General features: G+C 67.8%; 59 protein-coding genes and 4 tRNA genes (1 of these 63 running past the window's edge). 29 read left to right on the plus strand and 34 right to left on the minus strand.

All coding sequences use genetic code 11. The features are described from left to right. The 6 genes from miaA to ACJH5R_RS04355 all read left to right on the plus strand — a co-directional run. Positions 1 to 234 carry the 3' end of a tRNA (adenosine(37)-N6)-dimethylallyltransferase MiaA gene (gene miaA, locus ACJH5R_RS04330; protein WP_406759115.1) on the plus strand. Its footprint begins 672 nt before the window's first position, so only the last 234 of its 906 coding nucleotides appear in the window; its start codon lies beyond the left edge, outside the window; its stop codon occupies positions 232 to 234. Positions 235 to 238: 4 nt separating this feature from the next. Further along, on the plus strand, positions 239 to 1117 hold the full coding sequence (gene dapF, locus ACJH5R_RS04335; protein WP_406781381.1) for a diaminopimelate epimerase: 879 nt from the start codon (positions 239 to 241) through the stop codon (positions 1115 to 1117). Continuing rightward, positions 1114 to 2535 carry a GTPase HflX gene (hflX, locus tag ACJH5R_RS04340; protein WP_406759113.1) on the plus strand — a complete coding sequence of 474 codons (1422 nt, stop codon included), beginning with the start codon at positions 1114 to 1116 and terminating at the stop codon, positions 2533 to 2535. Before dapF ends, hflX begins: the two co-directional genes overlap by 4 nt. Before the next feature lie 213 nt (positions 2536 to 2748). Then, positions 2749 to 4122, plus strand: a complete 1374-nt coding sequence (locus ACJH5R_RS04345) for a DEAD/DEAH box helicase (protein WP_406759112.1) — start codon at positions 2749 to 2751, stop codon at positions 4120 to 4122. Positions 4123 to 4203: 81 nt separating this feature from the next. Then, positions 4204 to 5364: an acyl-CoA dehydrogenase family protein gene (locus tag ACJH5R_RS04350; protein ID WP_406759111.1), complete on the plus strand. Its 1161-nt coding sequence runs from the start codon at positions 4204 to 4206 to the stop codon at positions 5362 to 5364. Between the two features lie 280 nt (positions 5365 to 5644). Further along, a complete protein-coding gene (locus ACJH5R_RS04355; protein ID WP_406759223.1) occupies positions 5645 to 7594 on the plus strand; it encodes an LGFP repeat-containing protein in 1950 nt (649 codons plus the stop codon). On the opposite strand, the gene ACJH5R_RS04360 is transcribed toward ACJH5R_RS04355, so the two are convergent. Next, entirely contained in the window at positions 7595 to 8044 is a 450-nt protein-coding gene (locus tag ACJH5R_RS04360; RefSeq protein ID WP_406759110.1) for a nuclear transport factor 2 family protein, read from the minus strand. A 2-nt stretch (positions 8045 to 8046) separates the two neighbouring features. Further along, positions 8047 to 8733, minus strand: coding sequence for a transcriptional repressor LexA (lexA, locus tag ACJH5R_RS04365; RefSeq protein ID WP_406781382.1), 687 nt, complete (start codon positions 8731 to 8733; stop codon positions 8047 to 8049). A gap of 213 nt (positions 8734 to 8946) precedes the next feature. Between lexA and ACJH5R_RS04370 the strand changes: the two genes are divergently transcribed. From ACJH5R_RS04370 to ACJH5R_RS04380, 3 genes are all read left to right on the plus strand, one after another. Continuing rightward, a complete protein-coding gene (locus ACJH5R_RS04370) occupies positions 8947 to 9447 on the plus strand; it encodes a LysM peptidoglycan-binding domain-containing protein (protein ID WP_406759108.1) in 501 nt (166 codons plus the stop codon). A gap of 145 nt (positions 9448 to 9592) precedes the next feature. Further along, positions 9593 to 10057 (plus strand): transcriptional regulator NrdR, encoded by a 465-nt coding sequence (gene nrdR / locus ACJH5R_RS04375; RefSeq protein ID WP_406759107.1) that lies wholly within the window; start codon positions 9593 to 9595, stop codon positions 10055 to 10057. Positions 10058 to 10093: 36 nt separating this feature from the next. Continuing rightward, entirely contained in the window at positions 10094 to 10579 is a 486-nt protein-coding gene (locus ACJH5R_RS04380) for a peroxynitrite isomerase (RefSeq protein WP_406781383.1), read from the plus strand. A gap of 15 nt (positions 10580 to 10594) precedes the next feature. Here the strand turns inward: ACJH5R_RS04380 and ACJH5R_RS04385 are convergent, their stop codons facing one another. Continuing rightward, on the minus strand, positions 10595 to 11572 hold the full coding sequence (locus tag ACJH5R_RS04385) for a proteasome assembly chaperone family protein (protein WP_406759105.1): 978 nt from the start codon (positions 11570 to 11572) through the stop codon (positions 10595 to 10597). 174 nt (positions 11573 to 11746) lie between these two features. Then, positions 11747 to 13162 carry a Si-specific NAD(P)(+) transhydrogenase gene (sthA, locus tag ACJH5R_RS04390; protein WP_406781384.1) on the minus strand — a complete coding sequence of 472 codons (1416 nt, stop codon included), beginning with the start codon at positions 13160 to 13162 and terminating at the stop codon, positions 11747 to 11749. Positions 13163 to 13303: 141 nt separating this feature from the next. On the opposite strand from sthA, the gene ACJH5R_RS04395 reads away from it, so the two are divergent. Continuing rightward, positions 13304 to 14359, plus strand: a complete 1056-nt coding sequence (locus ACJH5R_RS04395; RefSeq protein ID WP_406781385.1) for a DUF4192 domain-containing protein — start codon at positions 13304 to 13306, stop codon at positions 14357 to 14359. Between the two features lie 68 nt (positions 14360 to 14427). Here the strand turns inward: ACJH5R_RS04395 and ACJH5R_RS04400 are convergent, their stop codons facing one another. From ACJH5R_RS04400 to ACJH5R_RS04410, 3 genes are all read right to left on the minus strand, one after another. Continuing rightward, entirely contained in the window at positions 14428 to 15120 is a 693-nt protein-coding gene (locus ACJH5R_RS04400) for a metal-dependent transcriptional regulator (RefSeq protein WP_406759102.1), read from the minus strand. A 149-nt stretch (positions 15121 to 15269) separates the two neighbouring features. Beyond that, positions 15270 to 16235 (minus strand): sigma-70 family RNA polymerase sigma factor, encoded by a 966-nt coding sequence (locus ACJH5R_RS04405; RefSeq protein WP_085263651.1) that lies wholly within the window; start codon positions 16233 to 16235, stop codon positions 15270 to 15272. 128 nt (positions 16236 to 16363) lie between these two features. Beyond that, entirely contained in the window at positions 16364 to 16789 is a 426-nt protein-coding gene (locus ACJH5R_RS04410) for a DUF3099 domain-containing protein (RefSeq protein ID WP_406781386.1), read from the minus strand. A gap of 65 nt (positions 16790 to 16854) precedes the next feature. On the opposite strand from ACJH5R_RS04410, the gene ACJH5R_RS04415 reads away from it, so the two are divergent. Continuing rightward, the gene (locus ACJH5R_RS04415) at positions 16855 to 17094 is read left to right on the plus strand and encodes a DUF3039 domain-containing protein (protein WP_406781603.1); all 240 of its coding nucleotides are present in this window, start codon (positions 16855 to 16857) and stop codon (positions 17092 to 17094) included. Here ACJH5R_RS04415 and ACJH5R_RS04420 read toward each other — a convergent pair. Together ACJH5R_RS04420 and ACJH5R_RS04425 are read right to left on the minus strand one after the other, a co-directional pair. After that, a complete protein-coding gene (locus ACJH5R_RS04420) occupies positions 17081 to 18037 on the minus strand; it encodes a YihY/virulence factor BrkB family protein (protein WP_406781387.1) in 957 nt (318 codons plus the stop codon). The two genes, ACJH5R_RS04415 and ACJH5R_RS04420, sit on opposite strands and share 14 nt — an antisense overlap. A 75-nt stretch (positions 18038 to 18112) precedes the next feature. Further along, positions 18113 to 18307, minus strand: coding sequence for a hypothetical protein (locus tag ACJH5R_RS04425; protein ID WP_046285837.1), 195 nt, complete (start codon positions 18305 to 18307; stop codon positions 18113 to 18115). Between the two features lie 119 nt (positions 18308 to 18426). Between ACJH5R_RS04425 and ACJH5R_RS04430 the strand changes: the two genes are divergently transcribed. Beyond that, positions 18427 to 18792 (plus strand): DUF952 domain-containing protein, encoded by a 366-nt coding sequence (locus ACJH5R_RS04430; RefSeq protein WP_406781388.1) that lies wholly within the window; start codon positions 18427 to 18429, stop codon positions 18790 to 18792. Here ACJH5R_RS04430 and ACJH5R_RS04435 read toward each other — a convergent pair. From ACJH5R_RS04435 to cei, 5 genes are all read right to left on the minus strand, one after another. Further along, the gene (locus ACJH5R_RS04435) at positions 18743 to 19030 is read right to left on the minus strand and encodes a hypothetical protein (protein ID WP_406781389.1); all 288 of its coding nucleotides are present in this window, start codon (positions 19028 to 19030) and stop codon (positions 18743 to 18745) included. The two genes, ACJH5R_RS04430 and ACJH5R_RS04435, sit on opposite strands and share 50 nt — an antisense overlap. A gap of 37 nt (positions 19031 to 19067) precedes the next feature. Further along, on the minus strand, positions 19068 to 20144 hold the full coding sequence (locus ACJH5R_RS04440; RefSeq protein ID WP_406781390.1) for a methyltransferase: 1077 nt from the start codon (positions 20142 to 20144) through the stop codon (positions 19068 to 19070). Positions 20145 to 20153: 9 nt separating this feature from the next. Beyond that, on the minus strand, positions 20154 to 21644 hold the full coding sequence (locus ACJH5R_RS04445) for an RNA polymerase sigma factor (protein ID WP_406759096.1): 1491 nt from the start codon (positions 21642 to 21644) through the stop codon (positions 20154 to 20156). Between the two features lie 186 nt (positions 21645 to 21830). After that, complete coding sequence (gene ppgK / locus ACJH5R_RS04450; RefSeq protein WP_406759095.1) at positions 21831 to 22640, minus strand: polyphosphate--glucose phosphotransferase; 810 nt, start codon at positions 22638 to 22640, stop codon at positions 21831 to 21833. Between the two features lie 27 nt (positions 22641 to 22667). Continuing rightward, positions 22668 to 23318 carry an envelope integrity protein Cei gene (cei, locus tag ACJH5R_RS04455; RefSeq protein WP_406759094.1) on the minus strand — a complete coding sequence of 217 codons (651 nt, stop codon included), beginning with the start codon at positions 23316 to 23318 and terminating at the stop codon, positions 22668 to 22670. Between the two features lie 170 nt (positions 23319 to 23488). Here cei and ACJH5R_RS04460 point away from each other — a divergent pair, with 170 nt between their 5' ends. Continuing rightward, positions 23489 to 23791 carry a DUF4193 domain-containing protein gene (locus tag ACJH5R_RS04460; RefSeq protein ID WP_013829371.1) on the plus strand — a complete coding sequence of 101 codons (303 nt, stop codon included), beginning with the start codon at positions 23489 to 23491 and terminating at the stop codon, positions 23789 to 23791. A gap of 80 nt (positions 23792 to 23871) precedes the next feature. On the opposite strand, the gene ACJH5R_RS04465 is transcribed toward ACJH5R_RS04460, so the two are convergent. Continuing rightward, a complete protein-coding gene (locus tag ACJH5R_RS04465; RefSeq protein ID WP_406759093.1) occupies positions 23872 to 24357 on the minus strand; it encodes a DUF3093 domain-containing protein in 486 nt (161 codons plus the stop codon). Positions 24358 to 24382: 25 nt separating this feature from the next. Here ACJH5R_RS04465 and dut point away from each other — a divergent pair, with 25 nt between their 5' ends. Both dut and ACJH5R_RS04475 read left to right on the plus strand, forming a co-directional pair. After that, positions 24383 to 24847: a dUTP diphosphatase gene (gene dut, locus ACJH5R_RS04470; RefSeq protein ID WP_406759092.1), complete on the plus strand. Its 465-nt coding sequence runs from the start codon at positions 24383 to 24385 to the stop codon at positions 24845 to 24847. Positions 24848 to 24886: 39 nt separating this feature from the next. Continuing rightward, positions 24887 to 25702, plus strand: coding sequence for a DUF3710 domain-containing protein (locus ACJH5R_RS04475; protein WP_406759091.1), 816 nt, complete (start codon positions 24887 to 24889; stop codon positions 25700 to 25702). Positions 25703 to 25838: 136 nt separating this feature from the next. Here the strand turns inward: ACJH5R_RS04475 and ACJH5R_RS04480 are convergent, their stop codons facing one another. Next, positions 25839 to 26540, minus strand: a complete 702-nt coding sequence (locus tag ACJH5R_RS04480; protein ID WP_406759090.1) for an alpha/beta hydrolase — start codon at positions 26538 to 26540, stop codon at positions 25839 to 25841. A gap of 111 nt (positions 26541 to 26651) precedes the next feature. On the opposite strand from ACJH5R_RS04480, the gene ACJH5R_RS04485 reads away from it, so the two are divergent. Beyond that, a complete protein-coding gene (locus tag ACJH5R_RS04485; RefSeq protein ID WP_024441567.1) occupies positions 26652 to 27023 on the plus strand; it encodes an OB-fold nucleic acid binding domain-containing protein in 372 nt (123 codons plus the stop codon). Between the two features lie 28 nt (positions 27024 to 27051). Next, positions 27052 to 27726: a DUF3159 domain-containing protein gene (locus tag ACJH5R_RS04490; protein WP_406759089.1), complete on the plus strand. Its 675-nt coding sequence runs from the start codon at positions 27052 to 27054 to the stop codon at positions 27724 to 27726. Here the strand turns inward: ACJH5R_RS04490 and ACJH5R_RS04495 are convergent. Both ACJH5R_RS04495 and ACJH5R_RS04500 read right to left on the minus strand, forming a co-directional pair. Continuing rightward, on the minus strand, positions 27712 to 28374 hold the full coding sequence (locus ACJH5R_RS04495; protein ID WP_406759088.1) for a potassium channel family protein: 663 nt from the start codon (positions 28372 to 28374) through the stop codon (positions 27712 to 27714). The genes ACJH5R_RS04490 and ACJH5R_RS04495 overlap by 15 nt on opposite strands. Continuing rightward, entirely contained in the window at positions 28371 to 29042 is a 672-nt protein-coding gene (locus ACJH5R_RS04500) for a TrkA family potassium uptake protein (RefSeq protein ID WP_024441570.1), read from the minus strand. The genes ACJH5R_RS04495 and ACJH5R_RS04500 overlap by 4 nt, the downstream gene beginning before the upstream one ends. A 114-nt stretch (positions 29043 to 29156) precedes the next feature. Between ACJH5R_RS04500 and ACJH5R_RS04505 the strand changes: the two genes are divergently transcribed. Together ACJH5R_RS04505 and ACJH5R_RS04510 are read left to right on the plus strand one after the other, a co-directional pair. After that, positions 29157 to 31148 (plus strand): APC family permease, encoded by a 1992-nt coding sequence (locus ACJH5R_RS04505; protein WP_406759087.1) that lies wholly within the window; start codon positions 29157 to 29159, stop codon positions 31146 to 31148. A gap of 2 nt (positions 31149 to 31150) precedes the next feature. Further along, a complete protein-coding gene (locus ACJH5R_RS04510; protein ID WP_406759086.1) occupies positions 31151 to 32326 on the plus strand; it encodes a class I SAM-dependent RNA methyltransferase in 1176 nt (391 codons plus the stop codon). Here ACJH5R_RS04510 and ACJH5R_RS04515 read toward each other — a convergent pair. Next, positions 32315 to 32773, minus strand: a complete 459-nt coding sequence (locus ACJH5R_RS04515; protein WP_406759085.1) for a GbsR/MarR family transcriptional regulator — start codon at positions 32771 to 32773, stop codon at positions 32315 to 32317. The genes ACJH5R_RS04510 and ACJH5R_RS04515 overlap by 12 nt on opposite strands. Positions 32774 to 32825: 52 nt before the next feature. Here ACJH5R_RS04515 and ACJH5R_RS04520 point away from each other — a divergent pair, with 52 nt between their 5' ends. From ACJH5R_RS04520 to ACJH5R_RS04530, 3 genes are read left to right on the plus strand one after another with little or no spacing between them, the layout of a single operon-like run. Continuing rightward, the gene (locus ACJH5R_RS04520; protein ID WP_406759084.1) at positions 32826 to 33710 is read left to right on the plus strand and encodes an ABC transporter ATP-binding protein; all 885 of its coding nucleotides are present in this window, start codon (positions 32826 to 32828) and stop codon (positions 33708 to 33710) included. Then, entirely contained in the window at positions 33707 to 34405 is a 699-nt protein-coding gene (locus ACJH5R_RS04525) for a fluoroquinolone transporter permease (protein WP_406759083.1), read from the plus strand. The genes ACJH5R_RS04520 and ACJH5R_RS04525 overlap by 4 nt, the downstream gene beginning before the upstream one ends. Then, entirely contained in the window at positions 34405 to 35178 is a 774-nt protein-coding gene (locus tag ACJH5R_RS04530; protein ID WP_406759082.1) for an ABC transporter permease, read from the plus strand. Before ACJH5R_RS04525 ends, ACJH5R_RS04530 begins: the two co-directional genes overlap by 1 nt. Here ACJH5R_RS04530 and ACJH5R_RS04535 read toward each other — a convergent pair. Then, a complete protein-coding gene (locus ACJH5R_RS04535) occupies positions 35160 to 36449 on the minus strand; it encodes an ArsB/NhaD family transporter (RefSeq protein WP_406781391.1) in 1290 nt (429 codons plus the stop codon). The genes ACJH5R_RS04530 and ACJH5R_RS04535 overlap by 19 nt on opposite strands. A gap of 8 nt (positions 36450 to 36457) precedes the next feature. After that, a complete protein-coding gene (locus ACJH5R_RS04540) occupies positions 36458 to 36901 on the minus strand; it encodes a CBS domain-containing protein (protein WP_406759080.1) in 444 nt (147 codons plus the stop codon). A 47-nt stretch (positions 36902 to 36948) separates the two neighbouring features. On the opposite strand from ACJH5R_RS04540, the gene dxs reads away from it, so the two are divergent. Continuing rightward, complete coding sequence (gene dxs, locus ACJH5R_RS04545; protein ID WP_406759079.1) at positions 36949 to 38862, plus strand: 1-deoxy-D-xylulose-5-phosphate synthase; 1914 nt, start codon at positions 36949 to 36951, stop codon at positions 38860 to 38862. Here dxs and ACJH5R_RS04550 read toward each other — a convergent pair. From ACJH5R_RS04550 to ACJH5R_RS04560, 3 genes are all read right to left on the minus strand, one after another. Continuing rightward, positions 38859 to 39296, minus strand: coding sequence for a PACE efflux transporter (locus tag ACJH5R_RS04550; RefSeq protein WP_406781392.1), 438 nt, complete (start codon positions 39294 to 39296; stop codon positions 38859 to 38861). The genes dxs and ACJH5R_RS04550 overlap by 4 nt on opposite strands. 139 nt (positions 39297 to 39435) lie before the next feature. Then, positions 39436 to 40716: an HRDC domain-containing protein gene (locus ACJH5R_RS04555; RefSeq protein ID WP_406781393.1), complete on the minus strand. Its 1281-nt coding sequence runs from the start codon at positions 40714 to 40716 to the stop codon at positions 39436 to 39438. Between the two features lies 1 nt (position 40717). Further along, positions 40718 to 41299 carry a DUF3000 domain-containing protein gene (locus tag ACJH5R_RS04560; protein WP_406759076.1) on the minus strand — a complete coding sequence of 194 codons (582 nt, stop codon included), beginning with the start codon at positions 41297 to 41299 and terminating at the stop codon, positions 40718 to 40720. Between the two features lie 346 nt (positions 41300 to 41645). On the opposite strand from ACJH5R_RS04560, the gene hemE reads away from it, so the two are divergent. Genes hemE through hemQ form a run of 3 tightly spaced genes read left to right on the plus strand, consistent with a single transcriptional unit; the run spans position 41646 to position 44790 of the window. Then, positions 41646 to 42695, plus strand: a complete 1050-nt coding sequence (hemE, locus tag ACJH5R_RS04565) for a uroporphyrinogen decarboxylase (protein ID WP_406759075.1) — start codon at positions 41646 to 41648, stop codon at positions 42693 to 42695. Next, entirely contained in the window at positions 42692 to 44053 is a 1362-nt protein-coding gene (locus ACJH5R_RS04570) for a protoporphyrinogen oxidase (RefSeq protein WP_406759074.1), read from the plus strand. The genes hemE and ACJH5R_RS04570 overlap by 4 nt, the downstream gene beginning before the upstream one ends. Positions 44054 to 44088: 35 nt before the next feature. Continuing rightward, on the plus strand, positions 44089 to 44790 hold the full coding sequence (gene hemQ / locus ACJH5R_RS04575) for a hydrogen peroxide-dependent heme synthase (RefSeq protein ID WP_308483434.1): 702 nt from the start codon (positions 44089 to 44091) through the stop codon (positions 44788 to 44790). A 7-nt stretch (positions 44791 to 44797) separates the two neighbouring features. On the opposite strand, the gene msrB is transcribed toward hemQ, so the two are convergent. The 4 genes from msrB to ACJH5R_RS04595 all read right to left on the minus strand — a co-directional run bounded on the left by msrB (position 44798) and on the right by ACJH5R_RS04595 (position 48937). Next, positions 44798 to 45211 carry a peptide-methionine (R)-S-oxide reductase MsrB gene (gene msrB, locus ACJH5R_RS04580; RefSeq protein WP_406759073.1) on the minus strand — a complete coding sequence of 138 codons (414 nt, stop codon included), beginning with the start codon at positions 45209 to 45211 and terminating at the stop codon, positions 44798 to 44800. Continuing rightward, positions 45208 to 46482 carry an arabinofuranan 3-O-arabinosyltransferase gene (gene aftC / locus ACJH5R_RS04585; protein WP_406759222.1) on the minus strand — a complete coding sequence of 425 codons (1275 nt, stop codon included), beginning with the start codon at positions 46480 to 46482 and terminating at the stop codon, positions 45208 to 45210. The genes msrB and aftC overlap by 4 nt, the downstream gene beginning before the upstream one ends. Before the next feature lie 69 nt (positions 46483 to 46551). Next, on the minus strand, positions 46552 to 48135 hold the full coding sequence (locus ACJH5R_RS04590; protein WP_406759072.1) for an alpha/beta hydrolase: 1584 nt from the start codon (positions 48133 to 48135) through the stop codon (positions 46552 to 46554). Between the two features lie 10 nt (positions 48136 to 48145). After that, a complete protein-coding gene (locus ACJH5R_RS04595) occupies positions 48146 to 48937 on the minus strand; it encodes a pyrimidine reductase family protein (RefSeq protein ID WP_406759071.1) in 792 nt (263 codons plus the stop codon). Between ACJH5R_RS04595 and zapE the strand changes: the two genes are divergently transcribed. Next, on the plus strand, positions 48936 to 50027 hold the full coding sequence (zapE, locus tag ACJH5R_RS04600; RefSeq protein WP_406759070.1) for a cell division protein ZapE: 1092 nt from the start codon (positions 48936 to 48938) through the stop codon (positions 50025 to 50027). The two genes, ACJH5R_RS04595 and zapE, sit on opposite strands and share 2 nt — an antisense overlap. Positions 50028 to 50050: 23 nt before the next feature. On the opposite strand, the gene ACJH5R_RS04605 is transcribed toward zapE, so the two are convergent. The 3 genes from ACJH5R_RS04605 to ACJH5R_RS04615 all read right to left on the minus strand — a co-directional run bounded on the left by ACJH5R_RS04605 (position 50051) and on the right by ACJH5R_RS04615 (position 52066). Beyond that, positions 50051 to 50587, minus strand: a complete 537-nt coding sequence (locus ACJH5R_RS04605) for a hypothetical protein (RefSeq protein WP_406759221.1) — start codon at positions 50585 to 50587, stop codon at positions 50051 to 50053. Between the two features lie 97 nt (positions 50588 to 50684). Next, positions 50685 to 51431 carry a Clp protease N-terminal domain-containing protein gene (locus ACJH5R_RS04610; RefSeq protein WP_406759069.1) on the minus strand — a complete coding sequence of 249 codons (747 nt, stop codon included), beginning with the start codon at positions 51429 to 51431 and terminating at the stop codon, positions 50685 to 50687. Positions 51432 to 51481: 50 nt separating this feature from the next. After that, the gene (locus ACJH5R_RS04615; RefSeq protein ID WP_406759068.1) at positions 51482 to 52066 is read right to left on the minus strand and encodes a DUF4352 domain-containing protein; all 585 of its coding nucleotides are present in this window, start codon (positions 52064 to 52066) and stop codon (positions 51482 to 51484) included. A gap of 185 nt (positions 52067 to 52251) precedes the next feature. On the opposite strand from ACJH5R_RS04615, the gene ACJH5R_RS04620 reads away from it, so the two are divergent. Then, on the plus strand, positions 52252 to 52530 hold the full coding sequence (locus ACJH5R_RS04620; protein ID WP_406759067.1) for a hypothetical protein: 279 nt from the start codon (positions 52252 to 52254) through the stop codon (positions 52528 to 52530). Positions 52531 to 52594: 64 nt separating this feature from the next. Here ACJH5R_RS04620 and ACJH5R_RS04625 read toward each other — a convergent pair. The 3 genes from ACJH5R_RS04625 to ACJH5R_RS04635 form a co-directional block, all read right to left on the minus strand. Beyond that, positions 52595 to 52669, minus strand: a tRNA-Val gene (locus ACJH5R_RS04625). A 17-nt stretch (positions 52670 to 52686) separates the two neighbouring features. Beyond that, a tRNA-Cys gene (locus tag ACJH5R_RS04630) sits at positions 52687 to 52757 on the minus strand. 30 nt (positions 52758 to 52787) lie between these two features. Further along, positions 52788 to 52860, minus strand: a tRNA-Gly gene (locus ACJH5R_RS04635). A gap of 158 nt (positions 52861 to 53018) precedes the next feature. On the opposite strand from ACJH5R_RS04635, the gene ACJH5R_RS04640 reads away from it, so the two are divergent. Then, positions 53019 to 53090, plus strand: a tRNA-Val gene (locus ACJH5R_RS04640). Positions 53091 to 53132 lie beyond the last annotated feature (42 nt).

The following is a 53132-nucleotide window of genomic DNA, read 5'->3' on the forward strand; positions in this document are numbered from 1 at the left end:
GGGTTGCGGGACGGTGTCACCGCCGCCCGAGCGCTGGGCTACGCCCAAGTGATCGCTGATCTCGATGCCGGGGGCGACGGTGCGGGCGCGCGGGAACCGACGTTCATCGGAACCCGGCGCTATGTGCGCCGGCAGCGTTCCTGGTTCCGCCGCGACCACCGCACTCAATGGCTCGATGCCGCCGTCGGCGGCGTGCTCGACGCGGCGCTGGCAGCGCTGCGGCACGTATCCTGAGCACATGCTTTTCGCCAAGGGCCACGGCACCCAGAACGACTTCGTGTTGTTGCCGGATCTGGACGTGGCCCTGGATCTGACCCCTGCCGCGGTGGCCGCGCTGTGCGACCGCCGCCGCGGCCTGGGCGCCGACGGCCTGTTGCGGGTGACCACCGCCGGTGCGGCGGCGGACGCGGGGGTGCTCGACCAGCTGCCCGAAGGTGTGGGGCCCGGCGACTGGTTCATGGACTACCGCAACGCTGACGGCTCGGTGGCCGAGATGTGCGGCAATGGTGTCCGGGTGTTCGCGCACTATCTGCGCGCCGCGGGCCTGGAATCGGCCGACGAATTCGTCGTCGGCTCGCTGGCCGGGCCGCGACCGGTGATCGTGCACCACGCCGACGACGTGCACGCCGAGGTGACCGTCGACATGGGCAAGCCGAACCTGCTGGGGAGCTCCGGACCGGCATTCGAGGCACTGGTCGGCGGGCGGCGGTTCGCGGGCCTGGGCGTCGACGTCGGCAACCCGCATCTGGCTTGTGTGGATCCGGGCCTGTCCGCGGCAGATCTGGCCGCCCTGGATGTCGGTGCGCCGGTGTCGTTCGACACCGCGCAGTTCCCGAACGGGGTGAACGTGGAGATCCTGACCGCTGTCCACGACGGCGCGGTAGCGATGCGGGTGCATGAGCGCGGTGTCGGCGAGACCCGCTCGTGCGGCACCGGCACGGTGGCCGCCGCCGTGGCGGCCCTGGCGCATGGCGGCGCGTCGACCGGCACGCTGCGGGTCGACATTCCCGGCGGGCAGGTCATCGTCACCGTCACCGACGCCGGCAGCTACGTGCGGGGTCCGTCGGAACTGGTGGCCCGCGGCGACATCGCACCGAGGTGGTGGGCGGCGCAGTGAGCTATCCCGACTCGAGGCCGCAGCCCAGCACCGGTGAGCTGAACCTCGACGACCGCGCAGCGCTGCGTCGTGTCGCCGGGCTGTCCACCGAACTCGCCGACATCTCCGAGGTCGAATACCGCCAACTGCGCCTGGAGCGGGTGGTGCTGGTCGGCGTGTGGACCGACGGGACCGCCGCCGAGGCAGACGCCAGCATGGTGGAGCTGGCGGCGTTGGCCGAAACCGCCGGCTCGGAGGTGCTCGAGGGCCTGATCCAACGTCGAGATCGGCCCGACCCGTCGACCTACATCGGCTCCGGCAAGGCCCAGGAGCTGCGGGAGATGGTGCTGGCCACCGGCGCCGACACCGTCATCTGCGATGGCGAGCTGTCGCCGGCGCAGCTGAACGCGCTGGAGAAAGCGGTCAAGGTCAAGGTGATCGACCGCACCGCGCTGATCTTGGACATCTTCGCCCAGCACGCCACCAGCGCCGAAGGCAAGGCGCAAGTGGCGCTGGCGCAGATGCAGTACATGCTGCCGCGGCTGCGCGGCTGGGGTGAATCGATGTCACGGCAGGCCGGCGGGCGGGCCGGCGGCGCCGGCGGCGGGGTCGGCACCCGCGGTCCCGGTGAGACCAAGATCGAAACCGATCGGCGGCGGATCCGGGAACGGATGTCCAAGTTGCGCCGCGAGATCAAGGCGATGAAGCAGGTGCGCGACACCCAGCGCAGCCGCCGTCGGCACAGTGACGTCCCTTCGGTGGCGATCGTCGGCTACACCAACGCCGGCAAGTCCAGCCTGCTCAATGCCCTGACCGGCGCCGGAGTGCTGGTTCAGGATGCGCTGTTCGCCACGTTGGAACCCACCACGCGCCGTGGGCAATTCGACGACGACCGCCCGTTTGTGTTGACCGACACAGTCGGTTTCGTGCGGCATCTGCCCACCCAGTTGGTGGAGGCGTTCCGTTCCACCCTGGAGGAGGTCGCCGATGCGGACCTGCTGGTGCATGTGGTCGACGGCTCCGATCCGGCGCCGCTGGCGCAGATCAGCGCGGTGCGCGAGGTGATCTCCGAAGTCATTGCCGAACACGATTCCGGGCCGGGTGGTCAGCGTGTTCCGGAACTGTTGGTGGTCAACAAGATTGACGCCGCCGGAGATCTGGCGTTGGCCCAGCTGCGACGTGCCTTGCCCGAAGCGGTGTTCGTCTCAGCGCACACCGGTGAGGGCATCGACGCGCTGCGCCAACGGATGGCGCAGTCAGTGGCGCCGGTCGACACCGCAGTCGATGTCGTCATCCCTTACGGTCGTGGCGATTTGGTGGCCAGGGTGCATGAACACGGTCGGGTGCAGCTGGCCGAGCACGGCGAGGGCGGCACCCGAATCCGCGCGCGGGTTCCCGCGGCATTGGCGGCCAGTCTGCGGGAATTCGCCGCGTTTTAGGCATTGCCGCACCGGTGCGATAGGCTGGTGCTCACGCGTCGTGGAACGCTTACTCACCGCCGTCCGGCCCCTGGTGCCGATTCAGCTGGCGTGTGAAGCTCTTCTCGCGGCGAAAGTTATTGCCAACAGGCAATTTCGCCAACCCCTGTGTTGCAGACAGATGGGCGCCGTCGTGGCGCCTCTGCCGCACGGCCGATGCCGGAAAGGCATGTCATGACCACCAATTCATTCGCCGAACTCGGCGTGCCCGCTGCACTTGTCAGTGTGCTCGCCGATCGCGGTATCGCTGCTCCCTTCCCCATCCAGGTCGCAACCCTGCCGGACAGTCTGGCCGGCCGTGATGTGCTGGGCCGGGGAAAGACCGGCAGCGGCAAGACGCTGGCCTTCTCGCTGCCGCTGGTCGCACGGCTGGCCGGCGAGAAGCGCCACCGCGCCCGGCCCAGTGGCCTGGTGCTGGCGCCCACCCGGGAGCTGGCGACCCAGATCACCGCAACCCTGGAACCGCTGGCGGCGGCGAGCGGCCTGAAGGTGACCACCATCTTCGGCGGGGTGTCGCAGAACCGTCAGGTGAGCGCGCTCAACGCCGGCGTCGACATCGTGGTGGCCTGCCCGGGCCGGCTCGAAGACCTGATGAAGCAGCGGCTGATCACACTGGACGCGGTACGGGTCTGCGTGCTGGATGAAGCCGACCACATGGCCGACCTCGGCTTCCTGCCCGGGGTCACCCGCATTCTGGCCGCCACCGCCGAAACCGGTCAGCGGCTGCTGTTTTCGGCGACGCTGGACAACGGGGTCGACAAGCTGGTGCGGCGTTTCCTGCGCAATCCGGTGTCGCACTCCGTCGATGAACTCGATGCGCCTCCTCCGGCGATGACCCATCACGTGTTCCACGTCGCCGGCCTGCAGGACAAGAAGGATCTGGTGCAGCTGCTGGCGTCGGGCACCGGGCGGCGAATCCTGTTCTTGCGGACCAAGCATCAGGCCCGGAAGCTGGCCCGTCAGCTCACCGAATCCGGTGTGCCGTCGGTCGACCTGCACGGCAACCTGTCGCAGCCCGCGCGCGAGCGCAATCTCGCGGCGTTCGCCGACGGTGACGTTCGGGTTCTGGTGGCGACCGACATCGCCGCCCGCGGCGTGCACGTCGACGAGGTCGAATTGGTGGTCCACGTGGACCCGCCCGCCGAGCACAAGGCTTACCTGCACCGTTCCGGGCGTACCGCACGCGCCGGCAGCGCCGGAGACGTCGTCACCGTGGTCCTGCCCGAGCAGCGCCGCGAGACCCAGGTGCTGTTGCGCCGCGCGGGGATCAGCGTCGCCCCGCAACAGGTGGCGGCCGATTCCGCGTCGGTGCTCGAGTTGGTGGGGGAGGTGGCGCCGTTGCGGGCGCCCGCCCCGGTGGCCCCGAAGGTCGCCCCGCCGGCCCGCGCCAAGACCTCACCGGGCCAGACCTCACCGGGCCAGTCCGGCCGTCCGCGGCGCCGTCGTGGCGGCGGCAGCGGCGCTGCGCAGCCGACCTCGCAGGCCGGTGGCCGGCGCCGGCAGCGCGGCGGTGCCGGAGCGCGTCGACAAGGCGGGGTAGCGCGCTAGCGCCGACACCCACCACCGCGTCGCCCAACCATCCGGTTGGTCTATTCTCGTCGGAAAGATCAGTCGACCGGAGGTCAGGCAATGAGTGCCGCAATCAAGTACCAGCGAACCCTGTTCGAGGCCGAACACGAACTGTTCCGGGAGTCGTTCCGCGCCTTCCTGGACCGCCACGCCGCGCCTTACCAGGAGGAGTGGGAGAAGGCCAAGATCGTCGACCGCTCCGTGTGGCTCGAAGCCGGCAAACAGGGATTCTTGGGCATGGCGGTGCCCGAGGAGTACGGCGGCGGCGGCAACCCGGACTTCCGTTACAACACGATCATCACCGAGGAAGTCACCGCGGGGCGCTACAGCGGGCTGGGCTTCAGCCTGCACAACGACGTCTGCGCGCCGTATCTGCTGGAACTGTGCAACGAGGAGCAGAAGCAGCGCTGGCTGCCGAAGTTCTGCACCGGTGAGCTGATCACCGCGATCGCGATGACCGAGCCCGGCACCGGCAGTGACCTGCAGGGCATCAAGACCCGCGCGGTCAAGCACGGCGACCACTATGTGCTCAACGGCTCCAAGACGTTCATCACCAACGGCATTCACTCCGACCTGGTCATCGTCGTCGCCCAGACCGACCCCGACAAGGGCGCGCAGGGGTTCTCCCTGCTGGTCGTGGAGCGCGGCATGGAGGGCTTCGAGCGCGGCCGTCACCTGGACAAGATCGGTTTGGACGCCCAGGACACCGCAGAGCTGTCGTTCACCGACGTGCACGTCCCGGTGGAGAACCTGCTCGGCGAGGAGGGCAAGGGCTTCATCTACCTGATGCAGAACCTGCCGCAGGAACGGATCTCGATCGCGATCATGGCCGCGGGCGCCATGGAGGCGGTGCTGGAGCAGACGATCCAGTACACCAAGGAGCGCAAGGCGTTCGGCAAGCCGATCGGCAGCTTCCAGAACAGCCGGTTCCTGCTGGCCGAGCTGGCCACCGAGGCCACCGTGGTGCGGATGATGGTCGACGAGTTCGTGAAGCTGCACCTGGACAAGAAGCTGACCGTCGAGCAGGCCGCGATGGCTAAGTGGTACTCCACCGAGAAGCAGGTGCACCTGATCGACCGCTGCCTGCAGCTGCACGGCGGATACGGCTACATGCGTGAATACCCGGTTGCGCGGGCTTATCTGGATGCCCGTGTTCAGACCATTTACGGCGGCACCACCGAGATCATGAAAGAGATCATCGGCCGCAGCCTCGGCGTCTAGCCGAGGCAATCGGGAACGATTTGGGCGCCCAGCGGGGCGCTGCCAGGGGCGCTACCAGCATGTTTGGTAGCGCCCCTCGTTCCGTTTACGGCGGCGGCTTTGGCATCAATTCAGCATCGGGTGGGTATCTGTTTCCGCAATATCGATGACATGGCTTCGAAATTCGGGCCGATTGCGGGAAAGTCTATGCCGGAAACATTTGCGTCGATAACGTCGATAATGATGCCTGGGAGGGCTGGTGACTAGTCGGAAAGATCGGTTCGGCAAGACGGCGGTGCGCATGGCGCTCGGCCTCGCGGCGACGGTCACCGTGCTCTTGTCGGTGCAGACCGCTGCGGCGACGCCCGACGGCGATGCCCACGACGCCATCACGGCGGCCTGGCAGGCCGCCGGGGGCGACGGATCGCCGCTGGGTGCGCCCAAGGGCGACGTGCACCCCGCCGGTGTCGGGTTCGCCCAGGACTTCGCCGGTGGCACCATCTTCTTCACCCCCGAGACCGGCGCCAAGGCGATCTACGGCGCGATCCTGGACAAGTACGAGGCGCTGGGTGGCGCGGCCGACAACGGCCTCGGATTCCCCAGCAGCGACGAAGTGCCCGGCTTGGTCCCCGACAGTCGGGTGGCCATCTTGTCCGGCGCCGACAACCCGGTGATCTTCTGGACGCCCGAGCACGGCGCTCACGTGGTGCGTGGACCCATCAACGCCGGCTGGGACAAGCTGGGCAGCTCCACCGGTGCGCTCGGCGTCCCGGTCGAGGACGAGAGCTACGACGGCGCCGTCGTCACCCAGAAGTTCAGCGCCGGCACGCTGTCCTTCGACAGTGCGACCCGGACGTTCACCACGGTTCCGCCGGAATTGGCTGCGCAGCTGGCTGATCTGCAGGCCCAGGTCGACCCGACCGCGGCCATTGACCAGGCCTGGCGCACGGCCGGCGGGCCCGCCGGAGCACTCGGGGCCAAGCAGGGCGACCAATACCCCGTCGGCGACAACGGCGGCGTGGGACAGGACTTCGCGCACGGCAAGGTCTATTTCAGCCCGGTGACCGGAGCCAATGCGGTGGTAGGCGACGTGCTGGCCAAGTACGAGTCGTTGGGTGGTCCGGCCGGAAGCGACCTGGGATTCCCGATCACCAGCACGGCTGACGGAGCGATCTCTGGCAGCAGATTCAATTCGTTCGCCGCCGACGACGAACCGGTGATCTTCTTCAGCCCCGACAACGGTGCCTTCGTGGTGCGCAGCGCGATGAAGGAGGCCTGGGACAAGCTCGACGGAGCCTCCGGAAAGCTGGGCGCCCCGGTGGGGGACCAGACCGTCGAGGGCGATGTGGTGTCGCAGAAGTTCACCGGCGGGTCGATCGCCTGGAACCAGGCCAGCAATACGTTCAGCACGGAACCGGCCGACCTGGCGCAATCGCTGTCGGGCCTGCAGATTCCCGGAGCGAACCTGCCTGAAGGCAGCAAGTCCACCTCGAATGGCGCAACCACCGAGTCGCACTGGAACTGGATGTGGGTGCTGATTCCGGTTGTGGTGCTGGCGGTGCTGGGCGCACTCGCCGGGGCCGCGATGTGGTGGCAGCGGCGGCGGCCGGCCGCTGTGCTGCCGGGCGCACCGGTTGCCGTGCCGGCCCCGGTAGCCGACGACTACGACGACGATGACGAGCAGTGGGCCCACCACGACCGGCGCGAAGACCACCGTGAGAACGAGGGCACGGTCCGGCTGCCCAGTCGGTACGGCGCCTCGCCGTATGCGTCCGAGCCCGAACTGCCTGTTTCGTCGATCCCGGATGCGCCGTGGCTGCACTACGGCGAGCACGAGGCCGAGGCGGAAGCCGACGACGATGACGACACCGACACCGCCCCCACCCGGGTGGTGACCGAGGATGAGTTCGGTACCGGGCGGCACGCCGTGGGCCACGGAGGTGCCGGATCGGACCCGCGCGCATTCGGCTCTGCCGCGGAGCCCCGCGGGTTCGGTGGTGGCGCGGACACGCGCACGTTCGGCGGCGCCGCGGAAACGCGCACCTTCGGCATGGACGAATCGGTACATCCGGTGATGCACCTGCCGCTGGACGACCCCTATCAGCAGCCGACCGGCTACCCGATCAAGGCGAACATCGGTTCGGGGCTCTACTACACCCCGCAGAACGCGCTGTATGACGACACCCTCGCCGAGATCTGGTTCGCCACCGAGGACGCGGCGCGGCTCAACGGCTTCACCAGGGCCGGCTGATCACTGCAGCGGCAGTGACGCATCTTCGCGCTGCGGGCGCGGCCCGAAGATGCGTCGCTGCTCTGCGGTGATGGGGACGTCGTTGATACTCGACTCGCGGCGGCTCATTCGGCCGTCCGCGGCGAACTCCCAGAGCTCGTTTCCGTAGCTGCGCCACCACTGACCGTCCGCGTCGCAGCATTCGTACTGATAGCGCACCGCAATTCGGTCGCCCTGATAGCACCACAGCTCTTTGCGCAGCGCGTAGTCGCGTTCGGCGGCCCACTTGCGTCGCAGAAATTCCTCGATCTCCGCGCGCCCGGTGATGAACTCGTCGCGGTTACGCCACACCGAGTCCTCGGTGTAGGCCAGCGCCACCCGCGCGGGATCCCGGGTGTTCCAGGCATCCTCGGCGGCCTGCACCTTGTGGCGCGCCGACTCCTCATCGAAAGGTGGGCACGGCGCGAACATGGTCAGATCTTGCGGATGACGGTCACGACCTTGCCCAGCACCACCGCGTCGTTGCCCGGGATGGGGTCGAAGATCGGGTTATGCGGCATCAGCCAGACCTGGCCGCCGGTGCGTTTGAAGGTCTTGACGGTGGCTTCGCCATCGATCATCGCGGCCACGATGTCGCCGTTGTCGGCGACGTTCTGCTGACGCACCACCACCCAGTCGCCGTCGCAGATCGCGGCGTCCACCATCGATTCGCCGACCACCTTGAGCAGGAACAGTTCCCCTTCACCGACCAACTCGCGGGGGAGTGGGAACACATCCTCGACGGCTTCCTCGGCCAGGATCGGCCCGCCGGCGGCGATCCGGCCCAGAACCGGAACGAACGTGGGCTCCGGCAGTGCATCGGAACCGGCGAATTCGGTGCGCTGCGCGGCCTCGGCGGCGCCGGCCAGGTCCTCCTGGCCACGCACGTCGACAGCGCGGGGACGGTTGGGGTCACGGCGCAGATAGCCCTTGCGCTCGAGCGTGCGCAGCTGGTGAGCAACCGAGGAGGTCGAGGTCAGCCCGACCGCGTCGCCGATCTCGCGGATGCTCGGCGGGTAACCGCGTTCGTTCACCGAAGCGCGGATGACGTTCAGGATGGTGCGCTGCCGTGCGGTCAGCGCTGAGTCCGGGCCCGCCGCGTTACTGCTGCTGTCACTCATGGGGGCGAATCTAGTCGCATAGCTGCGATTAATCAAACATGTGTTCGAGGTGTGTCGCGCGGACGTTCGAACTGGCCCCCGAGTTGTCGGACCCCTTCGCTAATGTTTTCGACAACGATTCGATCACATGTTCGGACATCGAACATACAATCGATTAGTATTCGAACAGTCGAGCGAACAGGGTCGCCGACGCCGAGTGAGGGAGAACCGGACATGATGCTCATCGACACGATCGCTCCGTCGTTCGAGCCGGCCGAGTACGAGCGGACCCGGGCGCATCACGGTCCCCGGACGTCGGGTCGCGCATACCCGATCCGGACCCAGCCGGCACGGCTGGCCCGGCAGCGGCCAGGCGGCGCCCCGCTGCGCCACCGCGGTGCCGGAGTGCTAATGTCACGTGCGCCGCACCGGCCGCAGCCCGTTAAGGCCATCACCCCGGCGACCACCGTCGTGCTGGCCCTGATCGCCGCCGGGATCACCGTGTGGCTCGGGCTCATCGCCCAATTCGGCGCGGCCGCGGCCGGCAGTACCTCCGCCGTGCCCGACCAGCTAGGCGTGGTGCGCGTCCAGAGCGGGGAGAGCTTGGCGCACCTGGCGGCCCGGGTGGCACCGGACGCACCGGCCGGACAGGTCATCGAGCGCATCCGCGAACTGAACAGCCTGGAGTCGGTATCCCTCGACGCCGGTCAGACGCTGATCGCGCCGTTGGGCTGAGGTCGCAGTGTCGGTTCGGCCGCCGCTTGCGGCCACTGCGGGGCGCCGCCGGCAACCCGCGCAGGTACGCTCGCAGTTGTCCCAGTGGCCCACGGAGTCTCAGTTCTCTGAAGACCCGGGTTCCCGGCACGGCGAAGGAGCGGCAATGCACTGCCCGTTTTGTCGCCATCCAGACTCCCGGGTGGTGGATTCCCGCGAGGCCGATGAAGGCCAGGCCATCCGCCGCCGTCGTTCCTGTCCGGAATGCGGCCGGCGTTTCTCCACGGTGGAAACCGCGGTGCTCGCGGTGGTTAAACGCAGTGGTGTCACCGAGCCGTTCAGCCGGGAGAAGGTCATGCGCGGGGTCCGCCGGGCCTGCCAGGGCCGCCAGGTCGATGACGACGCGCTGAACCTGCTGGCTCAGCAGGTGGAAGACGCTGTGCGAGCGGCGGGTTCGCCGGAGATTCCCAGCCACGAGGTTGGCCTGGCAATCCTGGGTCCGCTGCGCGAACTCGACGAAGTGGCCTATCTTCGATTCGCCTCGGTGTACCGGTCGTTTTCCTCGGCCGCCGACTTCGAGCGGGAGATCGAGGCCCTGCGCGAACATCGCGAGATGCCCAGCACCGGTTGAGCCGTACGGGCCCCCGCCGCGCACTACGCTGGCGGCATGGCACCCGAGTTGCATCCGAATCTTGTGGAGCTGGCCCCGCTGTTGGGCACCTGGTCAGGCCGGGGGTCCGGGGTGTATCCCACGATCGCGCCGTTCGACTACCTCGAAGAGGTGGTGTTCTCGCACGTCGGTAAGCCGTTCCTGGTCTACGGGCAGAAGACGAAGTCGCCCACCGAAGGCATGCCGCTGCATGCCGAAACCGGCTACCTGCGGGTTCCGCAGCCGGGCCAGATCGAATGGGTGCTGGCGCACCCCAGCGGCATCACGGAGATCGAGGTCGGCAGCTACACGGTCACCGGCGACGGCGTGGAACTGCAGATGTCCGCACCGACGATCGGACTGGCACCGACGGCCAAAGAAGTCACGGTGTTAGGCCGCCGCTATCGCCTCGACGGCGATGAGTTGTCCTACACGCTGGACATGGGTGCGGTCGGCCAACCCGCGCAGAACCATCTCACCGCGACGCTGCGTCGAACCGGGTAGCGCGCGGCACGGACCTCAGTCGTCGCCGTCGAGGTTCTTCTTCGCCTCCTGCGCCAGGAACCGCTCGAACTCGGCGCCGAGCTCGTCGGCGCTGGGCAGCTCCTCGTCGCGGGAGAGCAGCGAGCGATTCTCCTGGGCGGTGATGAAGGCGTCGTACTGGCGTTCCAGCGCTGTGACCACTTGGGCCACTTCGGCGCTCGCCTCGACCTGCTGGTCGATCTTGGTCCGGATCTCGGCCGCGGAATCGCGAAGCTCGGCGAGCGGCAACTCCAGTGCGCCGGTCTGGGCGGCCTGCTTGAGCAGCGCCTCGGCGGCCTCGGGATAGTCGGTCTGGGCAACGTAATGGGGTACGTGCACGGTGAAACCGACTACCTCGTGGCCGTGCTGCGCCATCCGGTACTCCAGCAGGTTGGACGCGCTGCCGGGAACCTGAACCTCGGTGATCCACGGCGTGAATTCACTGATCAGGTCACGGTTGTTGGAGTGTGCGGTGAGCGTCACCGGCCGGGTGTGCGGAACGGCCATCGGGATCGTGCCCAAGCCGATGGTCCGCCGTACCCCGAGCTGCTCGGCCAGCAGTCGTACAGCGGTGATGAACCGCTCCCATTTCAGGTCGGGCTCCATGCCCGCCAGCAACAGAAACGGGGTACCTGCACTGTCCCGCAACGCGTGCAGGCTCAGCTCGGGCTCGGCGTAGTGGGTGAAGTGGTCGGACTTGAACGTCATCAGCGGTCGCCGCGACCGATAGTCGAGGAGGTCATCGATCGCGAATGACGCCACCAATTCACTGTCCAGCTTGCTCTTGAGGTGCTTGGCCGCCAGCCGGATCGCATGGCCGGCGTCGGAGAAGCCTTCCAGGGCGTGGATCAGGACCGGCCCCTCGCCGTCCGCCGACATCACCTGGGGTGCCGGAACCTCCAGCTCGTACATGCCGCTCTGCTCGGGCTGGTATTGCCAGCCCCGGTCGGGACCGTTGTCCGGGTAGTCGGCCATCGCCGTCGCCTCCTCATTGTGCAGATCGCAAGGGATCGCACCGTCTATTTTCCCCCACCGGGGGCCACGCCGGAAAACCGTGCGCGCATGTGGTGGACAACGTACGCGGGCACCGGGGGATTCCAGGGCGCCGGCGGCGTTCGCTGAGCGGTGAAATGGCCTCCAGCGGGGCCGCTAGCCGCGGAATTGCTGCAGGGCACGCATTTTATTCATGACGTCCAATGCGGCGTTCTTGTATGCCTCGGAGAAAGTCGGATAGTTGAATACCGCGTCCACCAGGTATTCCACCGTTCCGCCGCACCCCATGACGGCCTGGCCGATGTGCACCATCTCGGTCGCGTTGGTGCCGAAGATGTGCACGCCGAGAAGCGTCAGATCGGTCGTCGACACCAGCAGCTTGAGCATTCCGTAGGAGTCACCGGCGATCTGGCCGCGAGCCAGTTCCCGATAGCGGGCCACGCCCACCTCGTAGGGGATCGCGCTGCGCGTCAGCTCCAATTCAGTTGCCCCCACGTAGGAGACCTCCGGAATCGAGTAGATCCCGATCGGCTGCAGCTCGGTGATCCCATCGGTCGGCTCGCCGAAGGCATGGTAGGCGGCCAGCCGGCCCTGCTCCATCGAGGTTGCGGCCAGCGCGGGGAAGCCGATCACGTCGCCGACCGCGTAGATGTGATCCACCGACGTCTTGAACGTTGTGTCCACGACGATGCGGCCGCGCTCGTCGCTGTTCAGACCGGCTTTGGCCAGATCGAGGTGGGCGGTGTGGCCGTGGCGGCCGGCTGAGTACATCACCGTCTCGGCGGGGATCTGCTTACCGCTGGCCAAGGTGGTGACGGTGCCGCTCGAACTGACGTCGACGGCGGTCACCTCCTCGCCGAACCGGAAGGTGACGGCGAGGTCGCGCAGGTGAAAACGCAGGGCTTCGACCACCTCTGGATCGCAGAATTCCAGCATCGAGTCCCGTTTCTCCACCACGGTCACTCGGGTTCCCAACGCCGCGAACATCGAGGCGTACTCGATACCGATCACGCCGGCGCCGACCACCACCATTGACGCCGGAATGAACTTCAGATCGAGGATCCCGTCGGAGTCGAGTACGCGCTCTTCATCGAATGTCACCCCCGGCGGCCGAACGGGTTCTGTTCCCGTGGCGATGACGACGTAGTCGGCTGTGACGGTGGTGGTCTCGTTGCCGTTCTGTCCCTCGACCACGATCGTGTGGGGATCGATGAAACGCCCGTGGCCGACCAACAGGTCGACACGGTTGCGCATCAGTTGGTTACGTACGACCTCCACTTCTCTGCCGATCACATGTTGGGTGCGGGCGAGCAGATCGGCGGGGGTGATCTTGTTCTTGACCCGGTAGCTGGCTCCGTACAGGTCGCGCTGATTCATCCCGGTCAGGTAGATCACGGCCTCGCGCAGGGTCTTTGACGGAATGGTCCCGGTATTGACGCAGACCCCACCGATCATGCGGCCGCGTTCGACCAGGGCGACAGATTTGCCGAGTTTGGCCGACGCGATGGCGGCCTTCTGTCCGCCTGGGCCCGAGCCGATCACGATGACGTCGTATTCCCTCTTCGAATCCATGACACAGACACTTACGCGCTTTCGGCGCGTCCTGCATCTCGAAGGCGCATCGATGCACAGTTGCGGGTCCATCCACAATGCGAGGGCCTGTGCCGAGCTGGTGCGCCCTCGATGACGGTGATGGTCGTCACTGTTGCTGCCATGACGACCAAGCAACCGGAATTCACACTGAATCGGCCCGGAGCACTGATCGCTGCGCTGCCGGCGATCCTCGGCTTCGTGCCGGAGAAATCCCTGATCCTGGTGTCGCTCGACGGGGGTGAACTGGGCTCGGTGCTGCGGGTCGATCTCTCGGAGGCGCTCGTGGACACCGTCGGCCGGCTCGCCGACGTCGCCGCGGCCGCCGCTCCGGCAGCGGCCATCGCGGTGATCGTCGATGCTGCGGGGGCGTGCTGCCCAGTCTGCAACGAGCAGCACCGCCGGCTGACCGCTGCGCTGGCCGAGGAGTTGTCGGGCCACGGCATCGTGCTGCTCGGTGCGCATGTGGTGGACCAGGTGGCCCATGGCGGGCGTTGGCGCTGTGCCGACGGCTGCGGCGTCGGTGGTCCGGTGGACGATCCGGAGGCCTCGCCGCTGGCGGCCGCAGCGGTGTTGGAAGGCAGGCGGCTGTATGCCCGGCGCGCCGACCTGCAGGCGGTGATCGCCCCCGATGACGCGGCACGCTGTGCCGCGGTGGCCGCGGCGATCGACGACTGTGCGGCGCAGTGGGCGGTGGAGGAGGGCAACAGCCCGGATCGAGCACGCCGCGACGTCGAGCGGGTGCTGGCCGCTCTGGTTACGCTGGCGGGCGGTCGGGAACCGACCGTTGCGGAGCTGGCCCGGCTCGCTTGCCCGCTCACCGACGTACGGGTCCGGGACACCCTGTGCGGGTTGGCAATCGGTGAACGCGCCGCCGACGCCGAGCGGCTCTGGTCGGTGTTGGCCCGGACCCTGCCCGAGCCGTGGCGAGCCGAGGCATTGGTGCTGCTGGCGTTCAGCGCCTACGCACGCGGAGACGGGCCGCTGGCCGGGGTCTCACTGGAGGCCGCCCTGCGCGGCGAGCCCGGACATCGGATGGCCGGCCTGCTCGACACCGCGTTGCAGTCGGGGCTGCGACCGGAGCGCATCCGCGGATTGGCAGACACCGGCTATCGGCTGGCGCAGCAGATCGGGGTGCAGCTACCGCAGCGGCAGGGGTTCGGTCAGCAAGCCGGCTGAGCCCGGCGGTTCAGCGAGGTTCGACGGAGGAGAGGCGAAGCTGGGACCGCCGCATGAGGCAGCGGCCTTCAGACCTTCTGGACCTTGACGGCGTGTGCCATCTCGAAGGGCAGGCTCACGTCGGCGTGGCCCGGGATCACGATGGTCACGCCGTCGTCGCCATCGGCCTGCACGGTCACCCTGGCGTTGGGTACCACGCCGGCTTCCTTCAGCCGAGTGATCAGGTCGATGTCGCCCTGGACGTGCTCGGTGAGCTGGCGCACCACCACCGCCACCGGCGAACCGGCCGGCAACTCGGTCAGCCGCACCAAGTCGGAATCCCAACCGGCGGAGCCCGCGCCGAAGCCGAGGTCGGGCAGGCCGGGGATGGGGTTGCCGAACGGCGATGTGGTCGGGTTGTCGAGTACTTGAACCAGGCGCCGCTCGACGTCCTCGCTCATCACGTGTTCCCAGCGACAGGCCTCGGCATGCACTTCTTCCAGCGGCAAGCCGATGATGTCGACGAGCAGCCGCTCAGCCAGCCGGTGCTTGCGCATCACGGACACGGCCAGGGTGCGGCCCTTCTCGGTCAGTTCGAGGTGACGGTCGCCGGCCACTTTGAGCAGGCCGTCGCGTTCCATCCGGGACACCGTCTGGCTGACGGTCGGACCACTTTGCTCCAGTCGCTCGGCTATCCGCGCACGCAGCGGGGTGACACCCTCTTCCTCAAGGTCGTAGATCGTCCTGAGGTACATCTCGGTGGTATCAACCAGGTCATTCATTCCGCACCTTCCGTCGCAGCTGAGTCTACTTCGGCAGCCGAGTACACGGTTAGCGAGCGACGCTCGGCGCTGCGGCTACAACATAGCGCCGGCGGGCCGCCGAGATCGGCGGCCCGCCGGCGCGGGGGACGGGCGGCTCGAAGCCGGCGTCAGCTGGCGTACGAGCGCAGCCGGTCGGCGCGTTCGCCATGGCGCAGTTTGGCCATCACCTCGCGCTCGATCTGGCGGACCCGCTCGCGAGACAGACCGAACAACTTGCCGATCTGGTCCAACGTGCGGGGCTGGCCGTCGTCGAGGCCGAACCGCAGCCGGATCACCTGGTGCTCGCGCTCGTCGAGGGTGGCCAGCACGCTGCGGATGTCGGTGTGCAGCAGCTCCGAGATCACCGCGTTCTCTGCCGACATCGCCTCGGAGTCCTCGATGAAGTCACCCAGCGGGGCCTCCTCGTCGGAGCCGACGGGCATGTCCAGGCTGACCGGGTCGCGGCTGTGCTCGAGCAGGTCGTTGATCTTCTCCGCCGGAATGCCGGATTCGGCGGCGAGTTCCTCGTCGGTGGCCTCGCGGCCCAGCTGCTGGTGCATCTCACGCTTGATCCGCGCCAGCTTGTTCACCTGTTCCACCAGGTGGACCGGCAGCCGGATGGTACGGCTCTGATCTGCCATCCCGCGGGTGATGGCCTGGCGGATCCACCAGGTCGCATAGGTGGAGAACTTGAAACCCTTTGCGTAATCGAATTTCTCCATCGCGCGGATCAACCCCAGGTTGCCTTCCTGGATCAGGTCCAGAAGTGGCATGCCCCGCCCGGTGTAGCGCTTGGCCAGTGAGACCACCAGGCGCAGGTTGGCTTCGAGCAGGTGCCGACGGGCGGCCTCGCCGTCTCGTACCACCGTCGCCAGTTCGCGCTTGCGCTTCTCGCCGAAGCGCTTGCGGGTGTCGAGCAGATGCTGGGCGTACAACCCTGCCTCGATCCGTTTGGCGAGCTCTACCTCGTCGGCGGCATTGAGCAATGCTGTCTTGCCGATTCCGTTGAGGTACACGCGCACCAGATCTGCGGCTGGGCTCTGCGCGTCCAGATCGCCGTCGATCCGACTGGTGGTGGCATCTGCCTTTGCCATTGCGGCCTCCCGTTGATCGGCTTCAGCTGTCACACGTGTCAACGCCCGACACGCGTGCAGAGTTCCCGGCCGATCGCGTTTCCACACCACCTGACGTGCGGAAATACGGCAATGACTTTGAGAATGTGCTAAGAACCGGTACCGTACGGCGCTTCGCCGGTGGTGTTGCCGCCCGAATCCGGGGGCATGCGCCGCTCCAGGGCGGGGCGGGTGCCGGTGGGGAACAGTGGCGTACGAGTGGGTGCCGCTTCATATCGGCGGGGTTCTTCGGCGCTGCGGGGAGGCCGGTCGTTGGCGATCAGCACCGCGATCCACGGCAGCGGTATCGACGCCACCAGGATCAGCAACGAAACCAGGCCGTTGTGCCATTGTCCGTACGCGAGCGCGGCCAGGATCAGTGCAGGCACCCGGAACGCCATCAGGGTCAGGTACTTGCGTACCCGTTCGCGGTGCTGCTGCTCGAAGGACGGGGCGGCCGCAGTGATCAGGACCGGTCGGCCGTCGTCGTCGAAACCCAGCTCGGGGCCGTGCTTCATTACTCCACTGTCCCACACGAACGATTTGGTGGCACGAGGGGTTTTGGATCGTCCCCGGTTCTGGGCACAATGGGGAGATGGGCATACAGACCGACACCCTCGAGCGCACCGATTCCGAGGAACGCGTCGATGACGGGACCGACGGCGACACCCCGAAGTATTTCCACTACGTCAAGAAGGACAAGATCGTCGAGAGCGCGGTCATGGGCACGCACGTGGTGGCGCTGTGCGGTGAGGTCTTCCCGGTGACCAAGTCGGCCAAGCCGGGCTCGCCGGTCTGCCCGGACTGCAAGAAGATCTACGCGACTCTCAAGCAGGCTTGACCGGATCGGTGGCGTCGTTGTCGGGGCCGGTTCGGGCCCGCCCTGACACCACCCAGGTACGCAGCTGGTGCAGGTGGGTTGCCTGCGCGGGCCACTCCTCTTGAACTGCCGCGTTCAGTTCGGCACCCAGCATGATGGCGAAGCCGAGCAGGAACGCGAACAACAGGAACGCGATCGGGGTTGCCAGTGCCCCGTAGGTGTAGCCGGTGCTGGTGATGTAGCGCAGGTAGATCCGCAGCCCCATCGTCGCCACCACGAACACCGTGGTGGCCAGCAGCGCGCCGAACACCAGCCGATGTGAGGGCAGCGGCTTAGGCAGCGACACCCGATAGAGGACGGTCACCGCCAGCAGCAGGCCCAACACCAGCGCCGGGTAGTAGCCGAACCGCAACACGTCGGTCCACTGCGCCGGCAGGTGCTCGGCGACCGCATGCGGCCCCAGCGCGGCCAACGGTGCCGTGGCCACGGCGATTACCAGCATCGCGACATAGAGGCCCAGCGCAAAGAAGCGTTGCCGCACCGGATGCCGCAGCGGAGTTTGATCGTGCGCTTCGACCACCGAGTCGACGAACGCCGAGATCGCCGAGGATCCGGCCCACAGCGAGATCACGAATCCCAGCGAGACCACTTCGCCGCGAGCATTGGCCACGATGTCCCGCACGGTCGGCTCGATGATCTCCACCACGACGTTCTTGGAGAAGAAACTGCTGGCCATGCCGATCAGCCGGTCCTGGATGGTGGCCAACGTGTCCGGCCCGAACAGCGGGGCTACATAGGACAGGCTGCCCAGCATCCCCAGCAGCAAGGGGGGCAGCGACAGCACCGACCAGAACCCCGCCTGCGCCGATTCGGCGAAGATCGAATCGTCCCAGCTCTTGACCAGGGTGCGACGTGCAATGCGGAGCAAGTGGTGACGGGAAGGTTTGGGGATCTGGTCATTCATGACCAGCCCAGCATTCCTGACGCGTGCTGCTATTGCACAATCGGCGCAGACGGGCGTGTTGCGTGCCGGCTCTGGTTACGCCTCAGTCGCTGCGCTGACCTGAATCACGGCCGCCAACTCGATCAGCTTGGCCTCGTGCTCGTTGGCGTGATGCTGGCAAAACAGAAGTTCGGCACCGGAGGGCAGCGTGGCTCGTACCCGCGCGGCAGCACCGCACCGGTCGCATCGATCAGCCCGAGTGAGTTCGGGACTGGTCAGAGTCGCGTTCATGGGCTCCTCCGTTCTCGCGGTTGTTCTCAAGTGTGTCAGACGCTTGCGCGTTCGGCGTTGTTCCCCGGTTCGGCTGTGTCGTGTCTCACCCCTGCAGCCGGTGCGGCAGGATCGGTGACATGACGCAGTCCGGTAACCCGTCCGATGCCCTGGTGCACCTGTGCAGCGCTGGCGACTGGGCGGGCGCGCAGGCCTGCGGGGCGCTGCATCCAGAGTCGTTGGACAGCGTGGGATTCGTGCACATGTCGACACCGCAACAGGTGCACCTGCCCGCGAATCGGCTGTACCGGGGCTGCACGGATCTGGTGTTGCTGCAGGTGGATCCTGCCAAAGTCGGTGCGCCGGTGCGCTGGGAGCCGGGTGTCCCAAGCGACCCGGAGGCGATGTTGTTCCCGCATCTGTACGGGCCGTTGCCCATCTCTGCGGTGATCGGCGTCAGTGATTATCGGCCCGGCCCGGACGGTGTGTTCGGTCCGGCCGGTTGAGGTTGATCGGGGTTGTCGGCTTGGCTGCGGATGCCCGGGTGAGTTCGCTACGGGCGAACGTGGTTTGCGCCTTGTTGATCAAAACAGCGGGCACTCGCGGCCAGGCGGCGGCGACCGCGTTGATCGCGTCGAGCACAGCGGGATTCAGATCGGCCTCGGGCGGCACCCGGTGGCCGTGGGTGGCCGCGCGCTTCAACAACGCAGCGAAGGTCGCCGGTGACGCGTCATCCGTCGGCATGCTGGGCGATCCTACGCCGTAGCGCCGGGCACGGCTCCTAGACGGCCCGTGCCTCGACGATCGCCAGCGGGCTGGTGGTGGGCACCACGCGCTGCAGCTCGAATCCCGCCTGGGACAGCAGTTCGGCGTACTCGCGGCGGGTACGTTCCTGTCCGCCGGCGGCAACCAGCATCTCCAGGTCGAGCACCAGGCCCAGATGTGCAGGAGCGCCTTCGGGCAACACCATCTCGAACAGCAACACCTTGCCGCCGGGGGCGATGGCGGCCCGGACATTGCGCAGAATCGCCAACGACTGCTCGTCGTCCCAGTCGTGGATGACGGTCTTGAGCAGATAGGTGTCGCCGCCGGCGGGGACCGAGGAGAAGAACGACCCGCCCTGGATGTCGCAGCGTGACGCCACATCCGCCACCGTCGCGTCGGCGCCGGCCACCACTTGCGGCAGGTCGAACAGCACGCCGCGGGCGTCGGGCGCCTGACGCAACACCGCGGCTAGCAGCGAGCCGTGACCGCCACCAACATCCACGATCAGCTTGCTGTTACTGAAATCGTATGCGGGAACCGCGCTTTCGATAGCGACGGACGATGCTCCGGTCATGGCGTCGTTGAAGACCTGCGCCAGTTCGGGGTCGGTGTCGGTATACTCGAAGAACGACATTCCGCGAACCTTGCTGACAGCGGTCTCACCCGTCCGTACCGAGTGCTCGAGGTTCGACCAGTGTTCGCGGTGCGCCGGGTGGCCGATGAACGCGACCATCGGGGCCACACTGGCCGGGTTGTCGGAGACCAACGCTCGTCCGGTGCGGGTCAGCGCGAACCGGCCGTCGCGGCGCAGTTTGAGCACGGAGTTGCTGGCCAACGCGCGCATCAGCCGGTAGGTGGCACCGGGGTTAGTGCCCACGCGCTGGGCGACCTCGTCGGCGGTCAGCGGACCGTCGGCGAGCACGTCGGCAATGCCCAGTCGCACCGCGGCGCTGAGCGCCTGGGTGAGCCACCCGGCGAACCCGAGCTCCATGATGGCCACGGGTGCCGGGACGGTGGCCTGGCGCAGCCGCTGCAGGCCACCACGAAACGCGTTGACGGCGCTCAGTACCGCCGACGGAGGTGTTTTGGCCATGTCGGCGCGCTAGTCGAGGTAGTCGCGCAGGACCTGGGACCGGCTGGGGTGCCGGAGTTTCGACATCGTCTTCGACTCGATCTGGCGGATGCGCTCCCGGGTGACGCCGTAGACCTGGCCGATCTCATCGAGGGTGCGCGGCTGGCCGTCGGTGAGGCCGAACCGCAGCCGCACCACGCCGGCTTCGCGCTCGGAGAGCGTCTCGAGCACCGACTGCAGCTGGTCCTGGAGCAGGGTGAACGAGACCGCGTCGACGGCGACCACGGCTTCGCTGTCTTCGATGAAGTCGCCGAGCTGCGAATCGCCCTCGTCGCCGATGGTCTGATCCAGCGAGATGGGCTCCCGGGCGTACTGCTGGATCTCCAGCACCTTCTCCGGGGTGATGTCCATCTCCCGGGCGAGTTCCTCGGGGGTGGGCTCGCGGCCCAGGTCTTGCAGCAGCTCGCGCTGGATGCGGCCGAGCTTGTTGATCACCTCGACCATGTGCACCGGAATACGGATGGTGCGCGCCTGGTCGGCCATGGCGCGGGTGATGGCCTGGCGGATCCACCAGGTGGCGTAGGTGGAGAACTTGTAGCCCTTGGTGTAGTCGAACTTCTCCACCGCGCGGATCAGACCCAGGTTGCCCTCCTGGATCAGGTCCAGGAACGCCATTCCGCGGCCGGTGTAACGCTTGGCCAGCGACACCACCAGCCGCAGGTTGGCCTCGAGCAGATGGTTCTTGGCGCGGTCGCCGTCGCGGCAGATCCACGCCATGTCACGCCGGTAGGCGACCGCCAGCTTCTCACCTTTTTCGGTGTGCTCGGCCATCTTCTGGGTGGCGAACAGGCCGGCCTCGATGCGCTTGGCCAGCTCGACTTCCTCTTCGGCGTTGAGCAGCGCCACCTTGCCGATCTGCTTGAGGTAGGCGCGCACCGAGTCGGCCGACGCGGTGAGCTCGGCGTCCTTGCGCGCCTGCCGCAGCGCTTCGGACTCCTCTTCGTCCCAGACGAAGTCGCCTGAGGCCTTGTCCTTCTCGCTGGGTTCGGCGATCTCGTCGTCGTCTTCATCGGCCGCACCGCCGGCCGCGACGGCTGCCGGGCCTGGCGTGGCGTCGTCGGCGTCGTCGTCTTCGATGTCGTCGATGGCTAGGTCGGTGTCCTCGATGTCGCCCTCACCGGGCTCGCCGTCCAGCTCGACATCGGTCTCGAGATCCTCGGGAGCCAAGTCGCCGTCGGCGTTCTTCGCAGCTGCCTTGGTGGCCTTGGCGGCCTTCTTCGCCGGACCCCGGGTCGCGGGCTTGGCTGCGCCGTCAGCGGCGGTACGCGCCGTCGACTTGGTGGCCTTCTTGGCGGGCGCTGCTGCCTTGGTGGCCTTGGCCGCGGTCCGCTTGGCGGGCGCTGCCCCGGCAGACTTCGCGGGAGCCTTGGCAGGCGACTTCACGGCGGCTTTGGCGGGCGCCTTGGTGGCGCTGCCCTTCTTGGGCTCCTCAGTCGCCGGTTGTGCCTTGCTCGCTGCCACGTCCACCCCTTCGGTCGGACTGACTTTCGGGTTGCAGCGTCGTGCGCAACCGAAAGTGTCGGGTATGTCGAATGTCGGCTCTATTTCAGTTGGTGATCAACTGGGATAGTCGCCGCTATCGGTTAGGCGGCCGCCGTCGACCATTGTAACGACAGGGCGGGGCAGTAATCGCCGAGCGGGCGTTATTCAGCGGGTCACGTCGGTCGACGACGCCATCGCGGCCCCGACAATCCCGGCGGTGTTCTGCAGTGTCGCGGCGACCACCGGAGTCCGGTTGCCCAGCAGCGGCACCCACCGATCGGCTTTGCGGCTGATGCCGCCACCGACGATGATCAGGTCCGGGCAGAGCGCGTCCTCGACCGCTATCAGCACCATGGTCACCTGCTTGGCCCACTTCTCCATGGACCAGTTCCTGCGTTCCTTGACCGAGGCGGCGGCCCGGTGCTCGGCCTCTTTGCCGCCCACCTCGATATGCCCGAGTTCGGTGTTGGGCAGCAACTTTCCGTTGTGAATCACCGCCGAGCCGATTCCGGTACCGAAGGTGAGCAACACGACCACGCCGCTGTTGTTCTTGCCTGCCCCGAAGCGCTCCTCGGCGAGCCCGGCGGCGTCGGCGTCGTTGAGGATGACGACCTGCTGGCCATCGAGTTCGGCGGCGATCGTCTGCTGCGCGTTCAACCCGATCCAGGACTTGTCGACGTTTGCGGCGGTCTGCACCACGCCGTCGACCACCACGCCCGGATAGGTGACTCCCAACGGGCCGGTCCAGCCGAAGTCCCGGACCACCGCGGCGACGGTCTGGGCGACCAAGACCGGTGTGGCGGGGCTGGGTGTGGGCAGCTTGAACCGTTCACCGATCAGTGCGCCGGTGTCCAGATCGACGACGCCGCCCTTGATGCCGCTGCCGCCGACGTCGACGCCGAAGCCGCGTCGTTGCCGCCGTGCGCCGGCAATCGGACGGTCCTCGATCGGGGCAGGGGCGGGTTCGGTGCCCATCGGATCTCCTCTTCGGCGATTCGGTTGTCAGCAGGTGCCGGAATGAATCTTGGTCAGCAGCGCCGGGTCGGGCAATCCAGTGGCGTCCGGACGCAGGCCGGCCAGCGCCGCCTCGATGTCGTCGCTGTGGGACAGGCTGACGAAGTCACTGCCGACCGCCAGATCCACCGAATCGTCGGCACGGTCGTCGCGGAACAGTTCCGTGCACGGCGCCACCAACCAGAGTGCCGCCGCGGCGGCTTGGCCCGCGGGGCCGAACCGGATCTGGCCCTGGCAGTCCAGCCGGTCCTCGGCGTAGACGGGGTCGTTGGCGGCGGTCGGCTGGGCGAAGCCGTCGTCGCGCAGCGCATCGGCGACGTCGGCGGCCTGTCCGGCACGGCCGCTGGCATTGAGGACCCTGGCCTTGATGTCGGCCAGCTTGGCCGGGGTGGTGCTGATCATCGCGGCGCGCGGCACCTGAGTGCCCAGCTTCGGCTGGTCGGGCTCGGTCGGCGGCGGCGGGGCATTGCACACCGCGACTTCATGGACGTCGGCCGGGCGGGTGAGCGCCACCGTCCATGCCACGGCGGTCAACAGTGCCAGCGCGGCCAAGGCGTAAGCGGCCGGTCGGTTGTTGCGTCGCCGGAACGGCCGACCGTGTTTGTCGAACTCGGAACCGGTAGTGATTTGCGCGACCACGTACGCACTCTAGAGGGCGTCCGCGGGGGCGATGACCGTGGTCAACAACGTAATGTGACGTAAATCACACTTGATCTGACGGCGATCCGGGCACGAATCATTTGGTGGATGCGTTCGACGCTGGTACAAAGCTCGCGCAGGGTTTCGAGGGGACTTGAGGGGAGAAGACCATGGCTACCGATTACGACGCCCCACGGCGCACCGAGACCGACGACGTTTCCGAGGATTCGTTGGAGGAACTCAAGGCGCGACGTAACGAGGCGCAGTCCGCTGTGGTCGACGTCGACGAGTCCGAATCGGCCGAGTCGTTCGAGCTGCCCGGTGCCGACCTGTCCGGCGAGGAGCTGTCGGTGCGTGTCGTTCCGAAACAGGCCGACGAGTTCACCTGCTCGAGCTGTTTCCTGGTGCAGCACCGCAGCCGTCTGGCCAGTGAGAAGAACGGTGTGATGATCTGCACCGACTGCGCGGCCTGACCGGGCCCGTCCCGCTCAATCCTGCTTAGCTCGATGGCGACGACCCGCTGCGCCCGACTTCGTCGCGCTGGCGATCGTCGCTAGTCCTGCAATGCCGCCAGCATCCGCTGCGGATTGCGGCAGCTGACCAGCCAGTACGGCGTCGGGTCGTCGGGATCATCGACGACGGCCAAGATCATCGGCCCCACCCACCCGCGATGGACGACGTACGCCGCCGGGTCGAGTTGGCGGCCCAACGCCGCGGATTTGGCTGACTGCGGGACCTCGGCGCAGCGTGCAATCGCGGTGGTCGGCAGGTGCGCGTCGCCGGCCCACAGCTGCGTTTCACCGCCGCTTTCGACAACGCGCACCTTGATGCGTCCCAGCCACAGCAGGGCGCCGACGGTGATCGCGAAGAACACCGCGAACGGCAGCCAGCCGGGCAGCGTGCGCAGGCCCAAGCGGACTTCGTAGGCCATCAGCCCGTTGCCCAAGAACCCCAGTGGCCACCACCACCACGGCACCCACAGCTGTTCGCTGTAGCGCACTGTTTGCGATGCCCGATGGTTCAGGCGCGATCCCGACATCCGGCTAAGAGTAGTCTTGCGCCTCGTGTCGCCCAGTCTTGCGGTTGTTCGCCTAGATCCGGATCTGCCCCTGCCGAACCGTGCTCACGCCGACGATGCCGGCGTCGACCTCTACAGCGCGATCGACGTCGAGCTGGCTCCGGGGCAGCGTGCGCTGGTACCCACCGGAATCGCGGTGGCAATTCCCTTCGGCATGGTCGGCCTTATCCACCCTCGGTCGGGTTTGGCTGCGCGGGTGGGTCTTTCGATTGTCAACAGTCCCGGAACCGTCGATGCGGGCTATCGTGGTGAGATAAAGGTCTCGTTGATCAACCTTGACCCGGCGACGCCGATTGAGATCCACCGCGGCGACCGGATCGCCCAGTTGCTGGTGCAACGGGTCGAACTTCCGGAACTGGTCGAGGTGGCCTCGTTCGACGAGGCCGGGCTGGAACCAACGACCCGTGGTTCCGGCGGACACGGGTCCTCGGGTGGGCACGCGAGCTTGTGATGGCTTGTGACGGCAGAGCGATGAAGATGGGCGGCTGTGATGGCATTCGGTAGGGGTAAAGGCAAAGGCGAGGCCGACGAGCCGACGAGCGCCGGGCCGGAAGCCTCCGGAGCAGCGGACGGGTTCGTGTCCGAGTCGGAGGAGCTGGAGGGCCCCTTCGACATCGAAGATTTCGACGACCCCGCGGCGGCGGCGACGGCCCGACTCGACCTGGGTTCGGTGCTGGTGCCGATGCCGGCCGGCGCCCAGGTCCAGGTCGAATTGAGCGAGGCGGGAGTCCCCAGCGCGGTGTGGCTGGTGACGCCCAACGGTCGGTTCAACATCGCCGCCTACGCCGCGCCCAAGTCGGCGGGTCTGTGGCGTGAGGTGGCCGGCGAGCTGGCCGACGCGCTGCGCAGGGACAACGCGATGGTCAGCATCGTCGACGGTCCGTGGGGCCGGGAGGTGCTCGGATCGGCGACCGGTGCGGTCCGGTTCATCGGTGTCGACGGCTACCGCTGGATGGTGCGCTGCGTGATCAACGGTCGGCCCGAGACCATCGACGTGCTCGCCCAGCAGGCGCGCGAGGCGCTGGCGGACACGGTGGTGCGGCGCGGCGACACGCCGCTGCCGGTGCGTACCCCGTTGCCGGTGCGGCTGCCCGAGCCGATGGCCGAGCAGTTGCGCGCTGCCGCGGCACAGCAGGCCGCGGCGCAGCAGGCGGCGGCCGAGCAGGCTGCAGCCCAGCAGGCAGCAGCGCTGCAGCAGCAGGCCGCCATGTTCGGCGGAGGCGGCGACGTACCGCCGGCGCCGGCCGCCCGCCGCAGCGTGGAGGGATCCGCGATGCAGCAGTTGCGCACTATCACCGGCGGTTAGCGAGGCTCGACGGAGGAGAGCCGAAGCTGGACCGCCGAATCAGCACCGGCGGTTAGCGAGGCTCGACGGGGGAGAGCCGAAGCTGGACCGCCGAATCAGCACCGGCGGTTAGCGAGGCTCGACGGAGGAGAGCCGATCAGCCCGCAGCGATCGTCAGCGCATTCACGCAGGCGGTGCCCAAGGCGGTCGGGTCGATGCCGATCTGGTCCAGGGTGACGGTGCACAGCGCCGCGCGCGGGGCCGCGGCGGCCCATTCAGAGGCCGTCTGCAACGGATGAACTGCGTCGTCGACCGCCGCGGTCACGCCCATCGGCACCGCCAGGGTCGCCAGCTCGGCGTGCGTCGGCGCGACATAGGCCGCAGCCTCCTCGAGTGCGTCGGGAAGTTGCGGCCACTGGGCGGTCCACGATCGGGTCAACTCGTCGCCCAGCCACGGCGGGCTCGATGCCCGCATCTGGGCCACCACCGCCGCCAGACCGTCGTTGCGCAACTGCTCGGCGCTGTAGCGCGCGGCATGGGCCGCCGGTGCGTCATCGGGGGCGCCGGTCCAGGCGGGCAGCGCGGCCAACACCCCGACCGCTCGCTCGGGATGGCGCAGGGCCCAAGCGGCGGCTACCGCCGCACCGATCGAGACTCCACCGACCAGGATCGGGCCGGACCGTGCGGCCGCCGTATCGAGAGCATCCAGATAGCCCTCGATGAGTCGGCCGGGTTGGGGGCGATGCGTGACCAATTCCGCGCCCACATGCTGCAACGGCTGGGCGAACGCCCGGTGGACGTAGTCGTCGTCGGAGCCGGTCCCCGGCAGCAGGACCGCCGTCGCGCCGCGCAGAACCATGCCACCTCTTGATCGTGTTGGGTGTTGTCAGCCACCCCGTGGGCAGGTCATGTGGCATTAGGTAATCAACAGGTCTACCGTAGCGTGCGCATACGAGTAAGGGAGAGGGCAATGGCTGCTCCGAAAGGGTACCTGCGCCGGCTGACTCGGCGATTGACGGAAGATCCCGAGCTGCGTGACGTCGAAGAGTTGTCCGACGAGGCGCTCAATACCGGCGCGCAGCGGGCGATCGACTGCCAACGCGGCCAAGAGGTCACCATGGTCGGGGTACTGCGTAGCGTCGAAGCCAACGCCAAGGGTTGCGTGGGCGGCGTCCGCGCCGAGCTGTTCGACGGCACCGACACGGTGACGCTGGTGTGGCTGGGGCAGCGACGCATTCCCGGGATCGACTCCGGTCGCACCCTGCGGGTGCACGGCCGGCTGGGCAAACTCGAAAGCGGCTGCAAGGCCATCTACAACCCGCACTACGAAATCCAGCAGTGATCGCGCCTCCCATCGGGTCGGCGCAGCGATGAGCGAGGACTACAGCGCCGAGGGCGCACAGGGGCCGCAGCGGCTCCTGGAGCAGATCGGCGGGGTCGCTGGGGTGGTCTACTCCTCGCTGCCGATCGTGGTGTTCGTGCCGGCCTCCAATCTCTTCGGCCTGCGGGTCGCGGTCCTGTCGGCGCTGGGGGTGGCCGCGACGGTGCTGGTGTGGCGCCTGATTCGCCGGCAATCCAGCCAGCCCGCCATATCCGGCTTCATCGGGGTGGCCGTCTGCGCGCTGATCGCGTATCGGACGGGCGACTCCAAGGCGTATTTCCTGCTCGGAATCTGGACGTCGCTGGTGTGGGCGGTGGTGTTCGCCGCCTCGATGGTGATCCGCCGGCCGGTGGTCGGCTACATCTGGTCGTGGGCCAGCGGCCAGCCCCAGGCCTGGCGTGAGCTGCGGTCGGCGATCTACGCCTACGATCTCGCGACCCTGACCTGGGTGCTGGTCTTCGGCTCGCGTTTCGTGGTCCAGAGACTGCTCTACGACGCCGATCAGACCGGCTGGCTGGGAGTGACCCGCATCGCCATGGGCTGGCCGCTGACCGCGGTTGCGGCGGTGGTCACCTATCTGGCGGTCAAGTACGTGCAGCGTGCGCTGGATGAGCGGCTTGCCGAGGGCGAGGCCGAGCGCGAACCCCGGTCAGTGAGCCGGTAGCAGCAGCGCGCGCAGTTCGGTTTCGACGCCGTTGGACGCGACGAACAACAGCTCGTCCCCGCCTTCCAGGGGCTCGTCGTCCTGCGGCACGATCACGCGTGTCCCGCGCAGGATCGTTACCAGCGCGGCGTCTCGGGGCAGTGTCAGCTTGCGCACCGGCTTGCCGCCCCACGGGGTGTCGTCGGGCAGGGTGATCTCCAGCAGATTGGCCTGACCCTTGCGGAATTCCATCAACCGCACCAGGTCTCCGACTGCGACAGCCTCCTCAACCAGCGAGGCCAGCATGCGTGGCGTGGACACCGCGACGTCCACGCCCCAGGCGTCGGTGAACAGCCACTCGTTGCGGGGATCATTGACCCGGGCCACCACCCGGGGCACCGCGAATTCGGTCTTGGCCAACAAGGACAGCACCACATTGGCCTTGTCATCGCCGGTTGCAGCGATCACCACATCGAAGGACTCCAGGTGCACGGACTCCAACAGGCTCAGCTCGCAGGCGTCACCGAGATGCCACTGCGCATCGGCGATGTCCTCGGTGTCGACGTGATCGGGGTTGCGCTCGATCAAGGTGACCTGGTGGTCGCTGTCGAGCAGCTCCCGGGCGATGGACCGGCCGACCGCCCCGGCCCCGGCTACCGCGACCTTCACTTGTCCAGGTCCTCGCTCGGCGGCAGCGCGGCGATCGCGATCGCCTCGGCAACCCGGCCGGAGACCGCGACGATGTACACCTGGTCGCTGGCCTGAATGACCGTCTTGGGCTCGGGCAGGATGCCGGTGCCGAATCGGATCAAGAACGCCACTCGGGCATTGGTCGCCGCCTCCAGGTCGGTGACGGGACGACCGATCCAATCCTCATGCAGGACGACCTCGGCGACAGCGACCGTGCCGGTGGGGTCCCGCCACTTGGTGGTCTCGCTTTCCCGGGTCAGTGCGTCGAGCAGGCGGTCGGTGGTCCACGGCACGGTGGCGATGGTCGGGATGCCCAGACGCTCGTAGACCGCGGCCCGCTTGGCGTCGTAGATACGGGCGACCACCCGCGAAACGCCGAACGTCTCCCGGGCCAGCCGCGCCGCGATGATGTTGGAGTTGTCACCTGAGGACACCGCGGCGAACGCAGCGGCTTCCTCGATGCCCGCTCGTAGCAGCACATCGCGGTCGAAGCCCATACCGAGCACTCGCTCACCGTTGAACTCCGGGCTCAGACGGTTGAACGCGGTGCTGTCTCGGTCGATGATGGCGACCTCGTGGCCGATCCGGGACAGCCCGTCGGCGAGTGAGGCACCCACCCGGCCGCACCCCATGACAACTACCCGCACGTGCTGTGTCCTTTCAGGTCCTCTGGGCCGACTTTCGGCTGGTTATCGACTGCGATAGTGCCCGTATTCGGTGAACGCTACCGCCAATGCCCGCCTGGCTTACCCTTGGCTCTCGTGTCGAAGATTTCCACCGCTGCTCGGCGCCTGGTTCTGGGCCGCCCCTTTCGCAGTGATCGGCTCAGCCACACGCTGCTGCCCAAACGCATCGCCCTGCCGGTGTTCGCCTCCGACGCGCTGTCCTCGGTGGCCTACGGACCTGAAGAAGTCTTTCTGGTGCTGTCGGTGGCGGGCCTGGCGGCCTATCGCATGACCCTGTGGGTCGGGCTGGCCGTCGCTTTCGTGTTCATCACCGTGGTGGCCTCCTACCGCCAGAATGTGCACGCCTACCCTTCCGGTGGCGGCGACTACGAGGTGGTCACCACCAACCTGGGCGCTACCGCAGGTCTGACTGTGGCCAGCGCGTTGATGGTGGATTACGTTCTGACGGTTGCGGTCTCGATCTCGGCCGGGATCGCCAACATCGGCTCGGCAATACCTTTCATCGCCGACCACAAGGTCGTGTTTGCGGTGGGCACCGTTGTCGTGGTGGCGGCAATCAATCTGCGAGGCATCCGCGAATCCGGTACTGCGTTCGCCTTCCCGACGTATGCGTTCATGATCGGCGTCTTCGCCATGCTGGGCTGGGGGCTCTTCCAGATCTTCGTGCTGGGCCATCCACTGCAGGCCGAGTCGGCGGCGTTCAAGATCCACTCCACCCAGGGCGAGGTGGTCGGGGTGGCCCTGGTGTTCCTGGTGGCGAAATCGTTCTCGTCGGGATGTGCCGCGCTGACGGGGGTGGAGGCGATCAGCAACGGCGTGCCGGCGTTCCGCAAACCCAAGTCGCGCAACGCCGCCACCACGCTGCTGATGTTGGGTGTGATCGCGGTGACACTGATGATGGGCATCATCGTGCTGGCCCGCGAGACCGGTGTGAAGATCGCCGCGCGCCCGCACGAACAGCTGATCGGGGCGCCGGCGGACTACGACCAGAAGACCTTGCTGGCCCAGCTGGCCGAGACGGTGTTCCGGGGCTTTCCACCCGGTCTGTGGATCATCGCCGGGGTGACGGCGCTGATCCTGGCGCTGGCCGCCAACACCGCGTTCAACGGGTTCCCGGTGCTGGGTTCGATCCTGGCGCAGGATCGGTATCTGCCGCGCCAGCTGCATACCCGTGGTGACCGGCTGGCCTTCTCCAACGGCATCGTGTTCCTGGCCGTGGTGGCCATCGCCTTCATCGTGGCGTTCGGGGCGGAGGTGACCGCGCTGATCCAGCTCTACATCGTGGGGGTGTTCGTCTCCTTCACGCTGAGTCAGATCGGCATGGTGCGGCACTGGAACCGGTTGCTGCGCAACGAAACCGACCGTGCGGCACGGGTCAATATGATGCGTTCCCGAGTGGTCAACACCATCGGCTTCGTCGCTACCGGGGCGGTGTTGATCGTGGTGATCGCCACCAAGTTCGTAGCCGGCGCGTGGATCGCGATCGTCGCGATGTCGGTGCTGTTCGCCGTGATGAAAATGATCCGCCGGCACTACGACACCGTCAGCCAGGAGTTGGCCGAGCAGTCAGCCGCGTTGGACGACCAGGCGGTGCTGCCCAGCCGCAACCACGCCCTGGTCCTGGTCTCCAAGCTGCATCTGCCGACCCGCCGTGCGCTGGCCTACGCGCGGGCCACGCGCCCTGACGCCCTGGAGGCGATCACGGTCAACGTCGATGACACCGAAACCCGCGCCCTGGTACGCGAGTGGGAGGATAGCGAGATCACCGTCCCGCTCAAGGTGATTGCATCGCCGTATCGCGAGGTCACCCGGCCGGTGCTCGACTACGTCAAACGCATCAGCAAGGAGTCGCCGCGCACCGTGGTGACCGTCTACATCCCCGAATACGTGGTGGGCCACTGGTGGGAGCAGTTGCTGCACAACCAGAGTGCGCTGCGGCTCAAGACCCGGCTGTTGTTCATGCCGCAGGTCATGGTGACCTCGGTGCCTTGGCAGCTGGTCTCCTCGGAGCGGCGCAAAGTCATGGAGCCGCACCACGCGCCCGGCGACACCCGGAGAGGTTTTTAGTAGTGATCGATCAAGAGCTGACCCTGGTCACAGGGGCGCCCGCGAACGGCGGCAGTTGTGTGGCCCGCCACGACGGCCGGGTCGTCTTCGTGCGGTACGCGCTGCCCGGTGAGCAGGTGCGAGTGCGGATCACCGCCGAGCGGGGCTCGTACTGGCACGGTGAATGTGTCGAGGTGCTCGAACCCGCGGCCGGCCGGATCGAGTCGCTGTGCCCGATCGCCGGGGTGCACGGTGCCGGCTGCTGTGACCTGGCGTTCGCCGACCCGGCCGCGGTGCGCGCGCTCAAGGGCGAGGTGGTCTCCAACCAGTTGGCCAGACTCGGTGGCCACGAATGGCGGGGCGAGGCCGAAGCGCTCGGCGACGACGGCCCGACGGGCTGGCGTAGCCGGGTCCGCCTGGAGGTGGGCGCCGATGGCCAGGCCGGGTTTCACCGCTATCACAGCGATGAACTGGTCACCGACCTGCGCTGCGGTCAGTTGCCGTCCGGGATGACCAAAGGCCTGGCCGAACGGAGCTGGCGGCCGGGCGATCACGTGCACGTGGTGGCCGACGACGACGGGGTCCGCCACGTGGTCAGCACCGGACGCGAACACCGCCCGGAGGTCGTCGAGGGCGACTACCACTCCACCCAGTGGGTGGGCCGGCGCCGCTGGCAGATCCCGGTGACCGCGTTCTGGCAGGCGCACCGCCGCGCGGCCGCGCTCTACAGCGCGCTGATTGCGGAGTGGGCGCAGCCCGACGCCGGAAGCACCGCCTGGGACCTCTACGGCGGGGCGGGGATCTTCGCCGCGGCGCTGGCCGATCCGGTGGGGGAGTCCGGCCGGGTGATCAGCGTCGACACCTCGCGGGCCGCGACGGGGGCCGCGCGTGCGGCGCTGGCCGACCTGCCTCAGGTCTCGGTGCGCACCGACTCGGTGCGCCGGGTGTTGGGCGCCGAGCGCGCCGCGGCCGGCGTCGCGGTACTGGACCCGCCGCGCGCCGGGGCCGGCCGCGAGGTGATCGATCTGCTGGCGGCCGCCGAGGTGCCGCGGGTGGTGCACATCGGTTGCGAGGCGGCAGCTTTCGCCCGCGACATCGGCCTGTACCGCGGGCACGGCTACACCGTCGAGCAGATCCGGGTGTTCGACGCGTTTCCGCTGACCCATCACGTGGAGTGCGTGGCGCTGCTAACCCGATGACTGCAGGCGCCAGCGCTCCAGCAGCTCCGGTATTTCGGCAAGCAGAAACGTGTAGAAATCCCGCATACGGGTGAGTCGATGGTGGGCCGGGTGGTCGTCTGTGGTGGCCGCGATCCCGGCCGCCGCGGCGTCCTGCATCGCCGTGATCGCCACGTTCTGGTTGGTGAACAGCACCGCCCACGCGTCGTCGCGCAGCCGGTAGTGCTCACGCCGGCTGGCCGGTGCCGGCACCCGTTCGACCAGGCCGACCGCGGTGAGCATCTTCATCGCCCCGGAGATCGCGCCCGCGCTGGCCTGCAGCTGATCGGCCAGTTCGCCCATGGTCATCGTGGGCTGCTCGGTGAACAGCAATGTCGCCAGCACCCGGGCGGTCATCCGCTGAAGTCCGAGGCCGCTCAACGTCAGCGCGAGCTGTTCGGCGATGCCGGGGTCTGGATCGTGTGCCATCGGGAAAACCTGTCTGTTCACTAATTTCTGAAATGTCAGTATATTCGATCGTGTGCTCAATGACGGCGACGGCACCGAAGTGATCCGGGTGCGCGGACTCACCTACAGCTACCCGAAAGCCGAGCGGCCGGCGGTTCGCGGTATGGACTTCTCAGTCGGGCGCGGCGAAATCTTCGGGTTCCTCGGTCCCAGCGGCGCCGGCAAGTCCACGACGCAGAAGCTGCTCATCGGCCTGCTGCGCGGCCACGGCGGCCTGGCCCAGGTCTGGGGCCGAGACCCGGTCGGCTGGGGAGCCGACTACTACCAGCGCATCGGGGTGTCCTTCGAACTGCCGAATCACTATCAGAAACTCACCGCCCTGGAGAATCTGCGGTTTTTCGCGTCGTTGTACGCCGGCGAAACCGCCGACCCGATGGCTCTGTTGGATGCCGTCGGACTGGCTGAACACGCCAACACCCGGGTGGGCGACTACTCCAAGGGCATGCAGATGCGCCTGACCTTCGTTCGGGCCCTGATCCACGATCCCGAACTGATCTTCCTCGACGAACCCACGTCCGGTCTGGACCCGGTCAACGCCAACAAGGTCAAAGACATGGTCCGCGACTTCAAGGCGCGCGGCCGGACCGTTTTCCTGACCACTCACGACATGGCGACCGCCGACGAGCTATGCGACCGGGTGGCATTCGTCGTCGACGGCAGCATCGTCGCACTGGACACCCCGGCGGAGCTGAAGATCGCCCGCAGTCAACGAGTGGTGCGCGTGACCTACCGGGCTCCGCAGGGCGGACTGGCGTGTGCGGAGTTTGCCATGGACACCCTGGCCGACGATCCGGAGTTTCACGCCTTGCTGCGCGAGCAACACGTGGAGACCATCCACAGCCGCGAAGCCAGCCTCGATGACGTCTTCGTCGAGGTCACCGGAAGGAGCCTGGCGTGACCCGGCTGGCCGCCGCGGTACGGCTTGAACTGACGCTGCAGGTGCGCCAGAAGTTCCTGCATGCCGCGGTGTTCTCCGGGCTGATCTGGCTGGCGGTGCTGTTGCCGATGCCGGCCCGGCTGCGCACGGTCGCCGAACCGTATGTGCTGCTGGGGGATACGGCCATCATCGGCTTCTTCTTCATCGCGGGCACGGTGTTCTTCGACAAGCAGGACCGGACTTTGTCGGCGATCATCGCGACGCCGCTGCGGTTCAGCGAATATCTGAGCGCGAAACTGATACCCCTGGTGGTGATTTCACTGATGGTGGCGGTGACGGTGGCTGGCATCGGGGGTTCGGGGTACCACCCGATACCGCTGTTGATCGGCGTGCTGTTGGCAACCTTGGTGATGCTGCTGGTCGGATTCACCACCTCGATGCCGTTTGGCTCGATCAGCGACTGGTTTTTGGCGGCGACTATCCCGTTGGCTGTGCTGACATTGCCCATGCTGGGCTACGCCGGGGTGTGGTCGACGCCGGTGCACTACCTGATCCCGACGTACGGGCCGTTGCTGCTGTTCGGGGCGGCGTTCGAGCAACTGAGCCTGTCGCCGTGGCAGCTCGGGTATGCGCTGGTCTACCCGACGTTGTGCATCGCAGGTCTGGGGCGCACGGCGCACGCCCTCTTCGGCCACTACATCATCGAGCGGTCCTGATGGCCGACGTGCGCGTGCTGGCGGCCCTCGGCCGCAACGATCTGCGGGGCACCTACCGTGACCCGCTACTCGTGATGGTCGTGTTGGCGCCGGTGATCTGGACCAGTGGGGTCGCGGTGCTGACGCCGCGATTTACCGCGATGCTCGCGCAGCGCTACGACTTCGATCTGGTGCCCTACTACCCGTTGGTACTCACCGCATTTCTGTTGCTGACCTCAATCATCATCGCCGGTGGCCTGGGAGCTTTCCTCGTTCTCGACGAGGTCGACGCCGGAATGCTGGCCGCGTTGCGGGTCACGCCGGTGCCGCTGTCTGCGTTCTTCGCCTACCGGGCGGCCACCGTGCTGGTGGTGACGACCATCTACGTCATCGCCACCCTGTCCTTCAGTGGGATTCTGCGCCCCGGCATGGTGCCGTCGCTGATCCCGATCGGGCTGCTGTCCGGGCTGTCCGCGGTGGTGACGTTGCTTCTGATCCTGGCGATGGCCAGCAACAAGATTCAGGGCCTGGCTGCGCTACGCGGTCTGGGCATGCTGATCGCGGGGTTGCCGTGTCTGCCGTGGTTCATCGGATCGGGCTGGAATATCGCGTTTGCGGTGCTGCCGCCGTACTGGGCGGCGAAGGCGTTTTGGGTGGCCGGTGACCACGGTGTGTGGTGGCCCTATTTGGTGGGCGGCGTGGTTTACAACCTGGCCATCGCGGTGCCGTTGTACCGACGCTTCATTGCAAAGAACATCGGCATGTCGACCGAGATTCAGCCAAAGACGAAGTAGCGCAACCACAGGTAAGCCGCAGACAACGTCACCGAGACGATGGTGACCAGAATGCCTTTGCGGGTGAACTCCCAAAACGAGATGGGATTGCCTGCGCGGCGGGCGATTCCGAGCATCACCACATTCGCGCTGGCACCGACGGCGGTCAGGTTGCCGCCGAAGTCGGCACCCAGCGCCAGCGCCCACCACAGTGCGTCGGGGTGCAGATTGGTGGGCAGGTTGGTGCTGAGTTCAGCGACGACCGGGGTCATGGTCGCGACATAGGGGATGTTGTCGATGATCCCGGAGACCGGCGCGGACACCCCCAGGATTCCCAGGGTGGTCAGCAGCGCATTGCCACCGGTGAGCTCGGTGGCGGCGTTGGCCAGGGCGGCGATGGCACCGGTGTCCACCAACGCGCCGACCATCACGAACAGGCCGGCGAAGAACAGCAGTGTCTCCCATTCGACCCCGGCCAGGTAGTCCGAGCGCTCCATCTTGGAGATCACGATCAACACCCCGGCACCGAGCAATGCCACCACCGACGGTTCCAGGTGCAGCGCCCCGTGACCGAAAAACCCGGCGAACACCGCGGTCAGCACCACACCGCACTTGATCAGCAGACCGCGGTCGCGGATCGCCTCGCGTTCCTCGAGGGCCATCACATCGGCGACCCGGTCGGCGTCGACGGTGAACGATCCCGGAAACAGCCACCGCAGCATGACGGTGAACACGATCAGCACGATGACCACAATCGGCAGCATGTGGACCAGAAATGCGTTGAAGGTCAACCCGGCCCGGCTGGCGATGATGATGTTGGGTGGATCGCCGACCAGGGTGGCGGCGCCTCCGATGTTGGAGGCGAACACCTCCGCCATCAGGAACGGCGCGGCGTTGATCTCGAGGCGGTCGCAGACCAGCAGCGTGACCGGGGCGATCAGCAGCACCGTGGTGACGTTGTCCAGCAGTGCCGACGCGACGGCGGTCACCAGCACCAGCAGGATCATGATTCGCAGCGGAGAACCGTTGGCGCGCTTGGCGGCCCAGATCGCGATGTATTCGAATACCCCGGTCTGGCGCAGCACGCTGACGATGATCATCATGCCCAGCAGCAGGAAGATGACGTCCCAGTCGATCCCGGTTGTGTGCGAGTAGAAGATGTCGTCGGACGAGATGACGGGCAGGATGACGACGGCGGCTGCGCCGGTCAGCGCCACCAGGGTCTTGTTGACCCGGTCGGCGGCGATGAACGCGTAGGCGATCAGGAAGACCGCTACGGCGAAATAGGCCATCCGCGGGATCAGACCTGCAGCGCTGTGGCCAGCAGACGCGACGCGGTTATCACGCCGTGCAGTTTACCGTTCTTGACGACGGCAACCAGCGGGCTGCGCAGCCGGGCCATGGTGGAGGCGACTTCGATCACAGTGTCGGCAGCGCCGGCGATCGGCACCTCCGGCAGGTGTTCGGGCAGCATGGCGCGCACCGCCTTGCCGCGCAGTTTCTCGGCGGAACTGTCGGCCATGGACTCGCTGAGCACCCCGGCCAGTGACGGGTCGTCCTGGACATAGCCCGGCACGATGAAGCGCACCACCTGGGAGGCCGGCAGCACCGCGTACGGCCGGCCGGTCGAGTCGGTGACCACGAGGCCCGGTAACCGATGCTCGGCCAACAATGTGGCCGCCTCCATGGCGTCGGAGTCGATGGCCACCACCGGGAATTCCTCAGCGATCTGTTCGGCGTGCACATGACGACGATACGGTGGGTGCCCCCCGCCATGCGTAGACTGGCCGGATGCTTGAAGGGATCCGCGGCCCCGCCGATCTGCAGCACCTCACGCAGGCTCAGCTGACCGATCTGGCGGCGGAAATCCGTGAGTTTTTGATCCACAAGGTCGCCGCGACCGGAGGGCATCTGGGGCCCAACCTGGGTGTGGTGGAGCTGACCTTGGCGCTGCACCGGGTGTTCGACTCCCCACACGACCCGGTCATCTTCGACACCGGGCACCAGGCCTACGTGCACAAGATGCTGACCGGGCGCTGTCCCGACTTCGACACCCTGCGCAAGAAGGGCGGGCTGTCGGGTTACCCGTCACGCGCCGAGAGCGAGCACGACTGGGTGGAGTCCAGCCACGCCAGCTCGGCGCTGTCCTACGCCGACGGCCTGGCCAAAGCCTTCGAGCTGACCGGGCACCGCAACCGGCATGTGGTGGCCGTCGTCGGCGACGGCGCCCTGACCGGCGGGATGTGCTGGGAGGCGCTCAACAACATCGCCGCCGGCAACCGCCCGGTGGTGATCGTGGTCAACGACAACGGCCGCAGCTACGCGCCCACCATCGGCGGGTTCGCCGACCATCTGGCCGCCCTGCGGCTGCAGCCCGCCTACGAGCGGCTGCTGGAGCGGGGCCGCACCGCGATCCGCGGCGTACCGGTCGTCGGGGAGCTCGGCTACCAAGTGATCCACAGCTTCAAAGCGGGCCTCAAAGATGCACTGGCGCCGCAGGCGCTCTTCACCGACCTGGGCCTGAAGTACCTGGGCCCGATCGACGGTCACGACGAGGCCGCGATGGAGTCCGCGCTGCGCCGCGCGCGGGGATTCGGCGGGCCGGTGATCGTGCACGTGGTCACCTGCAAGGGCAAGGGCTACGGCCCCGCCGAGAACGACGAAGCCGAGCAGATGCACGCCTGCGGGGTGATCGATCCGCTGACCGGCTACGCCACCGAAACCGCCGGGCGCGGCTGGACAGCGGTGTTCTCCGACGCGCTCATCGAATACGGGACCAAGCGCCGTGACGTCGTCGCGATCACCGCTGCGATGCCCGGCCCCACGGGGCTTGCGCCGTTCGGGCAGCGCTTTCCGGATCGGATGTTCGACGTTGGGATCGCCGAGCAACACGCACTGACTTCCGCGGCCGGGCTGGCGATGGGGGGCCTGCACCCGGTGGTGGCGGTGTATTCGACATTCCTCAACCGCGCCTTCGACCAGCTGGTCATGGACGTCGCACTGCACAAGCTGCCGGTCACGCTGGTATTGGACCGGTCCGGGATCACCGGGCCCGACGGTGCCAGTCACAACGGCATGTGGGACCTGTCGATCCTGGGGATCGTGCCCGGCATCCGGGTGGCCGCACCGCGCGACGGCATCCGGCTACGGGAAGAGCTCGGCGAAGCGCTCGACGTTAATGACGGACCCACTGCGTTGCGATTCCCGAAGGGGGATGTGGGCGAGGACATTCCCGCCATCGAGCGGCGCTCCGGGGTGGACGTGCTGGCCGTCCCGGCCGACGGGTTACCCCAAGACGTCCTGCTGGTCGCGGTCGGCGCGTTCGCGCCTATGGCACTGGCGGTGGCCGACCGGCTGCACAACCAGGGCATCGGGGTGACGGTGATCGACCCGCGTTGGGTGCTTCCGGTGCCGCAGGTGCTCGTCGAGATGGCCGGCGCACACAAGCTGGTGATCACCTGCGAGGACAACGGCGTGGCCGGCGGTATCGGCTCGGCGGTGTCGGCAGCGCTGCGGCGTGCCGAGATCGACCTGCCCTGCCGCGACGTCGGTCTGCCGCAGCGTTTCTACGACCACGCCTCGCGCGGGCAGCTGCTGGCCGAGGTCGGCCTGACCGCACAGGATGTGGCCCGCCAGATCACCGGCTGGGTGGCGGCGATGGGCGCGGCCAATTGCGTCGACGAAGTCAGCGAGCGGCTGGACTAACTCACGCCGGAGATCGGCGGCCACACTGCGTCGAACAACCAGGCGAACACGAACGTGTAGACCAGGAAGAACGCCAACAGGCCGATCTCGAGACCGAACGCCTGCGCCAGCGACACCTTCAATAGCGCGGCCACGATCGGCAACAGCAGCACGACCAGGCCACCTTCGAAGCCGATAGCGTGCACGATCCGGCGACCCACCGTGCGAGTCGAGGAGTCCTGCCGCCGTTCCCATGCCTCGAACACGGTGGTCCAGGCGTAGTTCCACACCACCGCGACAGTGGACGCTGCCACCGCCACGGCACCTGAACTGCCGCCGCCGAACCCCAGGACGGTCAGGCCCAAGGTGGTCAGCGCGACGGCGACAAGCTCGTAGCTGATGACGTAGACGATCCGCGAAAAATTGGTGACACGAGGTCCTCCCAGGAAAATCAACCATGGGAAGTCCTTGACGGTTCGCGTCCACGGTTTGCGTGACGTGAGAAGCACTGGCCGAACACGCAATACGGCTGCTCCCCGGGCAGTCTAGCAACAGCCGTGCCGCAGCCTCGGCGCGCAAGGCATCGCTCGGCGGTCAGTCAGCGGCGCTGGGGGGCACCGCGCCGCCGGGTGCTCCGAGAGCCGCCATCAGCGCCGGCACCGTCAGCTCACGTTGCCAGGGACGTGCCCCGCCGGCGGTCAGGAACTCCTCGATCACCACCGCTGCATCCGATGTCGCCGGTTTCCAGTCCCAGCACAGCCGGCGCACCAATTCGGGGGTGAGCAGGTTCTCGGTCGGTACGTGCACCCGTTCGGACACCGCACTCAGCGCGGCGCGGGCCGCCTCCAGTCGGGCGGCGGCCTCGGGCTTGCGCCGCGCCCAGCGCGATGGCGGCGGTGGGCCGGTGGTGGATTCGCCGGCTTCCGGAGGTTCCGGGTTGTCACGGGCCGCGGCGAGCGCGGCCAGCCAGGTCGCCGCGCTGCGACGTTGTTTGGGCCCGCCGAAGACCGGCAGGGCGAGCAGCTCTTCGACGGTGGTCGGGTTGGCGATCGCCGCGGCGATGATCGCCGCATCGGGCAGGATCCGTCCGGGCGCAATGTCACGGCGCGCCGCGATCTGGTCGCGTACCGTCCAGAGCTCTCGGACGGCGGCCAGGCCGCGCCGATCGCGCACTTTGTGCATGCCCGACGTGCGCCGCCAGCGGTCCCGGCGGGTGGTCGTGGTGAAGTCGGTGACCCGAACGTGATTGAACTCTTGTGCCGCCCAGTCGGTTTTGCCCTGCTCGGCCAGCACGTCAGCGACCGCCTGGCGCAGGTCGATGAGCACCTCGACGTCGAGTGCCGCATAGTTGAGCCAATCCGCGGGCAGCGGGCGTTTCGACCAGTCGGCGGCACCGTGCCCCTTGGCCAGACCCAGCCCCAACAGCCGCTGCACCATCGCGGCCAGGTTGACCCGCTCGAAACCGGCCAGCCGCCCGGCCAGTTCGGTGTCGTACAACGCCTTGGGCCACATGCCGACCTCGGCCAGACAGGCCAGGTCTTGGTCGGCGGCGTGCAGAATCCACTCGTCGTCGTCGAGCACCTCGGCAACCGGGCGCAGCAGGGCAGCCGGATCCTCGCCGGCGCCGACCGGATCGATCAGGACCGTCCCGGCACCGGCGCGACGGATCTGAATGAGGTAGGCCCGGTTGGAGTAGCGGAAGCCCGACGCCCGCTCGGCATCCACCGCGAACGGGCCCCGACCGCTTGCCAGCAGATCGGCGGCGGCACCGATCTGCCTAGGGGTGACCGACACCTCCGGCACCCCTTCGGCGGGATGCGGCAGCGGCGTCGGCTCGGGCTCTTCGGTGGCCGGTTCGGTGGTCTGCTCAGACATTTCAGACGCGGGTTCGCGAGCTCAGATCGGTGATTCCGACCGGTGGTAGGCCCGCGGCGTGCTCCAGAACCTCGCAGAACGCCTGGACGTGGCTGCCCAGCTCCGGGGTGGTCGCGGTCCACGACGCGCGCAGCTCCAACTGGTGTCCGCGCGGCGGGCCGGAGATGTCGCCGTACCGAACCGAGGTGGTGGCGGTGACGGTCCCGCCCAAGGCGGTGACGTGCTCGGTGCGGGCGCCCAGAGCCTCGACCAGCCAACTCCACGCGACCTCGGGCAGCAGCGGGTCGATCGCCTCATGCGGATCCAGGTCGGCCTGGATGAAGGCCACCATCCGCATGGTGCCGTCCCAGGCGTCGGTGCCGTCGGGGTCGTAGAGCAGGATCAGCCGGCCGAAGGCGTCGCCGTCGGAGTCTTCCGGGATGACGTCGGTCTCGGGATGCTTGACTTCGGCGCCCAGCGCGTAGCTGTAGGGCGCCAGGCGCTGCGGCGGCCTGATCGGGCCTAACTCGATCTCCGACCGTACGGTTGCGGCGTGCATCGTTGCCACCGCTTCCCGGAATGGGGCAGGCTCGGCTGATGTCACGGGTGCCGCTCCTTAACTGATAGCTGTGCGCCGCGGCGACAGCGGCCGGCACCCAGGGTTCTGTTGTGCACCGCCGCGACGCGGGTCACCGAATCTCACGCTAACCCCCGGTGCCGGTCGGCGCAGACAGGCGCGCCGAATAGGCGGTTCGGCGAGGCTCGCCGGAGGTGGCCCGGAGGGGCGGCGGAGGTGAGGGGAAGCCGGGACCGCCGCGGGAAACGGCGCGGTTCGGCGAGGCTCGCCGGAGGTTGCCCGGAGGGGCGGCGGAGGTGAGGGGAAGCCGGGACCGCCGCGGGAAACGGCACGATTCGGCCTGCCTTAAGTGGGCGTGGCAGCATTGAGCACGATGAGTGCCCGTCGTGAACTGCCTGATTCCCCGTACCTGACCGCCGCCGCCGGCCGGCAACCCAGCCGGGTGCCGGTCTGGTTCATGCGCCAGGCCGGCCGGTCGCTGCCCGAATACCGCGAGCTGCGCGCCCAGCACAGCATGCTGGCGGCCTGTTTCGACCCCGAACTGGTCTGCGAGATCACCCTGCAGCCGGTCCGCCGCCATGACGTCGACGCGGCGATCCTGTTCTCCGACATCGTGGTGCCGCTACGCGGCGCGGGGGTGGATCTGGACATCGTCCCCGATGTCGGGCCGGTGATCGCCGACCCGGTGCGCAGCGCGGCCGACGTTGCCGCCCTGCGGCCGTTGGACCCGCAGCAGGTGACGGCCGTCGCCGAGGCGGTATCACTACTGGTGGACGCGCTCGGGACGGTGCCGCTGATCGGCTTCGCCGGAGCGCCGTTCACCATGGCTTCCTACTTGGTGGAGGGCGGGCCCAGCCGGACCCATGCCCGCACCAAGGCGATGATGCTGGCCGATCCGGACAGCTGGCATGCGTTGATGACGCGGCTCACGGACCTGACCATCGCGTTTCTGACGGTGCAACTCGACCACGGCGTGGACGCCATTCAGTTGTTCGACTCCTGGGCCGGAACGTTGTGCCTGGCCGACTACCGGCGCTTCGTGGCGCCGCACAGCGCCCGGGTGTTCGCCGCGCTCGCCGACCGGGACGTGCCGATGACGCACTTCGGGGTCCAGACCGGCGAACTGTTGGGCGAGATGGCGGCCGCCGGCGCCACCGTTGTCGGGGTGGACTGGCGTACCTCGCTGACCGACGCCGCCGCCCGGGTGGGCGCCGGTAGGGCCTTACAGGGCAACCTGGATCCGGCGGTGCTGCTGGCGGGCTGGCCGGCGGTGGAGGGTGCCGCCAGGGCCGTTGTCGCCGATGGCCGGGCCGCTGTTGCCGCCGGAGCCTCGGGCCACGTGTTCAACCTGGGGCACGGCGTGCTGCCGGAAACCGACCCCGGGGTGCTGACCGACCTGGTATCGCTGGTTCATTCGTTGTGACCACGTCGTACTGCGTCGTCGGGGGCGGCATCTCCGGTCTAGCCGCCGCCCACCGGCTGCGTGCGACGCTCGGCGACGCAGTCGACATCACCGTCTTCGATCCGGCCGACCGGCTCGGCGGGCTGCTGCGCACCGAGACCCTGGGCGGGATCGGCGTGGACGTGGGCGCCGAGGCATTCGTCGCGCGCCGGCCCGAGGTACCGGCCCTGTTGGCCGAGCTGGGTTTGGCCGATCGGCAGCGCAGTACCACCGGAGTGCGTCCGTTGTTGTACAGCCGCCGGCTGCTGCATCGGTTGCCGCCGGACACCCTCAGCGGGATTCCTTCGTCGCCGGAGTCGATGGCCGGGCTGGTCGACTCCGAGACCCTCGCCCGGATCGCGGACGAGCCCACCCGCCCGTTGGCGTTCGAACCGGGCAGCGATCCGGCACTGGGCGCACTGGTGGCCGACCGGTTCGGTGCGCAGGTGGTGGCCTGTTCGGTGGATCCGCTGATCGGTGGGGTGTATGCGGGTTCGGCGGCGACCGTCGGCTTGCGCTCGGCGGTCCCCGGCCTGGCCACCCTGCTCGATGAGGGCGTGCCCAGCCTGACCGAGGCGGTGCGGCGGGCCCTGCCCACGACCACCGGCGTGCCGGTGTTCGGCGCGATCACCGGCGGGTATCAGGTGCTGGTCAACGCACTGGTGCGCAGCGCCCGGCTGCGCTGGGTGCAGTCGGCGGTGACCCAGATCGACCCGGCCGGTGACGGATGGCTGCTGCGGGACGCCAGCGGCGGCCACCATCGCGCCGACCGGGTGGTCGTCGCGGTGCCCGCCCCCGTGCTGGCCCGGCTGGCCACGGGGTTCGCGCCGCGTGCCGCCGCTGCGGCCAGCCGGATCGGCAACGCATCGTCGGTGGTGGTAGCGATGGCGGTTCCCGCCGGCGCGGCGATTCCGAACAACTCCGGGGTGCTGGTTGCCACCGGGGAACGGCTGCACGCCAAGGCGATCACCCTGACGTCGCGCAAATGGGGCGACCGAGGGTACGGCGGCAGGGTCGAGGTGCTGCGGCTGTCCTTCGGCCGGTTCGGCGACCCCCGCACCAGCGCCTCCGACGCGGAGCTGGTGGCGTGGTCGGTGCAGGACTTGGAGGCCGTCTTCGGCATGACGGTGGACCCCATCGACGTACGCGTGCAGCGCTGGCCTGCGGCGATGCCGCAATATCGGTCCGGCCACGCCGCCCTGGTCAACGGACTGCGCGCCGCGTTGCCGCCGACCGTGGCGGTCGCGGGCAACTATCTCGACGGCATCGGGGTACCGGCCTGCATCGCCGCGGCCGACCGGGCGGTGGCGGCCGTGATCAGCGCCACCCCGGCGCCGTAGGACTCTTCGCGGCGCATCGTGGCAGCATAGGGGCCATGGCGCACCTCGACTACGACAAGCTGAACTCCACTCTCCGTTACGTGATGTTCTCGGTGTTCTCGGTGAATCCGGGTGGACTCGATGAGGGTTCGCAGACCCGCGAGGAAATAGCCGACCAGGTGGCCACCTACTTGAAGCAGCAGGAAGAGCGCGGCGTGGTGGTCCGCGGGGTGTACGACGTCGCTGGCCTGCGCGCCGACGCCGACTTCATGATCTGGACTCACGCCGAGCGCATCGAGGACCTGCAGGCCACCTACTCCGGGTTCCGCCGCACCGCGCTGGGGCGGGCCTGCGACCCGGTGTGGAGCAGCGTGGCACTGCATCGGCCGGCGGAATTCAACCGGAGCCACGTCCCGGCCTTCATCGCCGGCGAGCCGGCGGGCGCCTACGTCTGCGTGTACCCCTTCGTGCGGTCGCTCGAGTGGTATGTCCTGCCCGAAGAGGACCGCCGCAGGATGCTGGCCGAGCACGGGATGGCGGCCCGGGAGTACAAGGACGTCCGCGCCAACACCGTGCCCGCGTTTGCGCTCGGTGACTACGAGTGGATTCTGGCGTTCGAGGCGCCCGAACTCGACCGGATCGTCGACCTGATGCGCGACCTGCGCAACACCGAGGCCCGGTTGCACGCCCGGGAGGAGACCCCGTTCTTCACCGGCCCCCGGGTCGAGGTCGAGCAGTTGGTGGCGTCGCTGCCGTAGCGGTCCGCTAGGACGACGGCGGCACCAACCGCAGACAAATGCTGTTGATGCAGTAGCGCTGGTCGGTGGGGGTGGGGTAACCCTCGCCGGTGAACACGTGGCCCAGGTGACTGTGGCAGGAGGCGCACAACACCTCGGTGCGCCGCATCCCCAGCGAGTCGTCCGAGCGCAGGATCACCGCGTCGGAGTCGGCCGGGTCGAAGAACGACGGCCATCCGCAGTGCGAGTGGAATTTCTCTGTGCTGCGGAACAATTCGGCACCGCAGGCCCGGCACTCGTAGACACCTTCGGTGGTGGTGTCGGTGTATTCGCCGGTGTTCGGCGGCTCGGTACCGGCGCGGCGCAGCACCGCGAACTCTTCGGGGGTCAGTTTCGCGCGCCACTCGTCGTCGGTGAGTGACACCGTCGGTTCGGGGGTCATACTTCCACGCTAGCTCGCGTCCCGGCAGGCGCCAGCCATGCCGGGTCGATTCCGTCGTCCAGGCGGCCCTGCTCCTTGGCGTCGAGGTAGCGGTAGCACAGCACCGTGCAGATCACGATCAGCAGCAGCGACCAGCCGTAGGTGATCTTGAGGTAGTCCAGCGGCCGGCCGATGTTCATCCACCGGAAGATCAGCCACTTGTCCAGCGTCATGAAGCCGTAGATGCCCAGCCACGCCGGCCAGTTGCGCAGTACTGAGTTCGGCAGCACCACGGTCATCAGGAACGGGAACAGCACGATCGAGTAGTAGCCCTGTCCCAGCGACAGCACCAGGAACGACGCGGTCAGCAGCACACCCGAGGAGGTCAGCATCCAGAACCGGGGGTCGCGGGTGCGGTAGTAGCGGTAGAGCAACCACAGGCTGACCGCGGCCAATACGGTGAACAGCACCCGCAGGAACAGGATCAGGCCCGAGGGCAGCCCGAAGAACACCCCGTTGCCCAGGATCGAGGAGTTGAAGTAGTCGCGGGTGCCCATGATGTACGGAACGGTCTGGGTGAAGTAGCTCTTCGGGTCGCTGGCCAGCGGGTAGGCCACCAGGTTGAACAGCACCGGTACCGCGATCGCCCCGACGAATGGCCGCCACTGTCGGCTCAGCAACGGCAAGAGCAGCAGCGGCGCCAACACCGGTTTGACCACCAGCGTCAGCCCGATCGCGACACCGGCCCACCACTGGCGGCTCTGTCGGCCGTCGAGCAGCCAGCGGAAGAACAGCACCTCGGCCAGCAGGATCACGCCGTTGATGTTGGTGAACACCAGTGTGCTGCTGACACTCTCGGTGAGAAACATGGCCGCCAGCAGGGCCGGGGCCGCGACTGAGGAAAGTCCGAACCCGAACATCCGCAGCAGCAGGTAGGCGGCGAGCACGATCGCGATGGTGTTGGTCGCGATGAACGTGTACCGCGACAGCGTCTCCGGCAGGTAGCCGAACGGCGACATCAGCAGGGTGCCGCCGGGGGAGTACAGGTAGTGCGGATCGACGTAGTCGAAGTGCTCGTTGTAGATGTCCAGGCCGTGCCGGAAGTTCAGCACCGCCCGGTACACCGGTTTGAAGTCATCGGTGATGTTGCCGTTCAGCGGCAGCACGATCGCGCGATGGATCAACGACATGATGGCCACTGGCCACAACACCGAACGCAGTATGGTCGCGGTGCTCGGCGGGGACGTGGGGGGCCGGAACGCGGCCTGTAGGGCGGTGCCCGCCCGGTGCATCAAGGAGTCGGCTGCCGTCACCAGCGAACCGTACCCCGGACCGGTCCTACAACTCTGGATCAGGCTGGGTCAGGCCGGGCAGTAGACGTCGGTGTCGGGCAACTTGCCGCTGTCGAGGTAGCCGATCAGCGGCGGCAGCGTGCACGCCGAGTACACCGCGGCACCGTGACCGATGCCCTGCCACATCACCCGCTTGCTGGCCGACCCGGCGTTGATGACGGCCGCGGCGGTGGCCGCGACGCCCTCCTCGCCGACGATCGGATCGTTCTGCACTCCGAGCAGCAGCACGTCGATCTTGAGTTCCTTCGGCAGTTCGGGCGTGCTGCTGCTGGGCCAGCTCAGGCACTGCGCCATGTCCAGGGCACCGACCATGCCGAACTGGGGGTACTCCTTGCCCCAGGCGACCACCAGCTCGCGGACCCGATCGGGCGTGGGCCGGTTGAGTGCGTCGGCGCACGAGTTGATGAAGCGGCCGTCGCTGCCGGTGGTGCCCTGGGCCCGGTTGATCAAGTTTGTCAACAGATTGGCGTCGCCGGAATTGGCCGAGGCCAGCGCCCTGGCCAACTCGTTGGTGGTGTTGACGCGGTCACCGGTGGGATAGCCCAGCGCCGTGACGATCGCGTTGGTCACCGCGGCCACCGAGGCGCCACCCGGGCCATGCCCGGAGCGGGCAGCGTCCAGTACCGCGTCGACGGCTCCCTTCGGATCCGGGCCCAACGCACAGCCCACCGCAACGCACTGTGCGGCGAACGCCTCGAAGGCCGCCTCCTGGCCCTTGACCCTCTCCTCGGCGGCAGACTCGGCGGCCACCCCCAGCGGGATCGGGGAATCCAGCGCCAGCCGGGCCACCTTGCCCGGATGAGAGCCCGCATAGGCCAGGGCGATCTGCGCTCCGTTACCGATACCGATCAGCGACAGCGCCGGGATGTCCCAGATGCTGCGCAGCCGTTCGAGATCGGTGGCGGCATGGGTGTTGTCGTAGGAGGATTCACCCGGCGAGATGGAGTCGGTGCAGTCGGTGGTGGCCTCCTGAGTGACCGTGCCCAGACTGGCCACCGGGTCGTCGCCGGGGGCGAACTGCGCCTGGTTCCACATCTCGTCGCGCTGGTTGCGATCACGGCAGTCCACCGGGCTCGACATGCCGATGCCGCGCCGGTCCACGGCGACGATCGGGTGGCTCTTGAGCACGTCCGCGCCGGCCCGCGCCAGCCAGGTCGGCAGCTGCAGCGACGACGGCAGATCCCAGCCGGTGGTGAACACCACGGGGCCGGCATCGCCCGGGGTCTGCACGGACCGAGCCCGTACCACCCCGATGCTGATCGACCCGGAGCCGCCGCCGAGTGGGTCGACGTCGGCGTCGTAGCTGGCGCAGTCCAGCCGGACCCCGGGTGTGGCGGGCGCCGCAGCGTCGCCGAAGACCCGGGCGGTGCAGTCGTGCCACGGCAGGTCGTTCTTGGGCACCTCGACCGCCGGCGGTCCGGCCTGGTCCGAGGTGGACTCGGGTTGCCCCTGGGCGCCGGCGCCGGAGTTGGTGGCGAAACGCGGGTCGGCGGCCAGCCCGGGTGCGCAACCGGCCAGCAGGGGCGCGGACCCGGCCAGTACGGCCGCAGCCGTCACCACCGCGATCCGTGCGAACCTCGAATAGCTGGTCATGCCTGTCACCTTATAGGCGCGGTAGGCGTGGGCTTTTGACGTAGCGGCCGTAGAGGTAGCCGGATTCGTCGGCGAGCAGATGTGCACAGCGCATCGGCGTGGTCAGCTCGCCCGGACCGGTGGCGATACGGCGGGCCAGGCCACCGACCAGATATGGGGCCATGGTCAGGCACAAGTCGTCGAGCAACTCGTGTTCGATCAACGATCCCAGCAGGGTCGGTCCGCCTTCGGTGAGCACCCGGTACTGCTCGCGCTGCGCCAGCGCGGCCAACAGCACCGTCTCGTCGACGCGTCCGGGGTCATCGCCCGAGCAGTCCAGAACTTCGGCGTGCCCGGCCAGCCGCCGCCGGGTGTCGTCGGCAACCGCGGAGCAGGTCAACACCAGCGGTGCCAGTTCGGTGTCATTGAAGACCCGCATGTCCCGGTCCAGCTGCCCGGACTGGGTCACGATCGCCAGTCGGGGCACCTCGGACTGTCCGCGGTCGCGCCGGTCCTGGCGCTGGGCGACGCTCAGTCGCGCGCCGCCGTAATTCTCGACCCGGACCGTGCCCGCTCCGACCATGACGACGTCGGCCAGCGCCCGCAGCAGCATGAACACCGACCGATCGCCGGGCCCGGCCAGCCCGCCGGAGGTGCCGGCCACCGTTGCGCCGCCGTCGATGCTGCCGATGAAATTGGCCCGTACCCACACCCGTGGCTCGTCGGTTTCGGGATAGGCATACAGCCGGCCCAGGTCGGCGTCGTCGACGGGCGCCGTGGAGCCCAGCAGGGTGAATCCGGGGTCTGCGCTGAGGTCGGACATGGCCTCGATTGCACCATGTGACTACAGTTCGTGCGTGTCCAATCCCGCCGCTGAGTCGATCGAGCACCTGGTGGACCGGCGTCCGGCGGTCTCCCCTGAACGGTTGATCGCGCAGCTCAAGCCGCCGCCGACGTTCGCCGGTGCCAGCTTCGCCAGCTACCGGCCAGACCCCGCGCAACCCAGCCAGGCAGCCGCCGTGACCGCGTGCACCGCGTTCTGCGGGCAGGCGCTGACCCGGCGCGCCGGGCGGCGCAAGCTGCTGGGCAAGCGCGAGGTGTTGCCGGGCGTGGGCATCTACCTCGACGGCGGTTTCGGTGTCGGCAAGACTCACCTGCTGGCCTCGATCTACCACACGATCACCGATACCGGCAGCGGCGATGGCGCTGCCCAGGAGCCTGGCACGGCGTTCGCGACGTTCATGGAGCTGACCCAGCTGGCCGGGGTGTTCGGCTTCACCGAGTGCATCGACTTGCTCGGCGGCTATACGGTGGTGTGCATCGACGAGTTCGAACTCGACGATCCGGGCAACACCACTTTGGTGTCGCGGCTGTTGTCCGAGCTGGTGGCGCGCGGGGTCTCCATTGCCGCCACATCGAACACGTTGCCCGATCAGCTCGGCGAGGGCCGCTTCGCTGTACAGGACTTTCTGCGCGAGATCAGCGCGCTGGCAAGCATTTTCACGCCGGTTCGGGTTGATGGACCCGACTATCGACACCGGGACCTGCCGCCGGCACCCGAACCGCCCTCAGCGCAGCAGGTCACCCAGCGTGCGGCGGCGTGTCCCGGAGCGACGCTGGACGACTTCGACGGGCTGTGCGCCCACCTGGCCACCATGCATCCGTCGCGCTACCTGACGCTGATCGAGGGCGTCACCGCGGTCTTTCTCACCGGTGCGCACCCCATCGAGGACCAGAATGTGGCGCTGCGGCTGGTGGCGCTCACCGATCGCCTCTACGACGCGGGTGTCCCGGTGGTGGCGTCCGGTGCCAAGCTCGACCACATTTTCAGCGCCGAGATGCTGGCCGGTGGCTACCGCAAGAAGTACCTGCGGGCCACCTCGCGACTGCTCGCGCTCAGCAGCGGGGGTTAGCGAGGCTCAAACCCGCCGACTAGCTACAGATTCCACTGCGCCAGGCGCAGTCCGGTGTTGCGCGACAGCATCACCACGTGGGTGACCAAGCCGCGGTAGACATCCCAGTAGACGCCGCCGTCGACGGTGGAGCCCGCGGGCGCGTTGGTCAGCACCGCGTCCAGGGTGGTGGGGTCGTCGGTGTGCTTGGACACGTAGGCGTCGCCGCCGGGCGTGACACCGTCGAAGGTGACCGACGCCGCCATGATGTAGGGGTTGGGCACCGAGATCGGGTGGATGGTCACGTTCGCCCGCCACGGACCGCCCTGGTTGCGCCAGCGGGGCGTGCCGTTGGCGCCCCAACCCGGGGGGATCTCGCTGGGCACCACGTCGTGCACGGTGACATCGGCGACGATCGGGCCGAACGCCTCATCGTGGTACTGGATGCGCAGCGTGTCTCCGAGGCGCCCGATCGGCGCCTCCGCGGTGGTGGTGGGCGTGGCGTGTCCGACGGCCGGCGTCATCAGGGCTGCCAGCGCGGTGACGACGGAAGTAACCAGAGCCAGAATCCAGCGATGCATCATGTCCTCTTCGTTTGCTTCTGGGCATGATGGCACATCGCGATCGCGGGTGCAGCAGCCTTGGCCAGGCAGGTTAACAGGCGGGTGGTTTGGCGGGTCAGTTCGTGGTTTCAGAACCGGGGGAGGCCAGGTTCGCGCTGATCGCCTCCAATGCGGTGGCCAGATCGGCTTCCACCCGGCCCCGATCCACACCGGCGCGATGCAGCGGGCCCGCACCATCCTCGACTTCCAGCAGCGCCAGCAGCAGGTGCTCGGTGCCGATGTAGTTGTGGCCGAGGCGAAGTGCGGTGCGGAAGGTCAACTCCAGTGCTTTGCGGGCCGGACCGTTGAACGGGATCAGAGCGGGCGGCTCGTTGTCGCCGGGCTCAAGGGCGACTGCGGCGGCAACGGCTTTCGGGTCGATGTGCTGCGCGGTGAGCAGCGCGGTGGCCAGCGCGCCGGGATCGTCCAACAGCCCCAGCACCAGATGATCGGGGGTGATCTCGGTGTGGCGTGCGCGGTGGGCCGCGTTCTGGGCCGCCACCACGGCGCTGCGGGCCCGCGGGGTGAAGCGGGCGAAGCCCTGCTCGGGATCGAGCGCGGCGGTCTCAGGGCGCGGGACGAACTTCTTCTGCGCGGCCTGCTTGGTGACGCCCATGCACGTGCCGATCTCGGTCCAGGAGGCACCTGATCGGCGCGCCTGGTCCACGAAGTGCCCGATCAGATGGTCAGCGACCTCGCCGAGGTGTTCGGCAGCCAGCACGGCATCGGTCAACCGCTCCAGGGGGTTGTCGTGCACGCCGGTGATGGCGTTGATCAGGTCGTCGAGGCGGATGGACTGGGTAAGCAGCGTGGGATCGGCCATGCCGTCAACTCTAGGTTGACGACGGCGGGTGCGTCAACTGTCGGTTGACGCTAGGCGGGGGGTGGTGCGGCGCGGCTCGGTGACGGGAGCAGCCATTCGCCGAAGCCTTCGGCAAACCCCGACGAGGGGGCGTACCTGACTTTCGTCGGGCTGACACCGGCCGGCAGGGCGAAGACCACGCAACCGATCGCGGACTCGCCGGGGGCGATGTGGAACATCCCGGAGTCGAAGTTCGTGCATTCGCCGACATCTTTGAGGTCCGGCGCGTAGCGCCGACCGTCGGAACCAAATGCCCAGACGTTGGTGTTGACGTCGCCGTTCATGGTTTCGGTTCCCGGGTTGGCGATCGTGAACTGTGTTGCGATGTAGGTGGCGCCCGGATCGCCGGGGCCCGGCGTGATGGTCGCCGGGTCGATCACCTCCTCCAAGGTGACGCTGACAGTGCTGCCGTCGACACGGGTGAGGGTCAGGGTGTCGCCGGGGTGCCCGGCCGGTTTCGGGGTTGCGGTGTCCGACCCACCGGACGTGGCGGCCGCGGCCGGCCCACCCGCCGGGTCGGTGTGGCTCGAACATGCCGCCGAGAGGGCGGAGGCTGCCAGGGTGAACACCGACAGGGCGACGATGGGTCGATTCATGGGGCCACCTTTCGCGATTCCCGCTTCGTTACTACCGATTGTGGTACTTAGCTGCTCATGGCCTCGGCCCGGCCCGGGATTCCGATAGATCTCCGCAAATGCGGCTTGGTGAAGTGTGGCCTTCGTTATAACTGACCTGTAGGCGCAGCTAACCCAGCGGCGCAACGTCGGCAAAGGAGTAGACCATGCTCGAATCGCTGATCGCAGGAGCAATCGGGGGCGCGCTCGGGGGCAAAGGCGCCGACATGTCGGCAAAGATCCCCAGTCCGGGCGGACTCGGGAGTTTGATCAGTGGCGGTCTCGGGGGTCTGGCCGGCGGGGGACTGCTGAACAGCATCCTTGCCAGCGGTGCCGCCGGCGGGTTCGACCTCGCCAATGCGGCCGGCAGCCTGGTCGGCGGCGGTGTGCTGGGCACGGTCGTCACCGCGCTGGTCGGCATGGTGCTCAAGGCGAACAAGGCTTAGTTTCCGAAACGGAAAAACCCCTGTCGTCACGCGGTGGCGGCAGGGGTTTTCGCAACGTTGAGCCTGGTGCGCGGTACTGGGATTGAACCAGCGACCTCTTCCGTGTCAGGGAAGCGCTCTCCCGCTGAGCTAACCGCGCTTAGAGCCTTGGGACGGAGGTGGAGACGGGAATCGAACCCGTGTGCACGGCTTTGCAGGCCGTTGCCTCACCACTCGGCCACTCCACCGCAAGGGGTTGATGCCACTTGACACCCTCGAGCGGATGACGGGATTCGAACCCGCGACCCTCACCTTGGCAAGGTGATGCGCTACCAACTGCGCTACATCCGCGTGCCTCGGGCGAGATCGTCGCCCGGTGCCTGCAGAACATTAGCGGAGACATGTGAGACAGCACAACTCTGCATGTCAGCGCGGCGATTCGTCTGAAAAGCGGCCTGCGCATTGATACTTAGCGGGTTCGGCGTGCTAGTGTTCGTCCTCGTTCATCCGGTCTCGTAGCTCAGGGGGAGAGCGTCCGCCTCACACGCGGAAGGTCGCTGGTTCGATCCCAGCCGGGACCACAAGAGAGCCACCTGCAAGCTAGGTGGCTTTTCTCGTTTTCG

The sequence above is a fragment of the Mycobacterium sp. SMC-19 genome (assembly GCF_045310815.1).
Taxonomy (GTDB): Bacteria; Actinomycetota; Actinomycetes; order Mycobacteriales; family Mycobacteriaceae; genus Mycobacterium.

What these genes read in the sequence shown, in the direction of transcription:
- dapF (WP_406781381.1), top strand. Translation starts at nt 239, where the DNA reads ATGCTTTTCGCCAAGGGCCACGGCACCCAGAACGACTTCGTGTTGTTG.
- ACJH5R_RS04345 (WP_406759112.1), top strand. Translation starts at nt 2,749, where the DNA reads ATGACCACCAATTCATTCGCCGAACTCGGCGTGCCCGCTGCACTTGTC.
- ACJH5R_RS04350 (WP_406759111.1), top strand. Translation starts at nt 4,204, where the DNA reads ATGAGTGCCGCAATCAAGTACCAGCGAACCCTGTTCGAGGCCGAACAC.
- ACJH5R_RS04355 (WP_406759223.1), top strand. Translation starts at nt 5,645, where the DNA reads ATGGCGCTCGGCCTCGCGGCGACGGTCACCGTGCTCTTGTCGGTGCAG.
- ACJH5R_RS04360 (WP_406759110.1), bottom strand. Translation starts at nt 8,044, where the DNA reads ATGTTCGCGCCGTGCCCACCTTTCGATGAGGAGTCGGCGCGCCACAAG.
- lexA (WP_406781382.1), bottom strand. Translation starts at nt 8,733, where the DNA reads ATGAGTGACAGCAGCAGTAACGCGGCGGGCCCGGACTCAGCGCTGACC.
- ACJH5R_RS04370 (WP_406759108.1), top strand. Translation starts at nt 8,947, where the DNA reads ATGATGCTCATCGACACGATCGCTCCGTCGTTCGAGCCGGCCGAGTAC.
- nrdR (WP_406759107.1), top strand. Translation starts at nt 9,593, where the DNA reads ATGCACTGCCCGTTTTGTCGCCATCCAGACTCCCGGGTGGTGGATTCC.
- ACJH5R_RS04380 (WP_406781383.1), top strand. Translation starts at nt 10,094, where the DNA reads ATGGCACCCGAGTTGCATCCGAATCTTGTGGAGCTGGCCCCGCTGTTG.
- ACJH5R_RS04385 (WP_406759105.1), bottom strand. Translation starts at nt 11,572, where the DNA reads ATGGCCGACTACCCGGACAACGGTCCCGACCGGGGCTGGCAATACCAG.
- sthA (WP_406781384.1), bottom strand. Translation starts at nt 13,162, where the DNA reads ATGGATTCGAAGAGGGAATACGACGTCATCGTGATCGGCTCGGGCCCA.
- ACJH5R_RS04395 (WP_406781385.1), top strand. Translation starts at nt 13,304, where the DNA reads ATGACGACCAAGCAACCGGAATTCACACTGAATCGGCCCGGAGCACTG.
- ACJH5R_RS04400 (WP_406759102.1), bottom strand. Translation starts at nt 15,120, where the DNA reads ATGAATGACCTGGTTGATACCACCGAGATGTACCTCAGGACGATCTAC.
- ACJH5R_RS04405 (WP_085263651.1), bottom strand. Translation starts at nt 16,235, where the DNA reads ATGGCAAAGGCAGATGCCACCACCAGTCGGATCGACGGCGATCTGGAC.
- ACJH5R_RS04420 (WP_406781387.1), bottom strand. Translation starts at nt 18,037, where the DNA reads ATGAATGACCAGATCCCCAAACCTTCCCGTCACCACTTGCTCCGCATT.
- ACJH5R_RS04425 (WP_046285837.1), bottom strand. Translation starts at nt 18,307, where the DNA reads ATGAACGCGACTCTGACCAGTCCCGAACTCACTCGGGCTGATCGATGC.
- ACJH5R_RS04430 (WP_406781388.1), top strand. Translation starts at nt 18,427, where the DNA reads ATGACGCAGTCCGGTAACCCGTCCGATGCCCTGGTGCACCTGTGCAGC.
- ACJH5R_RS04435 (WP_406781389.1), bottom strand. Translation starts at nt 19,030, where the DNA reads ATGCCGACGGATGACGCGTCACCGGCGACCTTCGCTGCGTTGTTGAAG.
- ACJH5R_RS04440 (WP_406781390.1), bottom strand. Translation starts at nt 20,144, where the DNA reads ATGGCCAAAACACCTCCGTCGGCGGTACTGAGCGCCGTCAACGCGTTT.
- ppgK (WP_406759095.1), bottom strand. Translation starts at nt 22,640, where the DNA reads ATGGGCACCGAACCCGCCCCTGCCCCGATCGAGGACCGTCCGATTGCC.
- ACJH5R_RS04460 (WP_013829371.1), top strand. Translation starts at nt 23,489, where the DNA reads ATGGCTACCGATTACGACGCCCCACGGCGCACCGAGACCGACGACGTT.
- ACJH5R_RS04465 (WP_406759093.1), bottom strand. Translation starts at nt 24,357, where the DNA reads ATGTCGGGATCGCGCCTGAACCATCGGGCATCGCAAACAGTGCGCTAC.
- ACJH5R_RS04475 (WP_406759091.1), top strand. Translation starts at nt 24,887, where the DNA reads ATGGCATTCGGTAGGGGTAAAGGCAAAGGCGAGGCCGACGAGCCGACG.
- ACJH5R_RS04480 (WP_406759090.1), bottom strand. Translation starts at nt 26,540, where the DNA reads ATGGTTCTGCGCGGCGCGACGGCGGTCCTGCTGCCGGGGACCGGCTCC.
- ACJH5R_RS04485 (WP_024441567.1), top strand. Translation starts at nt 26,652, where the DNA reads ATGGCTGCTCCGAAAGGGTACCTGCGCCGGCTGACTCGGCGATTGACG.
- ACJH5R_RS04490 (WP_406759089.1), top strand. Translation starts at nt 27,052, where the DNA reads ATGAGCGAGGACTACAGCGCCGAGGGCGCACAGGGGCCGCAGCGGCTC.
- ACJH5R_RS04515 (WP_406759085.1), bottom strand. Translation starts at nt 32,773, where the DNA reads ATGGCACACGATCCAGACCCCGGCATCGCCGAACAGCTCGCGCTGACG.
- ACJH5R_RS04530 (WP_406759082.1), top strand. Translation starts at nt 34,405, where the DNA reads ATGGCCGACGTGCGCGTGCTGGCGGCCCTCGGCCGCAACGATCTGCGG.
- ACJH5R_RS04535 (WP_406781391.1), bottom strand. Translation starts at nt 36,449, where the DNA reads ATGGCCTATTTCGCCGTAGCGGTCTTCCTGATCGCCTACGCGTTCATC.
- dxs (WP_406759079.1), top strand. Translation starts at nt 36,949, where the DNA reads ATGCTTGAAGGGATCCGCGGCCCCGCCGATCTGCAGCACCTCACGCAG.
- ACJH5R_RS04555 (WP_406781393.1), bottom strand. Translation starts at nt 40,716, where the DNA reads ATGTCTGAGCAGACCACCGAACCGGCCACCGAAGAGCCCGAGCCGACG.
- hemE (WP_406759075.1), top strand. Translation starts at nt 41,646, where the DNA reads ATGAGTGCCCGTCGTGAACTGCCTGATTCCCCGTACCTGACCGCCGCC.
- hemQ (WP_308483434.1), top strand. Translation starts at nt 44,089, where the DNA reads ATGGCGCACCTCGACTACGACAAGCTGAACTCCACTCTCCGTTACGTG.
- msrB (WP_406759073.1), bottom strand. Translation starts at nt 45,211, where the DNA reads ATGACCCCCGAACCGACGGTGTCACTCACCGACGACGAGTGGCGCGCG.
- aftC (WP_406759222.1), bottom strand. Translation starts at nt 46,482, where the DNA reads ATGCACCGGGCGGGCACCGCCCTACAGGCCGCGTTCCGGCCCCCCACG.
- ACJH5R_RS04590 (WP_406759072.1), bottom strand. Translation starts at nt 48,135, where the DNA reads ATGACCAGCTATTCGAGGTTCGCACGGATCGCGGTGGTGACGGCTGCG.
- zapE (WP_406759070.1), top strand. Translation starts at nt 48,936, where the DNA reads ATGGCCTCGATTGCACCATGTGACTACAGTTCGTGCGTGTCCAATCCC.
- ACJH5R_RS04595 (WP_406759071.1), bottom strand. Translation starts at nt 48,937, where the DNA reads ATGTCCGACCTCAGCGCAGACCCCGGATTCACCCTGCTGGGCTCCACG.
- ACJH5R_RS04605 (WP_406759221.1), bottom strand. Translation starts at nt 50,587, where the DNA reads ATGCATCGCTGGATTCTGGCTCTGGTTACTTCCGTCGTCACCGCGCTG.
- ACJH5R_RS04610 (WP_406759069.1), bottom strand. Translation starts at nt 51,431, where the DNA reads ATGGCCGATCCCACGCTGCTTACCCAGTCCATCCGCCTCGACGACCTG.
- ACJH5R_RS04615 (WP_406759068.1), bottom strand. Translation starts at nt 52,066, where the DNA reads ATGAATCGACCCATCGTCGCCCTGTCGGTGTTCACCCTGGCAGCCTCC.
- ACJH5R_RS04620 (WP_406759067.1), top strand. Translation starts at nt 52,252, where the DNA reads ATGCTCGAATCGCTGATCGCAGGAGCAATCGGGGGCGCGCTCGGGGGC.